The following is a 53,248-nucleotide window of genomic DNA, read 5'->3' on the forward strand; positions in this document are numbered from 1 at the left end:
TACTATAGACTTCCTTCAGACCAAGGCTGTACCTACGAAGGGTTTCAACGGGACCGTTTAGCTCTGACTTCTCAGTATAGATATGGTTATCATATCAAAAAATTATACAATTGGGCGCTGTCTATAGTAGAGACCGGAAGACAAGACACATTCGATCGCACGGCCGCCGTGCGATCGATGTGTACATAGTTGCGATGTGTACATAGTTGCGATGTGTACATAGTTGCGATGTGTACATAGTTGCGATGTGTACATAGTTGCGATGTGTACATAGTTGCGATGTTTACTATAGTTAAGTCAGTTTGAGAAGTGAGCAGGCCGTTGAGTGGCTTGTCCAAAGAGGCTCGCAGACCTGCTCAACGAGACGTTTGAGGCGGGTTTAGCTATCAGACTGCCCTTGCTCGATCAGGACGAGCGGTCGGCTCGACTACGTCGACCGAAACCTCATCGAAAAGTGGTTTTACACACTCAACAGGCGGGTCGACCGCTTCCGTACCTCGTGGGTCGGCAGTCGGTCAAGCGCACGCGAATAGTTTGAACAGTTCGCACACTACTATAACCGCCAACGACCGCGTCAATCGCTCGATGGACGAGCGCCAGTCGACGAGGTGCTGAACTAGACAGTATCTTTAACGTCTTATTGTCAGTTTATTTAAATATCCGAGATCCGGGGGTACTCCTCCGAAAGCGCAGCGGCGTCCTCGGGCAGCAAGGCGACGACGAGATACTCGCTGAAGCCCTCGACGTACTCGACGAGGGCGGCGATGCGGTCGGAGTCGATGGCTTCGAGCGAATCCAAAAGCATGAACGGAACCGTCTCGTAGACCTCGTGGGCCAGATAGCCGGCCAGCGCGAAGACGAGGCCCGTCACCTCCCGTTCGCTCTCGGAGAGGTGATCAATCGTGTCCTCGTAGGTCACGCCGCTGTCCGTCTGGCGGACGATGTGGAGTTCGAAGACGCTCTTCGTGACCTTGCGTCGCCCCTCGCGTACCTCCTGTTCGACGCGCTCGAGCCAGATCCGCTCGAGGTTGCTGTAACCGAGGATATCGAGTACTGACGCCATGTGGTCGTTGAACCCCTCGATGGCCTGTTTTTCGATGCGGTCGATCCTCGTCCGGAGGTCTCCGATCTCGGCGGTCAGTTCCTCGCGGCGTTGTCGGAGCTCCGACTCGGCGTCGAGGCGTCCTTCGATCCGTGCGATCTCCGATTCGAGGTCTTCGAGTTCCCCCTCGAGGCGGCCGAGTTCGTACTCGTACTGGTTGGCTTCTTTGTGGATATCGAGGATCTCCTCGTAGCTGTCGTCCTCCAGCGATTCGATCTCGGCTTCGAGGGCCTCGATCTCGGCCTGCAGCGTTTCGCGCCGGTCGGTGAGGCGTTCGATCGCCGACTCGCTGTCCGCGAGTTCGGCTTCGAGGGTCGAGCGCTGTCGCTGCAGCCGTTCGCGCCGTCGCTGTTGCTCTTCGAGGGCACGGACCTCGTCCGTCAGGTCGTCGAGTCGGTCCTCGATCTCGTTTATCTCGCCGAGTTTACGCTGACTGAGCTCCTGGAGTCGGGTGACGGTCGTCTCGATCTGCTCGTGGGGGACGTCGCTCCCGCAGGTCCAGCAGGTAACGGTCTCGTCGGGCAGGAGTTCGTCGGTCAGTTCCCCACCGTCGCCGCCGTCGGCCGGCGGTTCGAGCGCGTCGAGGAGATCCCCGTCGTCGTCGTCGAGCATGTCCTGGTTGAACCGGATGACGCTCTGGACTTCGTTGATCTCCGATTCGAGCCCGCGTTTTTGCTCCCGAAGCCCCTCGATCCGCGCTTTTCGCTCCTCGATTTCGCCCATCGGGGTCTCCGGTAGCTCCTCGAACTCCGCCTCGAGTTCTCGCTTCCGCGTCCGGGCCGCTTCGAGGCTCTCTCGCTCCGTTTCGAGCTCATACCGGATGTCTTCGAGTTCGGAGCGCTTCGAGCGAAGGTCCGTGAGCCGCTCTTCGAGTTCGGCTTTCTCCTCGCGGGTCTGTTCGACGTTTGCGTCCCTCGCCTCGAGTTCCGCTTCCGTGTCCGCCAACCCCGATTTCGCCTCTTCGATCGCCGCTTCGAGCCGGGTCCGTTCCTCCTCGAGGGACGGCAGTCGGTCCTTCAGCCCGTCCAGCTCTTCGAGCTCCGTTTCGGTCTCGTTTCGTTTCCGGACGTGTCGCTCTATCCGTCGCTGTATCTCGTCGGTATCGACGGGCCGCATGATCAGATCGCGCAGGTCGTCGTTCGTGGCGACCGCGCGGCGTGCCTCGTTGGATTCGAGGAGAAACGCGAAGAGCTCGGCGAGCGTCGGATCCTCGAGATACGGCTCCCCGTCGGCGATGACGGTGCTTCCCTGTCTCGTGAACTCCCGGGCGTACGCCTCTCCGTCGATCGTTATCTCGACGCTCGCGCTGTCTGCGTCCCCCTTCATCGAGACGTTATCGCTTCCGAGAGCGGCCATGATCGCCTGTAGCAGCGACGTTCGGTTCGTCGCGTTCTCACCGGCGAGGACGCTCACCCCTGGGGTAAACGTGACGGACGTATCGTCGATTCCGCCGATGTTCCGGACGGATAGTTTGGCTTTCTCTACGGCCTGCTCCGTGCTCATGGTCCCCCTATTACGCCTCGGAAAATAAGTATGATGAAACACGGCCCGCCGTTCGCTCCGGATCCTCGGGTCCGCAGATTCGGACACCCGGCGAACATAAGATACTAACAGACACCTGCCCTTCGGTATCTATGGGAGATGACGAGGACAGTTCCGGCTCGGGACGGGGACGCCGGAGTAAGGTCGTCCGCCTCATCGAAGAGTACGACATGGAGGAGTTGGGGGCCGAACTGGAACGGCTCTGGACCGCCGAGGAGGACCGACGCAGTCTCCGGCAGTTAGCGACGTATTTCAACCAACGGCTGCTCAGGCGCGCACTCGAACGCGCCGATCTTCGACCGCTCGACGGCGAGGTCGAGAACACCTACCGACTGCTGACCGAGGACTCCGGGGGAGCGGACAAAACCCGAATCCGCCGCCGACTCGAACGCGACGGCCTCGACGTCGAGGCGCTCGAATCGGATTTCGTCACCTACCAGGCGATCCGGACCTACCTGCAGAAACACCGCGGTGCCGAGTACACCCCCGACGAGACCGATCCGCTCGAGCGCGAGATCTCGAACATCCAACAGCTCCGGGGACGGGTCGACTCCGTCACCGAGGGAAAACTCGAACAGCTTCAGTCGGGCGATCATCTCGAGCTCGGGGCGTTTCGGACGCTCGTCGACGTCCGTATCGTCTGTGAGGACTGCAATACACAGTTCGACGTCGTCGAACTGCTCGAGCGCGGCCACTGTAACTGTACGGAGTGACGACGTGTACATACGAGTGACAATGTACGGAGTGACGACGTGTACATACGAGTGACAATGCGTACGAGGTGACCGTAACGAAGCGGACCGACACGCCCAGGGGCTGTCCCAGCGCCGCCGACCGCCTCGCCGATGGCTCGCGACCGGGAGCGTACGGCGAACCGCGAGCGCATCCGACGGCGCGAACGGCCGGTGGTGCATAACAGCGCTAAATCTGTTATGATATACGCCGTGTGTCGGCCGCCGTTTCATTCAAATTTATCGTACTATCGCGTTGCTGTTAGAATCCTATCAAAACGAACAGCCGATCATCGGTCCCGACCGGACGATACGGTCCCCGTCCGCGGGACGGAACGGCCGCACCCGCCGCATACGAGCGTACATATAACACCAAAACGGCGGTGGACGGCCTCATACGGCGCGTATATATAACCACTGCCGCAACGGGAGCCGCGTTCGATATCCCGCGGACCGACGGAACGATCCCCGTTGGCGGTCCGGATCGGCAAAAATAACAGATGTCTATACTGATATGATATAATGTATGTCTGCCCGGCTCAGTCCCACCGACCGATCGGATCATGGATGAACGATACCCTACGTTTATATATCCGTCAGCCGTGCGGCCGATATGGAGTGTTCGCTCTCGGAGGGCGCATCCCGGTATCTGGATACGCTCTACGAGGAGTACGAGCGTTTCGACGTCCAGCAGACGACGGTAGGGGTCAGCTGTGAGGAGTTCGACGCCATCGCCGAGCGGCCCGACGGGATCGCCGTCCGTGCCAGAATCAGGGGGGAAGACGGCTTCTTGATGCGTCCGGACGGTAACGACTGGACCCTTCCGGGCGGGATACTCGATGCCGATCCGGACCGGGAGACGGTGGCCGAACGTCTCGAACGGTGGACCGGCCTCCGATGCCGGATAGAGGGGCTCGATCGTGTCTCCCTCGTCGGCCTGCAGTGTGAGGCCGCAACCGAGGAACTGTGGACGATTTCGGCGGTGTTCTCGACGACGGCGACCGGAGGCTCGCCGCGTGGGCACGCCGCCTGGCGGAACCGGAAGACGCCGATCACGGTCCCATCGTTATAACTGAGCGACGGCCGACCCGACATAGCCAAGGGGCGGCCGCCCGCGTTCGAGGTATGGGCACGCCGCTCGATTCACGCGAGGCGCAGGTCGACGAAGTGCTGGACCGGCTTTACGAACAGTATCCCGACCCCGAGATATCGCTCGATTTTTCGAACCGACTGGAACTCCTCATCGCGGTCGTCCTCTCCGCACAGTGTACCGACGAACGGGTCAACGACGTGACGGCCGAGCTCTTCGAGACGTACGATGGCCCCGAGGCCTACGCCGAGGCCGACGAGTCCGAACTCGCGGAGGCGATCAACTCGATCACCTACTACAACAGCAAGGCGGGCTACATCAAATCGGCCTGTCAGGACGTCGTGGAGATCCACGACGGCGAGGTACCGGATACCATGTCGGCTCTGACCGACCTCGCGGGCGTCGGGCGTAAGACGGCGAACGTCGTCCTCCAGCACGGCCACGAGGTCGTCGAGGGAATCGTCGTCGACACCCACGTCCAGCGGATCTCCCGCCGACTCGGGCTGACCGAAGAACACACCCCCGAGAAGATCGAGGCGGATCTCGTGGGGATCGTCCCCGAGGACGACTGGAAGGAGTTCACTCATCTGCTGATCAGCCACGGTCGCGAGACCTGTTCCGCGAGAAATCCCGACTGTTCGGCGTGCGTCCTAGAGGACGTCTGTCCGTCCTCGAAACTCGACAGCGATGTCGATCTGGCCGACGGTAGCGAGTGGTGAGGTGGGCGGTTCGGGTCTCACGGCTCGGTACGGCGGACGAGTCCCGTCGAACGGCGTCAGACGCCCCGAAACGCTTTTTTGCATCGGATTCGACTGGCAAACGATGAGTGAACTCGGCGATCTCCTGGACGATATCGTGTCGGACGTCGACGGGACGCTTTTGTTCTCCCCGAGTGGGTCACTATACGAGCGCTTCGCCGAGGTCGACGATCCGGTCGTCGTCTCGAAGACGAACTCGGTCGGTGCCGACCGGTACGTCGGATTGCCCCTCGAGTTCGGCGACGTCCGCGAGCGGGTCCGGTTCGGCGTCGAGGGGGCGCTCGAAAACGGGTTCGTCGAGGAGGGCCAACAGCTCGCCTGCGCGATCGCGCTGTTCTCCGAGGACCTCGATACGGTCACCCGCGTCCGGGCGGGCGACTTCGAGCGCTCCGGCGTCTATGACCTCTTCGTCAACAGCCGCGCGCAACCGGAGGTCATCCAGAACGTCCTGGAGGTCGCTATCGAGTTAGGCAAGAAGGGCCAAAAAGGCAAACGCGTCGGCGCGCTGTTCGTCGTCGGCGACGCCGGAAAGGTGATGAACAAATCCCGGCCGCTCAGCTACAACCCGTTCGAGAAGAGCCACGTTCACGTCGGCGACCCGATCGTCGACGTCATGCTCAAGGAGTTCTCGCGGCTCGACGGCGCCTTCGTCATCAGCGATTCCGGAAAGATCGTCTCGGCGTACCGGTATCTCGAACCCGCCGCCGAGGGCGTCGACATCCCGAAGGGACTCGGGGCGCGCCACATGGCCGCGGGCGCGATCACCAAGGACACGAACGCCGTCGCGGTCGTGCTTTCGGAATCCGACGGCCTCGTTCGGGCGTTCTCCGGCGGCGAGATACTCCTGGAGTTGGATCCGGAGGAGTACTGATGTATCCGCTCGTCGTCCGCGGCTGGTACGGCGGACTCTCGGCGCCCGAACGGAACCTGCTTACCGCCCTCGTGGTCCTCTTTTTGGGGATCACCGTCGGTGCCATCGCCGCCCTACTCGTCCGTCGACTGTTGCTCGCACTCGACGTCGACGACGCCGTCGAGGGGACCTCCTTCGAACGGACCGCGAGACAACTCGACGGCTCGACCGTCCAGTTCCTCTCGCGACTCGTCGGCGCGTTCGTCTTTTTTCTCGCGGGGTTGTACGCGATACGGACCATCGGCCTGGTCCCGGAGGAGGCGTTGATCGAGGAGATCGGCGCGTTCCTCCCGCAACTGTTCGTCGCGATCGTCGTCGTGTTGGTCGGCCTCGTCGTCGGTGACAAAGCCGAGATCGTCGTCAGCGAACGACTCCGGAGCGTAAAGCTCCCCGAAGTGGCGGTCGTTGGGACGCTGTTGAAACTGTCGATACTCTACGTCGCTTCGCTCGTCGCGCTGTCGCAACTCGGCGTGGCGACGGCGGCGCTTTTGATTTTGCTCGCCGCCTACACCTTCGGTGTCTTCTTTCTCGCCGGGCTGGCGTTCAAAGACCTGCTCGCCTCCGCGGCCGCGGGCGTCTATCTCCTCATGACCGAGCCGTATGCGATCGGCGACGAAGTCGAGATCGACGGACACCGTGGGGTCGTCCAGGAGATCGACGTCTTCGTTACCTGCATCGAGGACGACGGCGAGGAGTACGTCGTTCCGAACCGGAAGGTGCTCCGTGAAGGCGCGATGCGAATCCGTGGCTAATACTGTCGGACGTAACTACTTGAATCGAAAATCTCTGAGCGTCGTGTTACAGTACGGTTTCGTCTATCTGAACGATTCAGGTATTCACGAAATTACGTCCGACAGTATAACTTTAGGTTCCCGGCGGACGACTGCCCACGTATGCTGACGCTGACCCTCGATTCGTTCATGATCGAACTCAAAGACGGAAGTCTCAAGAACGTCGGACCGACGGACAAATCGGCGACGGCGAAACTCTTCGACGTCGAGTCCGTCGAGGCCCGTGCGTTCGGCGACAGCCAGCTCAAGATCGTTGCCGAGGACGCCGCCGGGGACGAAGTCCAGATCGCGCTGTCCCCCGAGGACGCCGCGGCGCTCGCCGAGGAGCTCGAAACGCTGTCCGCGGGCCACGAGAAAGCGGAGTAGGCTACCGATCGACGTCCGGATCGATCGCTTCCCCGCCCTGTCCGAGGGGTTCGGCGGGGACTCCAGCCCACGTTTCACCTGCGGGGACGTCCTCGGCGACGAGCGAGTTCGCGGCGACCTGTGCGTCGGGGCCGATCTCGACGCCGGGCAACACGACGGCCCCCGCGCCGATCATCGCCCGTTCACCGACCCGGATTTCGCCGGTTCGGTACTCCTTCTGAAGGAATTCGTGACACAGAAGCGTCGCGTCGTAGCCGACGATAGCGTCGGCCTCGACAGTGACGAGCTCCGGCCAGAACACGTCCGGTGTGGACTCGAGCCCCCACGAGACGCCCGACCCGACGGTGACGCCGATCGACCGGAGCAGCCAGTTTTTTACTCGGAGGCTCGGGGCATGGCGGGCGAGGACGACGACGACGTAATTGAAGACGATCCGTAGCGGGTGCTTCGCGTCCGGCCACGACCGGAGCGAGTTGCGGGGGCCCTGGGTCGGATGTCGGCGAAGCCGATCGTGGCGCGAAACGGTGCCGTCGCCGGAGGAGTCACGGTTCGGTCCCTCGCGGTTTCGGTTCGGTCCCTCGCGGTTTCGGTTCGGCTCCCCCTCCGATTCGTCCCCGTTACCTGTCCCGGAGTACACACTCTATCACTCGCCGGGCACCGTGTTAAGTCATTCCTCGCCGTCGGTTCCCGTCCCGGTGCCAGTTCTGGAGTCGGAGTCGGAGTCGGACGCGGGGTCGGAGTTGGACGCGGGGTCGGAGTCGGACGCGGGGTCGGAGTCCGAATCCGAGTCGGGGCCACGGCCGGAGTCGAGGCCGAGACCGGCGTCCGGCCCCGTCCGGGCGCTCGGGATCGTCGATGGTTCATCCCGGTCCCCGAAGGCGACCGGTTCGGCCTCCCGGACCCGCACGCCACGAGCCGCGAGGTGTTTCGTCCGCTTTCTGGCGAAGTCCTCCTCTTCGGTGCCCTGCGTGGCGAGGACGTACATCCGGGCCTTCCCGACGGGGCGCATCGTCCGGCCCGCCCGCTGGGCACCCTGCCGGCGCGAGCCGCCGAGCCCCGAGGCCGCGATTGCGATCTCCGCGTCGGGGAGGTCGATCCCCTCGTCGCCGACCCGAGAGACGACGATCGTGTCCACCGCCCCGCGTCTGAACCGGTCGAACAGCCGGCTCCGACGGGCGTGCGGCGTCTCGCCGCTGATAAACGGAACGCTCAACGCCTCGGCGATGGCGTCGCCCTGATCGATGTACTCGACGAAGACGATCGCCTTCGAGCCGCGGTGCTCCCGGAGGATCGCCGAGATTTCGCGGATCTTCGCGGGGTTCGTCGCCGCGGCCTGACGGCGTCCGTGGCCGTCGCTGGCGGCGTACTCCTCGCGGTGGGACGCCGAGGCCCACGGGAGAAACCGGATCTCGACCTCCGGTTCGGCGACGTAGCCGGCCTCGAAGAGTGCCTCCCAGTCCGTGCCGACCGGCGGTCCGACGAGCGTATAGATCTCCTCTTGATCCTCCGTCTCCCGGACCGGCGTGGCGGTCAGCCCGAGACGGTGTTTGGTCTGGAGGCCCGCACTCCGGCGGTGGATCGGCGAGGGGATGTGGTGGACCTCGTCGAAGACGATGAGTCCCCACTTCCGGGAGTCGAACAGCATTCTGTGGCGGTCCATCCCCGAGATCCGGTAGGTGGCGATCGTTACCGGCCGGATCTCCTTTTTTCCGCCGTGATATTCACCGACCTGTTCGGGCGACAGCGTCGTGTGGTCTACGATCGCGTCGTGCCATTGGCCCGCGAGTTCCCGGGAGGGTACCAACACGAGCGTCTCGCCTTCGACGTCGGCCATCACCCCGAGGGCGGCGATCGTCTTGCCCGACCCCGGCGGCCCGACGAGGACGCCCGAGCCCGAATCCGCAAAGCGGGCGATCCAGTCGGCCTGGTAGGGGCGCAACTCGAGTTCGAGATCGAGCGGGAGATCCTCGCCGGTCTCGAGATCCCGGTCGTCCTGGACCGGATAGCCCGCCTCGTATAGCGTCCGTTTGACTTCGGCGGTCCGGTCCTCGGCCACCCACGCCGTCTCGTCGCCGATCCTCGCCCGCAGGACGCCGTCCCCGAGTTGCGGTTCGGCGACGTTAGCGAGTAGATCTGCGCTTTTGGCCTCCAAGACGACGTAGCCGTCCTCGTGGGTCGCAAGCCGGAACTTGTGGGCACGCTCCCATTGGCCCTCGATCCACTCCTCCAGCGCCTCGTATCGGCCGTCGAGCGCGGATCGAACCGTCGCGAGCAGCTCCGAGAGCGTTCCGTAGGGCGCGTTCCAGACGTCCTCCTCACGAACCGCGTAGACGTAGCCGCCCTCCCCGTTCGTGTCCTCCAGGTGGGCGAACTGCGTCAACAGTGCCCGCGTGTACTGTGCGGGCTGATCGACGATCACGTCGCGTCGGGTTTCGAAGACGGTGATGCGCTCGGCGGCGTCAGCCCCGCGTGGCGGAAACCAGATCGTATCCGCCTCCGTGACGTCGAGTCGTGCGATCGTCCCGTCGTCGTCGAGCGCCGAGAGCGCGTCGGCCGCCTCCTCGACCGAACAGCCGGCAGCCTCGGCGACCTCGGCGGCCGCCAGGACCGGCCGCCGTCGGTCGTCGAGTGCATCGTAGAACGCGCCCGCATCGAACGCCGTCCCGTCGTCGGTAGCCGGGCCCTGTTCGGTCGTCCCGCCGCCGTTTTTCGGCCGCTCCTCGGTTGTTCCGCCATCGGCGTCCGCCGTCGGCTCCGCCGTGTCTACTGGATCGTCCGTCACTACGAACGGTTCGGGGCGGACGAGCAAAAGCGACCCGCATCGGGCGACCGGATCGCGACGGGACCCGGACGGACCGCGTGTGAGCGCGGCGGACATCGTATTGAGACTGTCGGCTAGAATTTCGTGAAGCTATCGCGGCACCGGCGCGCGAATCGCATGCCATCGGGATCGCCGGCGGTATGGGGGCTCCCAGCCCGTGCGCAGTGTCGACCCCGTGGAGTCGGTTCTTCTCACGTCAGGAGAGCCGTCGGTATCAGCAATTTCGAAGTTACCAGAATTGAGGCGAGAATGCCCCTTCCTCAACGAGCGACCACCGGGAGCGAGTAGGGTGGGGTAGTTCACGACCGCAGCCACGTCCGAACCGCCGCGACCGCCTCCATCGGATCGACCCGGTCCGTCGGATCGACGGCCCAGATCCGGTCGCCCGCAACGGTCACGCCGAATACTTCCTCCTGCGTCGGTTCGACGCGGACTCCCTCGATTTCGTCGTAGCCCCGGAGGCGGTCGGCGAGGACGCGACGGGTCGTTACGGCGGTACCGGCCAGCCGACACGGGGCGCAATACTCGATATCGACACGTACCATATCCGGATTTGGCACGATCGATAATTAAACATGTCTACTTCCGATGCGGATCCATGGGCGGGGAGCCGTCCGGGCGGCGTGGCAGGCCGGCAGGCTTTTTCGATCCGCGTCTGAGGTGTCGGTATGGGCGATTTCGAACTCGACTTACAGACCGCCGAAGGCGAACTCGACGAACCGGACGACGGGGGCCGCGTCGTGCTCGGGGTCCTCGATGGGTCGACCGACCCCGAGGAGTGGATCACCCACATACAAAACGACGACGTGCTGGTGTTGAACGTCGAGGGGGACTTGAATGATCTCGCTGCCGGGTTCGCCCGCGAGATCCGCGACGACGGTGGCGAACTGATGCACTTTCGGGAGTTCCTCGTCGTCTCACCGCCGGGTCGGGAGATCGACACCGACCGGCTCCGAGACGACACCGAGTGAGCCGGACCGTTACGCCGGCCCGTTGGCCCGCGCCGCGAGATCCTCGAGCGCGCCGGTCGCCGTCTCGACCGCGCGCGCTTTTTTCGCGGGGTAGGCTTCGACTTTTCCCCGGAGCATGAGCCCCTCGCCGAGCGCGACGTCGCCGTTGTACGCAGCCTGCTTATCGAGCCCGATGTAGAACGCACAGTTGTCGTCGATCCGGGCCTCCAGTTCCTCGAGCAGGCGGTCGAACTCGCCGAGTTCGGTCAGCCTCGAGAGGACGTACCGGACGTCGTCGGCGCGTTCGAGCCGAACCGAGAGGATGACGATCCGATCGCCGTTGTGGCCTTCGGTAACGTCGCGTTCGAGTTCGGTCTCCTCGGGCAGAAACGTCCTGAGTGCCGCCTCGACCCGCTTTTCGTCCTCCGTCGCATAGCAGAACGTCCGGAGATCGACGTAGTGGAACGGGACGGCGCTCATCGTCTCACTCGTCGTCCGCGTCGTCGGTCTCACCCTCGACGTCGTCGGTCTCACCCTCGGCGTCCTCAGCCGAGGCCAGCGACTCCTCGGCGATTCCTGCTTCCTGTCCCTCCTCAAACTCGACGATGTAGGTGTTGTCGCCGAACATCGTCTCCGAGACCTGTGTGACCTCGCCCGTCTCGCCGTCGTACTCGCTGTGCTTATCGTGGAACACCACGCGATCTCCCTTCTCGAATGCCATACCGTCGTTTTTCACCGATACGGAAAAAGCCCGTCGTTTCCACCGCCGGACGGGCAGACGTCCCATCGACGAACGGCTCCGCCGGCCCCCTGTCGAACGGCTTTTGGGACGCGCCCCCGAATCCACGGTATGATATCTACAGCCACGCCCCACGCCGATCGCCCGCCGACGGCTTCCGAACGGATCCCGGAGCGAGGATGACCGCCGTCAACGGGCTGTGGTTTCTCGCCGACGAGGCGGCCCAGCGGGCCGAACAGGCCTACCACCGCGCGGTCGATACCTACGGTGAGGCACCCCTCGAACGGACGTACGAAAAGCGCGTATCGCGTGCTCGGTTCCGGACGCTCACGGAGCGGATCCGCGACAGCGGAACCCCCTACGGGGTACACACGCTCGTCCACCGCGCGGACGGCAACCTCCTTTTGGTCCGTCACGAGGGCGTCGATCTGTGGGTCCTTCCCGGCGGCGGTGTCGACGGCCCGGAGTCGTTTCGAGAGACGGCAACGCGAGAACTCGACGAGGAGGCCGGGATCGAAGCGGCCTACCGCGGGTTAGCGATGTTGAACCGCGTCGAAATCAGCTGTCGGGGGTGTACGACCTGGGGGGTGCTTCCGGTCTTCCGTGCGAGGGCCGAGACGACGACGCCCGCCGTTTCGGACCCCGACGACGAGATCAGCGTCGTCCGGTGGTTCGATCCCGATGCCCTCCCGGACGATACCCGCGACCGGGAGGACCTCATCCGGGCAGCCCGGACCGTCATCTGATACGGATACGAGAATCCGTCACCACTCGACGCCGTCGCGTTCGTCCGCCTTTCGCCGCCGTAACGCGGCCCGGCCGTTCGAGGCGTCGTAACCGAACAGCACCGATTCGCCGTATCCCTCCGCGACCTCCAGTGCGTGGATCAGGTTGTCGATGTCGACGTTGACCGTATAGAGTTCGACGCTAAAAGGCGTCTCGAGGCGGCTCTCGAAGCCCTTGGCGATCGTCTCCAGCCAGTAGGTCGTTCCGTAGTTGGTGTCATAGAGCGGAACGACGAACTCGTCGACGTACGGTTCGACGGCATCGATGTCGATCCCTGCCCGCTCATAAAGGTGTCCGTCGTAGGGATCGGGATACAGCGTCATGTAGGTCCGACCGGGGATCCGCTCGGCGGCCTCCTCGACGAAGTCCGTAATGACCTCCGCCCGCCACTCGTAGCGGTCCTCGACGGTCGTCTCCGCCGGAGGGGGTCCCTCCCCGCGTTCGTCCCGTGCTCGAACCCACGATTCGAAGCGCTCGTTACAGCGATCACAGTAGCAGTACTCGGGGCGTGGAAAGCCGATGTCGTCGAGTCGAACGTCCGGAGTCACATCGGCGCAGTCGGCGACGATCTCGAGCAGTCCCTCGCGGTAGCCGTCGTGGGTCGGGCAGACGTACGCCCAATCGAAGTAGGTTCGCTCGCGGGTCGCGCGCTGTCCGTCCGGCGAGACCGGGGCGAGATCGGGGTTCTCCTCGACGGCAGCGTTGTCGCCGAAACAGGAGATCATACTCACCGTTTCGGGGACCGGTTCGGCGGAGCGGCCGGAGACGTCCTTGACCTCGTAGAAGCCGCGGTCGAAGTCGGGCCAGCGAGCCTCCTCCTCGTTTCGCGTGACGACGCCGTACATACCTCCGGTCGGTGCTCGTGATGCCTAAGTCGTTCGGAAGGTGATGCGGTAGCTCCGGCGGCTACCGTTTCGATACGTACAACAGGACGACCGCCGCGACGAGAGCGACGGCGAGTATCTTTTTAGACATACGGCGTGTTCTACAACAGCTACAGATAAAGGTTTCCCCCCATCCACGGCGATGGCCCCCCAGGCCGTGAGGGTCCCTTGTTCCGTGAGGGTCCCTTGTTCCGTGAGGGTCCCTTGTTCCGTGAGGGTCCCTTGTTCCGTGAGGGTCCCTTGTTCCGTGAGGATCCCTTGTTCCGTGAGGACCCCTTGTTACTCGACGCTGATGTGGGCGGCGATCGAGTCCCGGATGATCGTACCGCAGTACGTACAGCGGACGCCCTCCTCGAGGACGTCGAAGCGCGACTCGATCGGTTCGTCCCCGGTCGAAATACAATTAGCGTTCGGACACGACAACACGCCGCCGACGGTCTGGGGGCGCGTCACGCGGTGTTTTTCGACGACATCGAACCCGCGGACGATGTTGATCGTCGCGGCGGGCGCGATGAGCGACAGCACGTCGACTTCGTTCTGGCTTAGCTCCCGGCCTTCGACCTTCACGATGTCCTTTCGCCCCAGCCGATCGGAGGGAACGTTCATACCGACGCTTACCTCTTCTCCGGAACCGCCGTCGATTCCGAGGATGGCGAGCACGTTGAGTGCCTGTCCGCCGGCGATGTGGTCGATAACGGTTCCGTCCTCGATCTTGGAGACGCGGAGTTCTGTGTCTGTCATAGCATCTCGTCTAAAAGCGCCATCCGAACCGGGATGCCGTTGTGAGCCTGTTCGAAGTACGTCGCATAGCGGGTCTCGTCGACACCTGGCGCGATCTCGTCGACGCGGGGTAACGGATGCATCACCGTCAGTTCATCGTTTGCAGCCTCGAGGAGGCCGGCGTCGATCCGATACTCGCCGGCGACCTGTCGGTACTCGTTCTCGTCGGGGAACCGCTCGCGTTGGATCCGGGTCACGTACAGCACGTCGAGCGTTTCGATGACGTCCTCGATCCCCGTGTGTTCGCGTACCTGTGCCCCCGCTTCGTGGAGATCGTATCGGACTCCCCGGGGGAGGCGAAGGCTCTCCGGGCTAATGAAGTGTTGGCTCACGTCGAAGTTGGTCAGCGCGTGTGCAAGCGAGTGGACCGTTCGACCGTATTTCAGATCGCCCATGATCCCGATCGTGAGGTCGTCGAGTCCGGCGTTCTCCCGGATCGTATACATATCCAGGAGGGTCTGGGAGGGGTGTTGGCCCGCCCCGTCTCCGGCGTTGACGACCGGGATATCGACGAACTCACTCGCAAGCTTCGCCGACCCCTCAGAGGGGTGTCTGAGGACGAGCGCGTCCGCATAGCCCTCGATGACGCGGACGGTATCGGCGAGGCTCTCACCTTTCTTGACCGACGAGGAATCGACGCTCCCCATATCGACGGTGTCCCCGCCGAGTCGCTTCATCGCCGCGTCGAACGACATCTTCGTACGGGTACTTGGTTCGAAAAAGAGCAGCCCCAACAGTGTATCCGCGTGCGCTCCGGTCACCGCCCCGGGATCGGCGGCGATTTCGGCCGCACGGTCCAACACTGCGTCGATGTCGCCACGCGATAGCTGTTTCGCACTGATGAGGTGGTCGTGGCGCATTATCGAAACGGGGATGCGAACGGTCTTGAATCTCCCGACCGGCCGGCTGTGTGTGTTCCGCTCACGTGCCCCATCGGGTCGGACACCGACACACCGGGTGAGTCGCCAGAAGGTTTAATCAGCATTACGGCGTACTACTCGACAATGAGCGAACGGCTCCGGACCGGGATTTCCGCCCTCGACAGACAGCTCGACGGCGGAATCCCGTCCGGGAGTATCGTGGCACTCACGGCCGCTCCGGCCAGTCAGGCCGAACTGTTTTTGTACGAACTCACGGCTGCGCGCGGGACGCTTTATCTCACGCTCGACCGGACGAGCGACGCGGTCGCACGTAGCATCGACGCGACGCAGACTGCGACCGGGGATCCGACCGTCCGGGACGTAACCGGGGACGCGCCCCTCGACAACGCCTCGAAGTTCGTCGCCGCACTCCCGGACGCTTCGAATCTCATCGTCGATCCGGTCGACGTACTCGAACGACAGGAGCCGCCGAGATACCGGAACTTCCTCAACGAACTCCAAAACCACATATACAACACCGGCAGCCTCGCCGTTCTGCACTGTCTCGACGGTCACGACGTTCCGGCGCTTCGGGATACGACCGAACACATGGCCGACGTCGTCTTCCAGTTGGAGACGGAACTCAACGGTGACCGTGTGGAAAACCGACTCGCAGTACCGAAATTCCGCGGCGGGAAGGCCCTCTCCGACGCCATCAAACTCGATCTCGCGGAGACGATCGAGATCGACACCAGCCGCGATATCGCCTGAATCCGTTGGTCCGACGGTTTATATACAAACACGGGTGCACATCCCCTGTGACCTGAGAAATCGCCGACAGCCCGACGAGGCGGGTGTACAGCACGAGGGCTGTCGTGTGGACGTGCTGTCTGTTCGCCACACTTGAAGTGATCCGATACCGATGGGTTCGCATGGAACTGTTCGGGACCGCCGGTATTCGCGGGGACGTACAGACGAACGTGACGCCGTCGCTGGCGGTGGCTGTCGGACGGGCGGCTGCCGTTGACGGCTCCGAGTTCGTCGTCGGCCGTGACGGTCGTGAGACCGGTTCGGGGATCGCGGCCGCCGTCGAGGCGGGGCTCGAAAGTGGCGGTTCGGACGTCCGCCGCGTCGGCCGGGTCCCGACGCCGGCGCTCGCGTATGCGAGTCGCGGACGCCGGGGGATCATGATCACTGCGAGTCACAACCCACCGTCGGACAACGGACTAAAGCTGTTCGTCGATGGGACCGAATACGACCGCGATGCCGAGCGCCGAATCGAATCCCGAGTCGAATCGGCTTCGACACCGACCGAGTGGTCCCGGTGGGGAACCCTGACGACACTCGATGTGCTACCGGCTTACCGTACCGCCGTCAGCGAATACGCCCACGACGCCGTGGGCTCTTGTGACGGCGTCACCGTCGCGGTCGATTGCGGAAACGGTACGGCGGGTCTCGCGGTGCCATACGTGCTTCGGGACCTCGGAGCTCACGTCGTCGCGCTCAACGCCAACGTCGACGGTCACTTCCCCGGCCGCGAGTCGAAGCCGACTCCGGAGACCCTCGCCGACCTCCGGACGTTCGTCGCCGACGGCGAGTTCGAACTCGGTATCGGTCACGACGGGGACGGCGACCGGATCGTTGTGGTCGACGCGGCGGGCGACGTCGTCCACGAGGACACGATACTCGCTATCGTTGCCGAGCACTACGTCGACGCCACCGATGCCGCCGACCCCGTAGTCGTGACGACACCGAACGCATCTGCCCGGATCGACGAGCGCGTCGAGGCGGCTGGCGGTCGGATCGAGCGGGTCCGACTCGGCGCGCTCCACGAGGGAATCGCGGCCGCCGAGGGTTCGGGCGGAACCGTGGTCTTCGCCGCCGAGCCGTGGAAGCACACCCATCCCGCCTTCGGCCCGTGGATCGATGCTGTCGTCAGCGCAGCCGTCGTCACCGGCCTGGTCGCCTCGGTAGGGCTTTCGAGCCTTCGGGAGCCGGTACGCGAGCGTCCGTATCGGAAAGCGAGCATCGAGTGTCCCGACGACGCGAAGGCGGCCGCGATGTCGCGTCTCGAATCCCGGTTGCCGGAGGCGTTTCCCGACGCCGACGCCACGACAGAACACGGGGTTCGTCTGACGTACCCTGACGGTTCCTGGGTACTCCTCCGGCCGAGCGGGACCGAGCCGTATCTCCGGCTCTACGCCGAAGGCGACGACGTGGACACGCTCGTCGGATCCGTCTCGGAAATCGTCGAGCGTTCCATCGATGAATCGAGATAGCTCGGAGTGGAGGAATCCGCCGCGGCCGACCTATGGTCCGTCCGACGCCCCGGTCCGAGCCAGCTATTTGCCGTCGGCCCCCGACCGTCCGGTATGGACGATACCGATCTTCTCGCGCTGGCGCGTGAGGCAGTCGAGCGATCGTACGCGCCGTACTCGGAGTACTACGTCGGCGCTGCCCTCGAGACCGACGACGGGACGGTGTTCTCCGGCTGTAACGTCGAGAACGCCAACTACTCGAATAGCGTCCACGCGGAGGAACTCGCTCTCTCGAAAGCCGTCGAAGCCGGCCACCGGACGTTCGAGGCGATCGCCGTGAGTTCCGACCGCCGAGACGGCGTGACACCCTGTGGGACGTGCCGACAGTCGCTCTCGGAGTTCTGTGACGACGACTTCCGGATCGTCTGTGAGGGCTCCGGTACGCCGACGAGCCACACGCTCGGGGAACTCCTGCCGGATACCATCACGGGGTCGCATCTGGAATGACCGACGACAGCGAGGCTCCCGGCGACGACGAGCAATACCACATCGAACTACGGGACGGCGATATCGACGGTCCCGTGTTGCTTCCCGGTGACCCCGAGCGCGTCGACGTCATCGGCGATCTGTGGGACGACACCGAACGGCTCGCGGACCACCGCGAGTACCGAACGCTCGCGGGCAAATACGCCGGCGAATCGGTCGCCGTCACCTCGACCGGGATCGGCTCACCCTCGGCGGCGATCGCTGTCGAGGAACTCGCACGCGTCGGCGCCGAGACGTTCCTCCGCGTCGGCTCCTGTGGGGCGATCCAACGGGAAATCGACGTCGGCGACCTCGTCATCACGACTGGCGCGGTCAGACAGGAGGGAACGAGCGGCGAGTACGTCCGCGAGGAGTACCCGGCGAGTGCCCACGGAGAGGTCGTGACCGCGCTCGTGACCGCCGCCGAGCGACTCGGCCACGAGTATCACCTCGGTGTCACCTGCTCGACCGACTCCTTTTACGCCGGTCAGTCTCGCCCGGGCGTCGGCGGCTTTCGAGCGTCCGGGGCCGACGACCGGCTCGAGGAGCTACGCGAAGCGGGCGTCGTCAACTTCGAGATGGAGGCGAGTGCGATCTTGACGCTCGCGGAACTGTATGGACTCCGGGCGGGGGCCGTCTGCACCGTCTACGCCAACCGGGTAACGGGGGAGTTCCGCACGGAGGGACAACGGAAGGCGGCCGAAACCGCGTCGCTGGCGGCGGCGATACTGTCGAGAATGGATCGGATAAAACGGGAGGCCGGAGCCGATCGCTGGCACGCCGGCCTATCGCTCGACGATGAGTGATCCTGACATGACCGGCCATAGCTCTTTCAAGACGTCCGTCTCGGTGGACGAGACCCGCCGGGGACGGCCAGCCGGCGATGGAAACGGGGGCCGATCGACGTCTGACGGGTGATACACGCGGTCGGAGGCCGGCCGACCGCCCTCGGTCGGCCCGCGTCCGGGAAGCGTCGACCCGTCCTCGCGCGGAGGCCTACATGTCGGGGAACGCCTTCGCTGCGTCTCCGAATCCGGTGACGGTATTGATCCAGCGGGCGGCGACGGTCTTTTTGAGCGCCTTTGCCGCCGGTCCGCCGAACGTATCGATCGGGAGCCCCTTGACGTCGTGGGCGACGGCCTTGCTACCGACGGAAATGAGCGTCCCCTTGTCGTCGTGTTCCCACTCCTTGAGTGGCTCCCCACGGATCGCACGGGCGATGTTTTCGCCCGCGACCTCCGCGGCCTGCCAGGCGGCCTGTGCGGTCGGCGGGGCGGGGTTGTCCTGTCCCGGCTGATCGACGAGCGCGGCGTCGCCGAGCGCGAAGACCCGCTCGTCGGACGTCTGGAAGTTCGACGCCGCCTCGATGCGGTTGCTTCGCTCGTCTTTGTCCACGTCGGCGGTTTCGGCCGCGTCCTGTCCCGTGATGCCGCCGGTCCAGAGCAACACGTCGTAGTCGAGTTCCGTTTCCTCGCCGACGTAGACGGTCTCATCGTCGACCTCTCCGATGAACTCGCCGGTGTGGATTTCGACGTCTTTCTCCTCGAGCAGCTTTCTGAGCTTCGCCTGCACGACGGGATCGTTGTTCGGGAAGACGTTGTCCAGCCCTTCGACGAGGTGGATATCGATCGGTGCGCGGTGTTTGTCGCGGAACTCCGCTATCTCGCCCGCCGACTGGATGCCGGAGAGCCCGGCCCCACCGACGATGACCTGTGCGGGGTCGTTTCGGGACGCCTCGCTGGCGGCCTCGGTGACCGCGTCGTGGATCTCGAGGGCGTCCGCGAGATTTTTCAGCGTGAGCGAGTGCTCTTTGAGCCCGTCGATGCCGAAGAACGCCGTCTTCGAGCCGATGCCGACGAGCAGGTAGTCGTACTCGACGGCCGAACCGTCCGCGAGCGTGAGCACGCGCTCGTCGGTATCGATCGCCTCGACGCGGCTCTGGACGAACCGCGTCGCGGGCGATTTGATCTCGGAGACGTCGAACGTGATCTTCTCTTTGATGTCCGGATTACGGATGCAGCGGTGGGACTCGTGGAGGACGAGGTGGTGATCTACGTCCGAGATCCACGTCAGATCCGCTTCGCCATCGAGTTCCGATTCGAGCCGCTTTATCGCGCCGGCACCGGCGTAGCCGGATCCGAGCACGACGACATCGTCTGTCATGGAACTACATGTGATGTCCACCGATACAAAGCTGTTGAAACCGATCCGGCCGGGACGACGTACGATCGGGCGTCCGACAAACGGACGGCGTGCGATCGGGCGTCCGACAAACGGACGGCGTGCGTGGTACCCGCTACAGGAGCATAGCCGACAGTATAGTAGAGATCGGAAGACAATACACATTCGATCGCACGGTGGCAGTGCGATCGATGTGTACATAATTGCGATGTTTACTGTATCAGTGGAGTGGCTCCTCGTCGCCTGCCGGTGCCTCCATGTTGTCGATGGTGAGGATGAGGCGGTTGTTCGTGTCGTCTTTCCCTTCGAGTTCCCCCTCGATGAGGAGTTTCGACAGCGGGGTCGGCCCGACGGTGATGTCGTCGCCCTCGTCGAACTCGGACATCGACCCCTGGAGTTTGATTTCGGCCCGACAGAGTTCGGGATGGTGGACGCTCGTCAGGTCGATCTCCTGGACGTTCGCCTCCACTACTAACTCCCCTTCGTGCCGGAACGGTACGTCGGCCGCCTGGTCCATCTCTTGGATCTTCAGCGCGTCGTACGCCGTCGCGGTCGGTTTGTACCCCCCCTTCGGCCCGGGTACGCCCTCGACGAGCTGTAGCGCTTTGAGGCTCTGCATCTGATTTCGGATCGTCCCCGGATTCCGGTCCACCTCGTCGGCGATGTCTTCGCCTTTGACCGCGGTCTCGGACTCACGGAAGAGGTTGATGAGCTCCTGAAGGATCGTTTTCTGGCTGGGGGTAAGTTCGATCGATGACATAACGTATAATTTGGTAGTTCACGACTTAAAGGCGACGGTGGGGCCGGTCGCCGACTGGCGTGAGCATACTGCTGGCTGTCCCCATCGCACGCGAGTCGCGACCCTGGGGTGCGAGTGCGGTCGCGACGGACAGCCGGCAGTATCAACCGTCCGTCTCGAAGGGGCCGAGCGACCGCGAGGAGTTCGCGACGACGAGCGTGCTCGAAGCCGCCATCGCGACGGCGGCCAAGAGCGGGTTCAACAGCCCGAGAGCGGCCATCGGGATCGCGAGGCCGTTATAAAGAAACGCCCACCCGAGGTTCTGTTTGATCCGGCCGTTGGTCCCTTCGGCGATCCGGAACGTGTCGGCGACGGAGCGGAGGTCGTCGTCGACGATGACCGCGTCGGCGGCGTCACTCGCGAGTTGCGTCCCGCTCCCGAGCGCGATCCCGAGATCCGCCGCCGCGAGCGCGGGGGCGTCGTTGCTCCCGTCGCCGACCATCGCGACCGGCCCCCGCGTTCGGAGCCGTCGGATCGTCTCGGCTTTCGCCTCCGGCGGGACGCCGGCAAACACCTCGGAGACGCCCTCGACCGTCCGGAACCGATCCGCGGCGGCCCCCTCGTCGCCGGTCAACACGACGACGGACCGCTCGCGCGAAAGCGTCCCGACGGCCTCGCGCCACTCGGTCCGTGGTGTATCGCCCACCACGATGATCCCTCGGGTCCGGCCGTCCCATCCAACGGCGACCGGGACGTCGCCGTCCGCTCTGGCGTCCGCGATCAGGGCGTTTTGATCGTCGTCGATCGTGAGCCCCCGCTCACGGAGGAGATCCGGGTGGCCGACGACGGTTTGGGCCCCCTCGATCGGGGCGCTGACGCCGCGTGGCGTCCGGTCGAACTCGCCCGGATCGACCGCCATCGACCCGCCATCGGTCGCCGTTTTTTCGGCGTCACTCGCGCCGTCGGCCGCCGTCCCGCCCGGTCGGTTCGGCTCCCCTTTTCCCGCGTGGTCGACGATCGCCGCCGCGATCGGGTGCTCCGAGAGCGACTCGACGGCAGCCGCCCTGGCGAGGACGTCCTCGGGTGCGCTGGCGTGGACCGAGACGACGGACATCGACCCTTCGGTCAGCGTCCCGGTCTTATCGAGGACGACGGTTCCGATGTCGGAGGCGTCCTCGAAGACTGCCTCCGCGGTCACGATGATCCCACGGTCGGTGGCCGTTCGGATCCCGGCGGCGATGGCAAGCGGCGTTGCCAGCCCGAGCGCACACGGACAGGAGACGATGAGGACCGTCAACCCGAGCAACATCGCGGCGGTAACGCCGCCACCGGAGACCAACGTCCATCCTGCGACCGCCGCCGCAACGAGGATAACGAGCGGGACGAAGACGGTTGCGAGTCGGTCGGCGAGCCGCTGTATCCCCGGCGTCGAACTTTGGATCTCCCAGAGCAGTTCAACGAGCCGATCGAGCGTACTCGTCGCGGTATCGTCGACCGCCACGACGAGCGGTGCGTCGGTAACGGTCGTGCCGCCCGCCACCGGATCGCCCGGACGCTTACTGACCGGCTTCGACTCGCCCGTGATCAGTGATTCGTCGACCGCCGCAGAGCCCTCACGAACCTCACCGTCGAGGGGGACCCGCTCACCGGGGCGGACGAGGAGCCGATCGCCGGGGGCGACCTCGTCGACCGGTACCGTCTCGCCGCTGGAGGCGAGTCTGGCGTCCTCGATTGCCTGTTCGGTCAGCTCCGAGAGCCGCCCGACCGCACGCTGTTTGATCTTACTTTCGTAGTAATTGCCGCCGGTCACGACGAGGATGATCGCGACCGTCACGTCGAAGTAGAGATCGGTCCGGCCGAGCCCCATCGCGAGCGTGCTGTAGGCGTAGGCGCTACAGGCGGCCAACGCGACCAGGAGGTCCATGTTCGGCACGCCGGCCCGGAGGCTGACGACCGCCCCCCGGAGGATCGGCCAGCCGGTATAAAAGAGGACGAACGTCGTCATGAGCCAGATGTTCGCGAGGACGTACAACCCATCGTAGCCGCCGAAATCGGCGAGCGGCCGGTAGCCGAAGTACGTCGGGTACAAAAACAGCGCGTACCACATCATGACCATCATACCGAACAGCCCCCCGCCGACGAGGAACTTCGCGGTCTCGCTCGTGTCCTCGCGCGGCCGGCCGTCCTCGCGCCGTCCCGCGGTGTAGCCGTATCCCGACAGGAGTTCCGGGAGCCGCTCCTCGTCGACGGTGTCCGGGTCGTACTGGACGCGAACGGTGTCCGTCGCGTAGCTCGCCTCGACCGTGTGGACGCCGTCCTCGGCTCCCGCTCGCCCCTCGAGGAACGCCTCACACGTCGTACAGTGCATCCCCTCGACGGAGAAGAACGCCGACTCGCCCGCGTCCGCGTCGTCCGGCGTCGTTGTGCCGTCGTCGTCGATCGCCTCACGGACGGCCTCCGCCTCCGCCTCTTCGAGGTCGCCGAGCGATCGCTGTACTTCGAGACAGCCACGACAACAGAACTCTCCCTCGACGTCGGGAGCCGTTATCGGGGTCGCGGGCGTCGACAGACCACAGAGCCGACAGCGTGATTCATCGGCCGTCGAGCCGTCCGAAGCCGTCGAGCCGCCGGTGTCCTCAGCACCCATCGGTCTGGCGTACGACGGGCGATGACACGGGACGGCTCGCCGTCCCCGACGCGTGAATCACGCGGTATACGTAAACCGCGTGGTCCTCGGTCCGCGGATCGCGCGTCCGCGAGTCACGCGGACAGTCCATCGATCGCGGACGGTCCATCGATCACGCCGAGGGGCCGCCGTGTGCGCCCGGTCCCGCGGTCGGCCCGGTCGCGACGAGCAGCGTGCCGATGATCAAAGCGACGTTGACCGCCGCGACGGCCCCCGCGGTGTTCGAACTCGTAATCCCGTACCATACGACCGGCGCGAGCGCGAGTGTACCGAGTACGACCGACACCCGCGGCGAAAGCGAACCATCTGACATACTGCTCGTTTCGTCCTATCGAATAAAAAATCATCGCCCGTGTCCCAACGGGTTGGATTCCTAAGGACAATAAATATATAGTGCCAATATACAGTGTCACACATGAGTTCGAAGTTACAACGGGAGATCGGGCACGACGAGTTCGATCCAAAGGGGACGCTGGCGTTGATAACTATATATTTCGTTATCATAAGCGTCCTCTGGATCTTCATGTACTTCGTCGAGTTCCTCGGGAATGACTTAACGGTCGTCGGGGCGATAGCATGAAAATCCACACGTACGAGAAGTTCTGGCTCGCCGCGTCGATGCTGCTCATCGTCGGCTTCATTCTGACGATCACGTACGGAACGGTCGGGATCGGAATCGCGATGGTCGACGACTCCGCGGACACCGTCGATCCGGACAACCTCGGCGACCACCCGAAATTCTCCGATCCGGGCGTCGAGCAGGTCGGCGAGAACGAGTACGACGTGTACGTCCGTGCGCTGCAGTTCGCGTTCATTCCTGGCGATGTCGAAGTTCCCGCCAACAGCACGGTGACGTTCCACGTCACGAGCAGCGACGTCATCCACAGTTACAGCGTCGTCGGGACGAACGCGAACACGATGGTCATCCCCGGTGAGGTCGCGACGATAACCGTCGAGACCGAAGAGCCGGGCGAACACGGCATCATCTGTACCGAGTACTGCGGCTCCGGCCATCACAACATGGCGGGCAAACTCATCATCGTCCCCGAGGACGAGTTCGAACTGGAGGAAGAACAATGAGCCTCGGTGCCAACTCCGGGACGTATCTCGATCAGTTCCCCGGCGAGGCGAAAGTGATCCGTACGGCGTTTTATAGCTCGTTCATCGCCCTCGGGATCGGCGCGCTGATGGGGCTGCTACAGGTGTTCCACCGGCTCGATATCCTCCGGCTCATCCCCTCGGAGGATTACTACTCGTATCTCACGCTACACGCCGTCCTGTTGGTGTTGACCTTCTCGATATTCTTCCTGGTCGGTGTGTTTACCTGGGCCGTGACGACGAGTCTCGATCGCGGCCTCGAGGACCTCCGGTACACCTGGGGTTGGTACGGGCTCATGGCGGTCGGCACGCTGATGGCCGGCGTGGCCATCATCGGCGGCTTCTTCGATTCGATTCCCATGAGCGCGGCCGTTCTGTATACGTTCTACGCGCCGCTGCAGGCACACCCGCTGTTCTATCTCGGTCTCGCGCTGTTCATCGTCGGCTCGTGGCTCGCCGGCCTCGATTGGTTCCGTTCGTGGTGGGCCTGGCGGAGCGAGAACCCCGACGAGCGGATCCCGCTGCCGACGTTCATGGCGCTGACGACGACGCTGTTTTGGATCATCTCGAGCATGGGCGTCGCGATCTCCGTCGTCGTCTTCCTGTTGCCGTGGTCGCTCGGGCTCATCGGCCAGGTGGACGCGCTTTTGACCCGGACGCTGTTTTGGTTCTTCGGCCACGCGGTCGTCTACTTCTGGTTGATGCCGGCCTACATGCTCTGGTACGTTATGTTGCCGAAGATCTCCGGCGGAAAGCTGTTCAGCGACCCCCTCGCCCGCGTCGTCTTCGTTCTCTTCTTGATCCTTTCGACCCCGACCGGGATCCACCACCAGTATCTCGACCCTGGGATCGCAGAAGGGTTCAAGTTCATCGTGATGGTCAACACGATGTTCCTCCTGTTACCGAGTCTGTTGACCGCCTTCACCGTCGTTGCGAGCATGGAACACGGCGCACGCCAGCGCGGCGGGACCGGGTACTTCGGGTGGCTGCGCGCGCTCCCGTGGCGGGACCCGGTGTTCGCCGGCATGGCGCTCGCTGGGCTGATGTTCGCCGCCGCCGGCTTCTCCGGGATGATAAACGCCGGGATGAACATCAACTACCTCGTCCACAACACCTGGTGGATCGTCGGCCACTTCCATCTCACCATCGGGACCGCCGTCGCGTTGACGTTCATGGCCACCACGTACTGGTTCCTCCCGCAGTTGACGAACAAGGAGATCTGGAGCAAATCGGTCGGGCTGGCGCAGGTGCTACTTTGGTTCGTCGGCATGACCCTCATGTCGAACGCGATGCACCGATCCGGGCTCGTCGGCGTCCCGCGGCGGACCGCCGAACCGCAGTACAGCGGCTTCGACTACGAGGTCGCCGCTGGATCGATGGCCGAACTCAACATGCAGGTCGCCATCGGTGGGACGTTGCTTTTCATCTCGACGCTGCTGTTTTTGACCGTCGTGGTGATGACGGTCTGGGGCAGCAAGGTCGATACCCTGCCCGCGAACGGTTACGCCGAAACGCTCTCCGGTCCCGAGGACGCCCCGCTCGTCCTCGATAACTTGAAGCTGTGGACCGCCATCGCGGTCGTGCTCGTCGTGTTGGCGTACGCGCTGCCGTTGGCATCGATCATCGGCCGCCGTGGGCTCTTCGGGCCGGGCGGGAGTCCCTCGCCGCAGTTTATCGATACCCTCGTGTTCACCGGACAGGCCATCGTCGACTCGGCCGTCGGAGTGATCCGCTGATGCGTTCGACCGCCGGGGTGAGCGGCTGATGCGAATCAGCCGGGCGGGACTGCTCGTCGCTATCGCGGTGTTGGTACCGATCGTCGTCGAGCTTCGGACCGTGCTCGTCCACCTCGGCGTCGAGATGTCGGTCACGGAGACGGGGCTGCTCGCTGCAGCCATGGTCGGCGTGTTGCTCGCGTGGGCGGTTGCACCCGACGTCCGCGGACGAAAGCGCTCCAACGGGGAGTCCGAATAGCGCCGATCGGACATCCCGCCGGCTGTCCCGACGAGACGAGTGCTGCCTCCGGCCGGCGACCGCACGTCCGGGCTGTACGCCCTCGATCAGTAGGTTTCCGCGATCCCCGAGAGCGCCTCGTTGTCAGTCGTCGTATGCGGGGCCGTCAGCGGCGAAACGCTGACGTGCCCCTCGAGAACGGCCCGGCGGTCGCTTCCGACGGGGTCCGGGACCGTCCCACTGGCCATCAGCTCCCAGATCCGGTCGTGGAGTGTGACCGTCCCGTTGCCGTCGTGTTCGGCGTCCATCTCGTAGACGTGAGACGGCCGGGTGATCTCCATCGGCGCGGATCCACTCTCCGGGGGCAGCGGCGCGTTGACGTTGAGATAATCCGCCGACTCGAAGACGCCGACGTTGGGGGCGTGCTCGACGAGATACTCGACGGCGCGGGTCGCCTCGCGGAAGTGCTCCGGATCGGGGGAGCCCTCCTCGAAGGCGAACTCGCCAGCCGGAAAGTATACCGAGGCCGCGATCGCCGGGACGTTGAAAAAGGCGGCTTCGACGGCCGCCGAGACGGTGCCCGACCGACCGAGCACGTACGCGCCGAGGTTCGCCCCCCGGTTGACGCCGGCGACGACGACGTCCGGATCGAAATCGAGCGACCCGAGCGCAGCGATAACGCAGTCTCCGGGGGTTCCCTCGACCGCGTATCCGAGTTCGTGTTCGTACAGCTCGACCGTCCCGGAGAGCTGTCTGCCGACGGCGCTTTGATCGTCCGCCGGCGCGACCGCCGTCACGTCCGCGACCGCCGAGAGACGGTCATAGAGCGTGCGGATGCCGACCGCGTCGATCCCGTCGTCGTTCGTGAGTAAAATATTCATACGGTTCCTGAGGGCGCGGGGTGAAAAAGCTCATCGACGGCCGGCGTGGATCCCATCGAGGCTATCCACGCCGTCGGATTCGTCCATGCCGGCGTCATCGGAGCCCCAACAGTCCGCGGACGTTCTTCGCGTACAGCGAAATCGCGCGCCGCCTGCTCCCGTCGACGGCCCGCCTGATCGTGCGGCCGACGTCCTCGAAGATCCCCTCCCCGTGGCCGACGAGGAGGCGCTCTGGGTCGTGGTGTCGGAGCTCCGTCGGCGGCAGAACGCGCAACATGGGATGGACGCCGAGCTCCTCGCCCGACGCCCGGAAGTACTCGACGGTCCCGAGCGCTTCGGGGACGATGAGCGTCTCGCCGTCGAAGAGCGTCGCCTCCTGCCACAGCGGGTTGTCGACGAGACGGCTGGCGTGAAAGCCACCGAGCTCGTCTCCGAACCGTCGCGTCGGCGCGTCGATCTCGCTTACGACGCCGTCCATCCACTCGGGGACGTGTACGGCGACATCGTGGCGAGCCGCGACGGCCGCCGCATCGCGTTTGTGTCGGTCGAGCAATACGACGACGCCCTCGGGGTCACCGTACTCCGCCAGCAAGTCGTCGAGTCCATCGGCGTCGACGGGGTCGACGACCCACAGTCCGCCGTCGCCTTCCACGGCGTGGGAGGCACGCCGCATCGTCTCGTCCGGGTGGGCGATCCACCCGACGCCCCCGTCGTACCGGTCGATAACCGTCAACTCGCCCGAACCGGACGCTTTCATCGGCATACGGTCTGTACGGCGTCACCGGTGATAAGCGCGGTCCCCACGGCAGCCGGTGCGACGGTTGTGCCCCGAGAGACGTCGTTACCAGGTGCCGTGGAACGTATCGAACGAGAGGCTGTCGAGCGGTTCCTCGCCGATCGCGATCTTGTACTCGCCCGGAGTCAACATCGGCTGTTTGAACTGCGGGCCGTCGTCGGTCGTGATCCGCGGACAGCCGGTGTTGACGTAGGCGTCGAACCCGAAGTTCGTGAGCCGGTCGGGCGTCACCTCGTCCATCGTCAACATGTACGCGTCGTCGTTGTTCTCGACGATCTCCTCGGCGATCTCCCAGCGCCCCTGCCCGATCTTCGTACAGAAGATGACGCCCCACTCCTCGGCATCCATCGCCCGGTGGACCGCGCCGTAGCGTTGTTTCAGGAACGTCTCGGTATCGGCGATCGTGACCACGTTGTTGACCGGGTCCGCGATGATGACGTTCTTTTCGGGGTGTTCCATCGCCAGCCCGAGGGGGTGGAACTTCCCGCCCCCGACGTAGAGGATCTGCTCGGCGTCGACGTCCGCCGAGGCGTAGTTACAGCCGAGCACCTGTCCCTCGTTGGTCAGCCGTTCGTCGCCGCGTCGGGTCTCGACGGTGTAGCCGCGCTCTTCGAGCCACGAGCGCATCTCCTCGAACTGGTTCATATGCTGGGCCGTCGTCACGAGGCCGACGGTGTCGTCCTCTTCGGGGGTGGTCAACTCCTCGAGGGACTGCTCCATGATCGGCGTCACGTCGACGTTCGAAAACAGCGGTACGTAGATGATCTTCTCCGATTCCTTCATCGGGGAGTGCCCGAAGTGGACGAAGACGTCCGTCCGCCGCATCATGTACGTATCGAGGTCGCAGGCACCGTAGCAGGGCTGTCCCGAAATGAGGACGTTCGTCCCGTCGGGCAGCAACTCCCGGAGGTCGTCCGCGACCCGGCCCGCACGCCGTTTCAGCCCCTCCGGAAACTGCAGTCCCACCTTCTCTGCGCCGCGTTCCTCGACGGCCTCGACGATCCGGTCGAGTTCGTAGTCCCATGTCCGCTCGTGTTTGAGCGCCATTCCGGTGTTCCGGAGGTCGCCCGCCGTTCGTTCGGCGTCCGATTCTCGACTCATTGCGTTCGGTTGTGGGCGACGGCGTAAAACAGCCGCGTTTCGGGGTACTGTCGGCTCCGTCTTCTTTCATCGAGCGCCTGTTTGCTTCCCCATTCGGCACAAATATACCGCGCCGATCCGAAAAACGCCCAATGAGTGTCGAACCGACCGCGGACGTGCGCGCGACGGAACTCGCGACGGAACTCGGCGAGGCGATCACCGAACTGCCGGCCTATCAGGCGTTCTTGGAGACGAAGGAGGCGATCCAGACCGATCCCGAACTCCAACGCGAGATGGAGGCGTTCGAACGCCTCCGCGAGGAGTTCCTGATGGCCCGGGAGGCCGGCACCGCGTCGAACGACGACCTTCTGGAACTGCAGGCCGCCCAAGAGGAGCTCCACGGCCGGCCGAAGATGTCGGCGTATCTGGAGGCCAAATCCGACATCGAACTACGTCTCCAGGAGATCGACCACATCATCTCCGAACCGCTCGAAGTCGAGTTCGGACAGGCGGCGGGCGGTTGCTGTCAGGACTGATACTGCCGGACGTACGTTCGTGAACGGCTGAATCGGTACACGTCCAAACCGCCGGTAGCGAGTGCGTGTCGAGTGGCCCGCGATTCATACTGACGGACAAAAGAATGTACACACGACGCACGAGGATCACGCCGTTCGACGGAGCGAACGGCGGATCACTCGTGAGTCGGTTTCATTTGATTTCGTCCACCAGTATCAGCAACGCTCGAGACGGACCGTTCTACGCGGGGACCGGCGAGCGCCGATCCGAGCGAATACTCATCGATAGATACCGATCCGTGGCAAACACATGGCGTAGATGGCTCCTATCGGCACGTATCACCGTCTCGGGCCGACGACGCTTCGCGGATCGGTCTCGGGCCGACGACGCTACTTTTGTATTCCGATAGGGGGCGTCTCGAAGGCCCCCTCGTCCATCTCGGGATCGTACTCGTCAATGGCCGTCAAAACGACTTCGAGAACGCCGGCTTTGCTCCAGCGTGCGGTGTTCAACTGCAGATCATAAAAGGTCCGGTCGTCGATGTCGATGTCGTAATAGGATCGGTATCGGCCGGCCTCGTTGACCTCGCGGACGCCCATCTCGGCGGTCGTCTCCTCTCTGTCGCTGATACGTCCCTTGCGTACCTCTTCGGGCGCGTCGAGCCAGATCCGGAGATCGGCACGGTTCCCAGCGAGCCATCCCGACAGCCGCGATTCGAGAACGAACGGCTTGTTGGCCGCACCCCACTTTTCCGCGATCGAGAGCAGCCGACGGTCGAGCGCCCGGTCGATCTCGTCGGACTCTTGGGCCTTCGCCGTCAGTTGGGTCAGCGTCATGTCGCGGTCCTCGGCGAGGTCCCGGAAGATGTCCCCACCGGAGACGTACGGACAGTTCATCGCCTCCGAGAGACGGGTACACAACGCCGTCGCGCCACAGCCCGGCGGGCCGGAGACGGTCACGAAGAGGTTCTGATCGGACGCTGACGCTCGATCGTCGCTTCCAGTCATGTCTATTCGGTTCGCCCGTCCGGGTAATAAGCGAGGTGCTTGTTCATCGATCCTACGAGAACGCGTTACCGACAGCCGAGTTCGCCCAGCCGACTCCGGACGAACCCGGCGATCGCCCGCGGCTTCGAGGGCTGTCGGATCCGAGCCATCTCCCCGTCGGTGAGCGTGAAGTCGAAGACGTCGACGTTCGCGGCCAGGTGTTCGCGTCCCGTCGCTTTCGGCACCGTGACGACGTTTGGCTGCTGGAGGAGCCACCGGAGCGCGATTTGTGCCGGGCTCTTGTCGTATCGGCTCCCGATGGACTCCAACACGGGATCTCGGAGCACGCCGCCGTGGGCCAGCGGCGAATAGGCGGTCAACACGACGTCGTGGATCCGACAGTAGTCGAGAAGCTCCGTCTGCGACCAGTAGGGGTTGTACTGGACCTGATCGGTCAGGATACCGTGCTCGGAGAGCGTCCGCGCACGCGCCAACTGGTCGACGCCGAAGTTTGAGACGCCGACGTGTCGCACGCGCCCCTCGTCGACGAGTTCGTTCATCGCGGCTAGTGTCTCCCGAAGCGGGGTCCGAACGTTGGGCCAATGAATCAACAGCAGATCGACGTAGGACGTCCCGAGTTTTGCGAGACTCTCCTCGGTCGAGCGGCGCACGTCGTCGTAGCCGCGGCTGTCGCCTCCGAGCTTCGTGGTCACGAACACCTCCTCGCGGTCGACGTCGCTGTTCCGGAGGGCGCTCCCGACCTGTCGTTCGTTGCCGTACTCCTGTGCGGTGTCGAGGTGGCGATAGCCGAGTTCCAGAGCCGTCCGAACCGCGTTCCGACACTGCTCGCCGGTCAGCCGCCACGTCCCGAGGCCGACCGGGGGGACGTCGACGCCGCCGGCCGTCGTCGTGTGCATACCTCCCCTACGGGCGCGGGTCGGATAACTCCTCACGGTATCGGCCGCGGTAGGAAACGGCCGCTAGGGAAACTCCCGCAGCGAATCCAAAAGCGTCTCGATCGGCTCCGTCGTCGTCGCGAGCGAGACGCCGTCGGCCCGGGCCAGCGCGGGCGCGTGCTCCCAGAGGTCCTCGCGGTCGAGGCCGTGGAGGACGACCGCCGAGGGTGTCGGCGTCACGACCCGCAGAGCGACGAGCGGCGACTCCCCGCGGGTCACGTCAGTGAAGACGAGCGCGCGGTTGGTCGATTGGCCGTACAGGCGGTAGAACTCCTCACTGGAGAGCCGTTTGATCGCCTCGACGCTGTTGATGACGGTGTGGCCGGCGATCGTCTCGGCGCTGCCGGCGATCACGGGGTCAGCACCGATCGCGGCATAAAACCGCGATAGCGGCACCGTCGCGGGATACTCCCGGAGATCGTAGACGACGTCCCGATCGAACCCCGAGGACACGACGCGGGCGTGTTGACGGACGCGGTCCCCGCCCCGGCGCTCGTCGATGTCGAGTAGCGCACGGACGACCCGGCTGACGACCTTGATGCCGGGGTTCTCACGGCGGCCGCTCTCGTAATCGGAGACGACGGACGCGGAGACGTCGAGTTCGTCGGCGAGCGCCGTCTGTGCCACGTCGAACTCCTCGCGCCACTTCCGGAGCGTCGCGCCCGGATCCTCCGACAGCGCCACCTCCCCGGCGATGCGCTCGGCCAGTTCCGCACGCGGGTCGCGCATACCGGATAGTCGTCCGCCATCGGTATAAGCGTGGTCTCATACGTCGTCCTCGTCGGCGCGTTCACCGTGCTCGCAACGCACCTCCAATCCGATCGACTTAATCCGTGACCGCGCGATTCCCGCGGTATATCCGATGACCGACAGCGACTCCGACGGTGTCTCTCATGACTGAGACAACGGTCCGCGCGTACGACCCTAGCTCCGAGCGCGACCGGCAGGCGCTCTGGGCGCGCAAAGTCGACTTCGAGACCGAGATCGGCGAGACGACCGGCGGTGCGGAGAAGTCGAGCCGATACGACTCGAAGCTAACGGACGAATACAAACGACGGTGGCTGGCCTGGGTCGAACGGTGCGTCGACGACGACGGCCGCTGTCTCTCGCTCGCTGACGCCGGAGCGGGCGTGGCCGGCTACGTCTTCGTACTCCCCGAACGGCTGTCTTTCATCTGGGATGCGGCCGTCGTCAACGAACTCTACGTCGTCCCGGAGGCCCGTGGCGACGGGGTCGCCGACGCGCTCTTCGAGCGGGCGATCGCGGTCGCCGAGGAGCAGGCGCTGCCGATCGATCGGCTCCTGCTCGACGTCGATCCGGAGAACGACCGCGCCCGGCGGTTCTACGACCGGTACGGCTTCGAGCCGTGGGGTGGGATCATCGCGCGGGAGGTGTGACATCCGTCCCGGCGTAATCGCGGAGAGCATTGATTCGGCAGCTACTGTTCACGGCGGGATGCTCTCCTCGAAGAAAGATAGAATATATCAAGAGCGCCGGCCCGAGTGGGTCACCGCGGCGGCGATCCCGCCGAGGGAGCCGAAGACGGCGGGGAGGACGACTCCGGCGAGAACGACCGCCGGAAGCAACTCGGGCTCGCCGCTGAAAGAAGCGCCGAGCGCCTCCGTCGACACCCTGAACACGACCGCGCCGGCGGCCGACAGCGCCAGATACGGGGGAACGACGAGCACGCCCGCGATGGCACCCCCAGCCGTATCGGTGACGCCCTGCGAGCGGCCGACGGCGATCCCGGCGGCGACGAGGAGAGCGACCGGAACGAGATGCAAAAGCGGCGTGAACCCGTCGCCACCGACGAACGAAACCGTCCGGGTTCCGCCGATGCCCAAGATCCCGGCTTCCAGGACGGTGTCGACGAAGTGGCTGTTGAAAAAGACCCACCCGACGAAGTCGATGCTGCTACCGTCGCCCTCGACGTTCCGCGATATCTCCCCGAGTTCCGAACGGTCGATGCGGGTGAGTACGACGAGCGCGGTCAGCACGTAGCCGACGATCCACGCGGCGGCACCGGCGATAGCACCCTCGACGAACGGGAGACTTTCGCGCCCGGTATTCGGGGACATCTCGTCCTCTACCGAGACACGGAGGATGAAAGTAGCTTGTGGCTCGGCGGGCACTCACCGGTGATTTGACGGCACAGCCCGTCTCACTCCAGGTCCGCCGCCGTATCGATGCCGTAGACGCGGGCTGGCGTTTCGACGTGGGCGCGCCGAAGCGCCGCCTCGTGCCCCGCCTCGGCGAGCCAGGCGGTCCGTTTGGGGACGGTCTTGGGACCGAGGACCGCGCCGGGGCGATCCGGGTCGTCGATGAAGTCCGTCTCCATGAGGAAGGGCCACTCGCCGCCGCAGGCCCGTTCGAGTTCCTCCTTGTGGGAGATGACGCTCGGGATCGGTCCCTCGACGGAGCCGCCCGAGTAGTGTTTGACGACGCGCTCTCGCGGGAGGCCCTCGGATTCCGCCCACTCGACGACCGCCTCGAACGACTCGCCGCCCTCCGTGTGGAGTTGGACGGCACAGCCGACCTCGGCGGCGCGGGCGAAGGCGTATCGCATGACCTCGTTGGATGCTTCCCACGTCGCCTCCTCGACGTCGTAGTGTGGACGTCCGGATTTGATGGCGAGCGCCGGGCCCGAAGCGACGTACTCGGCCGCGACGTCGAGGCCGGCTTTCATCAGATCGGCGGCCTCTCGGGGCTCGTACCCCCGATCGAGGAGCCGAGAGATCAAGGCCGGATGAACGCCGAGGACGGGACGGGCCCGTCCGGGGAGTATCCCGTCGGCGCGCGCCGTCACCTCGACGGTGAGATCGAACGTCTCCCGGAAACCCCCCTCGTCGTCGACCTCGCCGACGAGGTTCCAAGAGGGTTTGTTGAGGACGTGCAGGTGCGTCCCGCCGGCGCGTTCGAACGCCTCGGCCGCCTCGGCCCCGCGGCCGTTGACCGGGTCGATATGGAGGTGGTTATCGAGGACAGGGCCGTCGTACATACCCCCGGTTTCGACCGCCGATTTAATATGGGTTGTCGTCGCGCGCGGCTACTCGACTTTCAACTCCGCGCCCTGTCTTTGGGCGTCGGAGAGCACGTCCTCGAGGGACTTCCCGACCGGCTCGTTGTACAGGAGGACGTCGATCGGTAGCGTCGGTGCGCCGTCGATGAGATCCTCCATCAGGACGAGCCGTTCGCGGGCCCGCGACATGCCGACGTAGAAGACCCGCCGTTCGTTGTCGGTCATCATCGGGATCGGATCGGAGCGTTTCGTGAACGGCTCGTCCCCCGGCACCGACCCGGGGTCCTCGACGGAAGCCGCCATCTGCTCGACGACCTTCTCGGTGAGGTCGGTGGCGACGAAGACGTGATCGGCCTCGCGCCCCTTCGCCGAGTGGATCGTGCCGACGCGGACGCGATTCGGGTCGGTACCGCGGTAGCTGCCGCTGAAGTAAGCGTCGACCGACCGCTCCTGGAAGTTCGATACCCGGGTGAGCATATCGGCGGCCGAGCGCGGTCCGGGGGCGAACGGGGCGTGTTCGTCGACGAAGTCGGGGGCGACCTCCATATCGGCGAGGTCGTCGACGCCCTCTCGATCTTCGAGCGCGTCGAGCGCGTCGAAGTAGTCGTCTCGCTCGCCGGTTCCGAAGGCGCTGTCGGCGAGCATCTCGCCGAGACGCTTGGCCTGAAGGCCGCCGATCGCATCGTCGTTCTCCAGGGACTCGATCGCGCCGACGTAGTCCTGCAGGCGGTCGGTCCACATCCGCTGGTCGGTCAGGGCGGTAAACGGGATCCCCTCGCCGATGAACTCGTCCATGAACTGGAACATCTGATAACGCGCTCGGAACAGACACATGATGCTGCCGTCGTCGTCCTCTTCCATCGTCATTCGGACGTTACGAACCAAATCGAGCACGGAGGGCGAGCGGACCGCCTCGACCGATCCGCCCTCCTTGCGCGGTTTGAGGTCTTTCTCTTGGCGCTTTTCGATGTGGCTGATCTGGGTGTTGACGACGTTCAAGATTCGGGAGGGAAGCCGGTAGCTGTTCGGGAGCACGACGTCGTCGTCGACGTCCTCGTCGAGCAGGAGGTTCGGGTCCGCGCCCTGCCAGGCGTAGACGACCTGGTCGTCGTCGCCCGCGATGAGCACCGAGTTCATGTGCGGTTTCCACTCGTCGTAGACGCCGTACTGCAGGGTCGTGATGTCCTGGAACTCGTCGATGACGAGGTGGTCGACGGCCGGGAGCAGCGAGCGCTGCTGGACGCGTTCGAGCATGTCTGCGAAGCCGACGACCCCTTCCTCGCCTTTGTACGCTCGCCACCCGCGGATCGCCTCGGGGATGTCGAGGCGGTCGTCGTCGCTCGGCCACGTCGGGGTATATTTGTTCCCCGTCTGGGCGTTCTCGTCGATCCCCGGCGGGAGCCGGACCTCCTCCTCGTCCCATTTAAACGGGACGTCGTACCAGTCGGCGACGTCACGTTCGGTCCGCTGGAGCCACTGGGACGTGGCGATGATCTTGTTACCGAGCGTCGTCGAGCGCGCCGACCGACGGCGGGCGGATTTGTTCTCGTCCTCGAACTCGATGCCGAACTCCTCACAGAACTCCTCTTTGTGTTTCTCACCGACCACGTCGCCCCGAGAGAGATTCAAGAGTTCGTAGGCCTTCGCGTGCATCGTACAGACGTTTCCCCGGAGCGACTTCGGCGAGCGGTCGAGCCGTTCGCCGAGGCGCTCGCGCACCTCGGCCGCCGCGGCCCGTGTGTACGACACCACGAGTATGTCGTTTATGTCGACTCCGTCGTCCAGCATGTCGTCGACGCGGTCGAGTAACGCCGTCGTCTTCCCGCTTCCCGGTCCCCCAAAAAGCCGTGTCACGTGCGTGGATGTCGCCATTACTCGCGTAATGCCGCCCACAAGTATAAACAGCATGTTTGTTTTCGAGGACGGTGCGAACGACCCCCGGCCATCGGGCGCTCATACGGGTAGCACACCGACGCGACGCGTACGGGACGAAAAGAGGGCGGGGCGAAAAGAGGGCGGTATCAGTTCGGTCGCCAGCCGCAGACCGAGCAGTTCGACGCATCGAGGGCGTGAAGGCCGCCGCAGTCGGGACAGCGCTTTTTGTTATAATCGCGCTCCCAGCCGGGCGTCTCGGTTTCGTGGCCACGGTCCTCGAGGAATTCGTCGAACACGTCGTTTGCGGTCGCCATACGGGTCACCCTTAGACGACATCGATAATAAACGCTGTGGTGGTTCTTAGCACGAGGGACGATGCCGTGGCGCTCGGGGGATCGGCACGCGTTTCTGTGCGACCGCGCGCGCTTTTTATTGGATCGCGCCCTACGGGGTATATGGATGTCGACGAGGATCTCCCGCTCGCTCACGTCAGTCGTCCCGGAACCACCGATTCGGACGCCCCAGCAGTCGTCTTGATCCACGGCCGGGGCACGAACGAACGCGATCTGCTCCCCATCGGAGCACAGCTCCCCGAGGAACTCCACGTCCTGAGCGTCCGCGCCCCAGAGCCGATGGGCGGTCCCGACAGCTACACCTGGTATGAGTTGGACCTCTCGGCGGGCGGTCTCCACGGCAGCCAACCCGACGCCGAGGGGTTCCGGCGGAGCCTCGATTCGATCCACGGGTTCGTCGAGGCGGCGATCGACCGCTACGACCTCGACCCCGACCGGATCGGCCTGCTCGGTTTCAGCCAGGGCGCGATCACGAGCATGGCCGCGCTGTTGGAGCGGCCGGACGCCTACCGGTGGGTCGTCGCGCTGAACGGCTATCTGGCCGACTCACACGCGTATCGGGCCGAAGAGGCGGCCGGCAAACCGGCCTTCGTCGGCTGTGGATCGATGGATCAGGTCATCCCGCCCGAGCGTGCCGAGCGCGCCGCCGAGACGCTCGCCGAGGGCGGTGTCGACGTCCGGTTCGAGCGGTACGACGTCGGCCACGGGACGACTCCAGAGGAACTCTCGGACGTCCTCGGATGGCTGGCGGGGCGGTACTGACACGGGGGGCGGTACTGACGTGGGCGGATGGTCCGTCCGCACTGACTCGACTCACCCCCTATGGCTCCGCCGACGCTGCCGACCCCGTCGACGCCGCCAACGCTGCCGACCCCGTCGACGCCGCCAACGCTGCCGACCCGCCGATTATTCCCCCGTGGACGCCGGCGGGATCAACGGGATTTATCGACGCCGAGCGACGAAGGCCCGTATGGAATCCGACCCGGATCCGGCGCGTTTTCGTGATCTCATGCTCGATGGCGAACCGGGATTCGAGGAGGTTCTCCGGTGTGTCTTCGGGATACAGGACCACGAAGCACGCCTCTATCTGGAGCTTCTCGAAGCACCTGACAGCACGGTGGCGGAACTCGCCGAGACGGTCGATCGTGATCGAAGCAACGTCAATCGTGGACTGACGACGCTGATGGAAAAGAACCTCGCCGAGCGCCGTCGTCGGCTCCTCGACAGCGGCGGCCACGTATATCAGTACCGCGCGACACCGCCGTTGGAGGCCCGCGAACTGATGCACGAGACGCTCGACGAGTGGGCGGCATACGTCCACGAACGGATCGACGAGTTCCCGTAGCGCGGACACGCGACCCCTGTGTCCGCGTCACGGGGGGATCGGCGGCCGTGTCCGTTAACTAAAGTGTGGGCGGTGTCTTTGGGGACGTATGTCCGACTCGACAGTCATAGAGCCCGGCGAACGAACCGCGGAGGAACTCCTTTCGGGACTGGAAAACGGTGAGCGGTTCGTCGTCCGGACCGAGGTGTTGGGATCGATCGAGGAACTGACGCTGCGGTTCGACGGGGAGATCTACTACTGCGACTCGCCGACGATACTGCACAAACACACCGACGCCGACGAGATGCGTGAATGCATCGAGGACCTCGGCTTTACCCGAGGGGACGAGTGACCCGTTCCGGGGTTCGGGCTGATCTCCCCGACAGTCCGTGAGGGCCCCTCCGGTGGTACACAACGGCTTCGCCGATACGTTTCGATGACCGTACCACACAGGTTTTCACCCTCCCCTCAAAACCGATCGAATATGTCCTCGACACATACAGCAGGCTCGGAACCGCTGTTCTCGAAGCCCTCCAGCCCCGTCGGGATCGTCGCCGTCGTCATGGCCACCGTGACGGGCGTGTTACACCTCCTCGCGGTGATGAACGCGATTCAGTTCGATCAAACGCTCGCGATCCTCTTTGCGCTCAACGGTCTCGGCTTCCTCGGGGGGATCGTCGTGTACCTCTCGCGGTACTGGCGGCGACCGCTGTTTCTCGTCGCGGCGGCGTACGCGGTCGTGACGATTCTGGCGTTGTTCCCCGAACGCGGGTGGGGCCTCGAAGCGTTCTACATGGAGGGCAGCATCAACCCGATCATCGTCATCACGAAGGCCGCAGAGGCGATACTCGCCGCCTGCGCGCTGTATCTGTACGCCGGATCGGGCGAATAGAGACGCCGAGTCGGATACGCGAAGCGAACACCCTCGCCGGCCACCCCCCCGTCGACGGCCGGGCGAAAGCGGCCCCTTTTTGCGACTCCGCGTCCCACTCCCGGTAATGGCAGATCTCGCGCTCCCCGACCGTCCCGACGCCCCCGAGGTCGCCGACGACGGCGTCTGGCTCCACTGTATCGAGTGCGGTCACGAACACGCCCCCTTCGAGGACATCATCTACACCTGCACCGAGTGCGGTGGACTCCTCGAGGTCCGATACGACCGGTACCCGACGTTCGACGAGTTCGAGGGAACCGGCGTCTGGCGGTACAACGCCGCGTTACCGTTCGAGGAGGGCGTCACCCTCCCGGAGGGGAACACGCCGCTTCACCGGGCCCCGCGACTCCGCAAGGAGATCGGCGTTCGCAACCTCCGGATCAAACACGAGGGGATGAACCCGACCGGATCGTTCAAAGACCGCGGTATGACCGTCGGCGTCCGGGTCGCAGAGAAACTCGACGTCGGTCGGCTGGCGTGTGCCTCGACCGGGAACACGTCGGCGGCGCTGGCCGCCTACGGTGCCCGCGCGGACCTCCAGACGCTCGTGTTGTTGCCCGCGGGCAAGGTCGCCGCGGGCAAGATCGCCCAGGCGAGCCTTCACGACGCGCGGATCCTCGAAGTCGACGGCAACTTCGATTCGTGTCTCGACATCGTCCAGGACCTCGCCGACCGCGGGGAGGCGTACCTGCTCAACTCGCTGAACCCGTTCCGATTGGAGGGCCAAAAGACGATCGGCCTCGAGATCCTGGAATCGTTCTACGACGAGCACGGCCGGTTCCCGGATCGGATCGTCCTCCCCGTCGGGAACGCCGGCAACACCGCCGCTCTGTATAAATGCTTCCGCGAGATGGTCGCAAGCGGCGATCTCGCCCCGGGCGACGTACCGAAGCTCACGGGCGTCCAAGCGGAGGGGGCCGCCCCGATGGTCGAGGCGATCGAGGAGGGCCTCGACGACACCCGCCGCTGGGAGGACGTCGAGACGGTCGCGACGGCGATCCGGATCGGGAACCCGGTCAACGCCCCGAAAGCGCTCCCCGGCATCCGCGAAACGGGTGGAACGGCGGTCGCCGTCTCCGACTCGGAGATCACCGACGCACAGCGGGCGATCGCCGAGGAAGGCATCGGCGTCGAACCGGCCTCCGCGGCGTCGGTCGCCGGCCTCCGAAAGCTTCGCGAATCGGGCGTCGTCGGAAGCGGCGAGGACGTCGTCTGTCTCACGACCGGCCACCTGTTGAAAGACCCCGACGCGGCGGCAGCGGCCGGAAGCGATCCCGACCCGGTCGCGAACAGCACCGACGCGGTCCTCCGATCGCTCGCCGGCGGGAGCGGGACGCTGGGCGGCGTGTTGGGTCGGCTCAAGCGCCTGCTCGGGTAGGCAGCCGTTCGTTCCGGGACGTTCCGTCCGCTCCGGTCAGCCGTTCGTTCCGGAACGTTCCGCCCGCGTCGAGAAGGGGATTTCCGGGCCAAATCCTCCGTTGGATCCCGTGTCGGCGTCCGACCCGGCATCCGCACCGCCCTCCACGCTATCGTTCACGTCGGACGGCGGCGTGTATTCGAGCGACAAAAACAGTCGGGCGATCGAGTTCGCCTCGTCCGCCTCGGCCGGATACGCCCCGTAGGCGACGACCGTGTCACCGGTGTCCGGCCGTGGCGCTCGCATCAAATGAACGAAGGCCGTGGGAACCTCATCCCCGTCGGTCTCGGTCGCCAACACGGTGACGTTCACCGGCTCCCCGAACGGCTCGATGGTGTAGTTGCCGTACTGCTCGAACCCCTGGGAGTCGGTTTCGGGGAGATACCGAAAGACCCGGTCGTGGTCGCCGGTCAACAGCGGATTGAGGCGTCGCCCGGCGACGCTCACCTCCGGCGTCGTCACCACGCCGAGCCGTACCGTACCGACCCCGGCCGGCAGGTCGCTTTGGCCGCCGTACTGAGCGACGTGGTTGCTGATAACGATCCGCGTTTCGTTTCCGTCGCCCCCGCCGCTCGCGCTCACCGTCTCGTTGAACGTCCGCGTCTCCTCGTAATGGAGTTCGTATCCCTCGTCGGCGAGCGACTCGTTTTCGATCACGGTCGCGCCGGACTCGAAGGCGAGACCGTCACCGCCGAGCGGGACGGCCGAACAGCCGGCGATCGCCACGAACACCACGGTCACCCCGATCAACCGAGTCTGCATGTGGCCCGAATCGCACGCCGAGCACATAGCGTCCCGATCGGGTTCACGGCTCGAAACGGCGGCTCGATCGCCCGACAGCGGGGATCAGAACGTACTTTCCTCCCGGCCGTCCACGGTTCGGTATGGAGCCACCGTCGGATGCGCGATCGACCCGCCGCGGGGTCTGTCTCCTCGCTTTGACCCTCCCGATCGCCGGATGCGTCTCCGATCCCGGTGCCGACTGCCGGGGGGCGACGGTCCGGCTATCGTTGCGCTCCGTGGACTCGGTCGAGACGCCCCTCGTGTTCGACACCGAACGACTCTCGGCGGAGGCCGTCGCCGTCATCGAGACCGCGATCGGATCCGAGCACGTCGAACACTGTGTGTCGTGGGATCCGGATCCGGACGAAACCGGACCCTCGCCCGGACTGGCGGAGGTCGGCGAGTCGATCGAAGCCCACACCGGGAGCGATCTTCCCTCGGACGTCGAGGCCGACGTTCGGTTTCGGGGGGAGCCATACCGGCTCTCGTTGATCACCGACCACGAGGGATGAAAAAGACGGGCCGCTGTCACGGATCGCCGGTGAGCACCGGGGCGGATCGGCCCTCGCCGGGACCCGACGACGGCCCGTACGAGCGCCCTCGACCGGCCTCCGTTCGGGCCGGACGGGAAGAGTTTTCTCCGGGAGGCCGGTCAGTTACGGCTACGACGTGTCCCCGATTCCGAACCCGATCCGTCTCGGTATCCTCGCGATCGGTCTCGCGCTCGCGCGTGTCGGGCTCATCACCGAGGCGCACGCCCGCGAGACGACGGCGCTGGCCTGGCCACGGATCCTCACCGGGATCGCCCGGATGTCGAAAAACGCCGTCGACGTCGCGATGGTGGGAACCGCCGTCGGCTCGGCGGCAATCGCGGGTGTCGGTATCGCGGGTCCGTTCTGGGGGCTGGCCTTCGCGGTCGGCGGCGGGGTCGCCGGCGGGACGATCGCTCTCGTCAGCCAGCGGTACGGTGCCGACGCGTACGAGGACCTCGGCCTCGCGGTCCGATCGAGCGCGCTCCTCGTCGTCGTCGTGGCGGTGCCGATCACGGCGGTGTTTCGGCTGTTCGGACCCGAGCTTATCGGCCTCCTGAGCAGCGATCCCCGCGCCGTCGAACTCGGCGGCGAGTACCTCCGAATCGTCGCCTTCGGGATCCCCTTTGCGGGGTTGAACCTGGTCGGAAGCCGGACGCTCGTCGGGTCGGACGACGCCTACACCGCGATGGTGCTTCGGGGCGGCGGGGCCGCGTTGAACGTCGCAGTGAACGCCGTGTTGATCTTCGGGGTCGGGCTGGGTGTCGTCGGCGCGGCCCTCGGGACGGTGCTGTCGAACGTCGCCGTGACGGCCGCCTTCGCGATCGGACTCACCGTGGGCCGGTTCCCCGGTGCGGGGACGTTCCCGGTCACCGTCGATCCGACCGGAACGTACCTCGACCCCTCAACGGTCTCGGATCTCGTCGCGATCGGCCTGCCGGTCATGGGTCGAAACCTGGTCTGGACCGTCGCGGAGTTCCCGATGTTCGCCATTCTCGACGTCTTCGGGCGCGACGTCGTCTCCGCGTTCGTCATCACCCGCCGCATCTGGGGGTTGATGAACACCCCCGGCTGGGGCTTCGGCCTCGCCTCCTCGAGTCTGGTTGGCCAGGAGCTCGGCGTCGGATCGGAGGACGCCGCGGCGGGGTATGGCCGCGAGATCATCGGCTTTTCGGTCGCGGTGTACGCCGTCTCCGGAGCGCTCGTGTTCGCCTTCGCGGACCCGATCGTGGTGCTCTTCGTCGACGACCCGACCGCGGCCGCCGTCCCGATCGCGACCGATCTCGTCCGGGTCGCAAGCGCCGCGATCGTGTTTCGGGGCGTCTCCGGCGGCGCGGCCGGTCCCCTCGACGCCGCCGGCGATACCCGCTGGCCGTTCATGAGCCAGACCGTCGGCGTCTTCGGCGTCTCGATCCCGCTCGTCTACCTCGGTGCGACGACGCCATTGGGGCTCTATGGGCTGTATCTCGCCTTCTTCGCGGAGACGTCCGTCCCGGCCGTACTCAACTACTACCGGTTCCGATCCGGCGTCTGGAAGCGCATCAGCCGGGAGTATCGCCCCGACGTGGAGCCGATCGACGACTGATGGGGAACCGGCGTACGCGTCGAGGGACGTTTCACCGATCCGTCGGCGATCCGTCGCGGCGATGTGAGAGCCGTTCGGCGACGACCGACGGGACCCGAGTCCGACAGTACCGACAGTACCACGTTCGCCCCGTCGTCGTCGGCTCCCGCTGGAGGTCCTCGACCGCACCCAGCCTCGCCCCGCAGCCGTCACACGTGTACGCGGAGGACATATCGGGTATTTTGTTCGGGGGAATACAGTCCTGTCGCCGCCGGCGTACGCGTCGGAGCCGACCCGCCGAGGAAAGCCGGCGACGCTACGGCCGGAAGACGGCCGAAGAGCCGGACGTGACAGTCGCGTGTTCGGCCTCACGGGGATCCGGCAGGTCGCCACCGTATCGGGCGGCGAGGGCGGCGGCGAGCGCGTCCCGGACACAGACGCGCGCCGCGTTGCCGACGGCGGTCGCACTTCCGGCGAACGCCGCCCCCTCGTCGACGTCCGGACAGCCGACGACGACCGCGTCGCTCGTCGTCCCGGTACAGCCGGCGCGGTCGAGGAGGGTCGCCGCCTTCGCCTCGACAGCCGTCGCGAGGAGCCCGGCCAACCCACCGTCGGTCAGCGGCTCGCTCGATCCGACGAAGACGTTGACCGTTCCGGGGTGGAACGCGTCTCCCTCGGCGGCGAACGTCCCCGCGTCACCGTCACCCCGCCCCGCGCCATCGGAGCGCTCACGCGGGGGCAACAACGCCGGATTCGACAGCCCCGCCGTCACGGCCGCCTCGATCGCCCCGCGTTCGGCCCCCCGGGCGTCCGTCTGCCGGACGCCGGTCAAAAGCGTCGGGCCCGTCGGGGTCGTACCCAGTCGCTCGGCCGTATACGCCGCGAGATCCGTCCGCTCGAACCCCTCGGGGACGGTGAGGTTGTGGGCGGCCGGGGCCGTCGCGTAGCCGCCGTCGAAGCCGTTCGAGAGCCATCTCGTCCCCGGCCGACGGAGCGTCAGGCGTCCGTCGCTCCGCTCGTAGGCGAACATCACCGCACCCCATCGAGCACCGAGAGCAGCCGTTCTGTCGCCTCGCGGCTCCGAACCGCGATCCGGACGTGACGATCGAGTCCCCGGAACGTGGTCGCATCCCGGAGGACGACCCCCCGGTCACGACAGGCCGAAAGCACTCCCGCGGGCGCTTTGCCGACGTCACAGAGGACGAACGGGGCGATCGAGGGATGGACGTCGAACCCACGGGCCTCGAGCCCCGCCCGGAGGCGGTCGCGTTCCGTCTCGACCCGCCGTCGGGTCGCCTCGACGAACGACGAATCCCGCATGACGTGGGCGCCGACGGCCGCCGCGGGCCCGCCGACCGACCACGCCGGCCGGGCCGCTCGGAGCCGTTCGCCGACCTCGCCGTCGGCGACCGCAAAGCCCGCCCGGAGACCGGGGAGTCCGAACAGCTTCGTGAGCGAGCGGGCGACGACGACGGCGGGGTGGCCGGCGAGTGACCGCCGATCGGTGAACCCCAAGAACGCCTCGTCGGCCAACAGCACCGTTCCTGAGGCCTCACAGCGGTCGGCGAACGACCGGAGTGCCGGCTCCGGGGGGCACTCGCCGGTCGGGTTGTTCGGCGTACAGACGATCGCCATCGCGTACCCCGAGGGATCGCGTTCGAGGATCGCATCGTGGGGGACGACGACCGCCTCACCGCCCGCCAGCCGGACTTCGCGGGCGTACTCCCCGAACGACGGGGCCGGAAGGAGAACGCGATCGCCCGGCGAGACGGTCACGCCGATCGCCAGCCGGATCGCCGCCAGCCCACCCGAAAGCGGGACGACCGATCCCGGTCGACAGCCGACGTAGTCGGCCGCCGCCGCCCGGAACTCGTGGTAGCCGTCGTTCGGATACGACCGGGCGGCCTCGAAGGCATCCCGGTAGACCGCCCGCGTGCCGTCCGGCGTGCGGGGATTGATGTTCGCGCTCAGATCGAGGACGTCGGGATCGTCGCTGGAGCCGTGCGGGACGCGCCCGACGCCGTCGACGCTGTCAGGATCCATCGGTGGCTCCCCCCTCCAGCATCGCTTCCTCGGCCGATCCGTCGCCGGTCCGGCCGGCCGTCTCGGCACCGTCGTCGACGCCACCGGCCACGCATCCGCGAGCCCCGCCGTCGAGCGCCTCGGCGACGGCCGCGTCGGCCGGCCGGTTGACGTTGACTGCGAGGCGGGCGTCGGCCCGCACCGAGATCGTCTCCGCGTCGCGCTCGCCGACGACGTTCAGTCCCGTCGGGACGAGCGTCCGGCCGTCGTGGGTTCGGGTCGTGTCGACGCTGACACCGAGGCGGCGCTTGAGAGCCTCCGGCACACAGACCGTCAGCGCGCCGCCGTCGTGGGCCTCGATCGCCCGATCGACCGGATCGGCGCACAAAAGCGGGAGGTCGGCGGCGACGGTCAGGGCCGGCCGGTCCACGCGTCCGAGCGCCTCGGTCAGGTCGGCGACGTATCCCTCACCGGCCGCCTCGACGACCGGGACCCGCCCGCGGAGGCGGCGGGCGGTCTCGGGTGTGTGCGGTGACGTGACGGCGTATACCGTGTCGACGCGGCTCGCACGGAGCGCATCGAGGACTCGCGAGACCATCGGATCGCCGTCGACCTCGAAAAGCGGCTTCTCGCCGCGGTCGAGCCGCGTTCCGGCCCCGCCGCACATCACGAGAGCGTCCACGCGATCACCCCCAGATGGATCCCGATAACGCGGGCGAGTTCGTTCGTCGCGCCGAAGACATCGCCGTTGACGCCGCCCAGTGTCCCGTCGGCCCACCGGATGAGACCGACGGCGACGAGCGGGCCGGCGGCGACGGCGACGAGTCCGGCGGCGACGGGAGCGAAAAACAACGCCGCCGGGAGCGCGGCGAGGGCCGGCCCGAGGAGTAACGCCGGCTCCGAACGCCCCGTGAACGCCGATCCGAGCCCTTCGTGGGCCGCACTCGCGAGGCAGGCGACGGTCGCCATCCCGAGTTTCGCGCCAACCTCTGCGGCGACGACGATCCCGACGGCGACGAGCGGCGGTCCGGCAGCGAGCGCCAGCGCACCGAGGACGAGTCCACCGATGACGACCCCGACGGCGACGATCGCGCCGACGCCGGTCGCGGTGTCTTTCAGCGCCTCCCTGCTGACCCCATCGCCGTGTGCCGCCATCGCGTCACCGAGGTCTGCGACGCCATCGAAGTGTGGGATCCCGACCAAGACGACGAGCGTGAGGAGATAGCCGAACGCGACCGTCGGTGCGGGCGCGGCTCCCGCAACGAGGAACGGAAGCGCCGCGACCGCGCCGACGAGATACGCAACCAGCGGGAACGCGGCCGGAAACGACCGGAACCGGTCCCAGTCGTCCTCGCCGGATCCGACCGGGAGTCGGGTGAGAAACGCGACGCCGCCGCGAACCCCACCGACGATCGCGCTCAGAGCCACCGAACCACCCCCACGAGGGCGGCGCTCGCATACACGAGGACCGCGGCCCGCCGGATCGCGTCGATCGCGTCCCGGCCGTCCGGGACGGTCGGATGGCTGGCGACGCCGTTGAGCGTGTAGACGCCGGGCTTTTCGAGTCGGACGTTCAACGCCGCCGCGAGGGTGCCCATCGGCCAGCCGGCGTTCGGGGACGCCGGATTGTGGACGTATCGGCGGGCGCGGAGCGGTGCGTCGGGGTCACCGGCTCCCAGGGCCAAAAACGGTGCCGAGAGCCGAGCGGGAACGAACATGACGAGGTCGTCGAGTCTGGCGCTCCCCCACCCGAACGGGCCGGGATAGCCGAGCATGGAATCCATCGTGTTCGCCCCCTTGATAAATGCCGCGCCGGCGGCCGCCGCGGGGATCGAGACGAACGAGAGCGCGACGAACGCCGAAAGCGGCGCGAGAAAGCCGTCCGAGAAGTTCTCCGCGAGGCTCTCGACGGCCGCGCTCCGGACGAGGTCGGACGACAGTTCGGCGGCGTCTCGGCCGACGAGCGCCAAAAGCGCCTCCCGGGCGGCGTCGAGGTCGGTGTCGCTCGATTCGACGACTCGCCGGGCGCTCCCCGTGAGCATCCGGACGCTGGAGGCGATCCAGAGGACGAGTCCCGCGACGATCGCCGCCGAAAGCGTGGTCGACCCCGCCTCGGCGAGGCCGACGAGCCCGTAGGCGACGAGCGCACAGCCGGTCGGGACCGCGAGCGCGTAGACGGCCCCGGCGAGCCTCGGGACCGGAGATCGCCTCCGTTCTAGCCGTCCGATCACCCGGCCGAGGAGCGCGACCGGGTGTCCGTCGGCGGGTGGCTCGCCGACGGTGGCCTCGAGGCCGGCGGCGACCCCGACCGAGACGACGAGAGCACCCCCGGAATCGATCACTGCTCGGACTCCAGTAGACCGGGGAGCTCCGGGAGCGGGACGTCTGCGACGTCGACGAACCGACCGCCGACCGCCTCGATTCCGCCGTCCGTTCCGGGGTCGTCACCGACGTGGAGGAGGGCATCCGTCCCGACGCCGAGTCGATCGGCGACCGTCTCGAAGGCCCGAGAGTCCGGCTTCCGCCACCCACAACCGACGCTCGCGACGACGGCGTCGAAGGCGTCGCGAAGCTCCGCACGGACGAGCGTCCGGCCGACGAGCTCCGGAACGCTGCAGTTCGAACAGAGCCCGACCGGCCCCCGCTCGGCCGCGGCCTCGATCGCCGACAGCGCGCCCGCCCGCCGGCTGACGGCCGGGTCGAAGGCGGCGACGACGGCCCGCCGGGCCGCGTTGTTCGGGGCATCGACGCCGCGGGAGGACAGCGCCGCCGCGACGTGGGCCGGAAGCGGTACTTCCGCACCCGCCGGGGCGTCGATGTGGACCTCGCGGTAAGCATCACCGAAATCCGGCGGGACCGATACGCCGCGCTCGGAGAGCGCCTCGGCGACCGCGGTCGCGGGATCGTCGGGCGTCTCCGTGACGACGAGCGTACCGAAGAGATCGAACGAGACTGCCATTAGGAAGCCGTACCGATCGCAGCGACTTGAACCTCGCGGGACCGACTCCGTATCAGCCGGCGTGCTCGGGCCGTCCGGCCGTACAGAACCGAGAGAGATCGAGGTCGTCGGCCGCCTCGGCCGCGTGCTCGTAGGGGCGGCCGACGACGATGTTGCCGGCGCGCTGTCTGCCGACGCCCGGAATCATCCGGAGTTCGTCCATCGAGGCCGCGTTGACATCGAGGGGGTACGGGACGCCCGAGACCGACCGGAAGCCGTGATCCGTGACCGCGACGTCGATCGTCCGGCCGAGTTCGCGCTCCCCCGGCAGGCCGACGAGCAGGGCGTAGGTGCCGAGTTGGCGGCCGAACGTCTTGCCGTCTTGGTGGTACTCGAGATAGACGTTCGGCAGGACGGTCCCCGGCGGCGCGACCCGCTGTAACATCGGGTTGTCGATCTCCTCGCGGACCTCGCGTTTGTACGTCTTGAACAGCTGTTTGTGATCGTTAGCGATCTCCGCGCCCGTCTCGGCCATCTCGGTCCCTTCGAAGGCCATCACCTGCCGAATGTTGATCCGGCGGACCATCAACCCCGCCTCGTAGACGTCCCGGAGGAACTGCTTGTTGTGCTCGAACGTCTCCCGCCGTTCGCCGGCGAGGCCGTGAACGAGGTTGATACCAGGCAACAGCTTCGGCAGGCGGTCGGCGTTCGGGTCGAGAGAGGGCCCCGACGCCCGCCCGCCGTCGCCCGCCTCGCCGGGCCGCCATCCGCCCTCCTCGTTGACGATCCGGACCGCCTCGAGACACTCCTCGGCGGTGACGAGCAGGTTGTTCTTCGCTTGGACGAGCGGGTCCGCCGATTCGAGGCCGAAAGCGGCGGTATCACCGGGGGTGTTGTGTTCGGCGATGATCCGGATGCCCTCCCGCGACCGCTCGGGATAGTCCGTGATCGTCACGGGGTTCATATTGTCGAGATGGAGCGTTCCGAGGTCCGGGACCGCTTTACGGATGCCACCGTAGAGCGCCTCCAGTGCTTCGGGGTTCGGGGCCTCCCCGTCGCCGCCGTAGGCGAGGATGTCGGCCTGGCGTCCGAGCCGGAAGTGACGCGCACCGTGCTCGGCGAGGCGTTCGACCTCCCCGACGACGGAGCCGGGGGTCCTGAAACTCGGGTCGCCGTACATCGGCTCCGTACAGAACGAACACCGGTAGGGACACCCGCGAGAGGTCTCCATCTCACAGATGAGATACTCGGGATGGTCCGGGTGCTGTTCGATGACGAACGCGCCCTTCGAGGCCCACCGGTCCAGTTCGGCGTTGTCGCGGTATCGGTCCTCGAAGCCCTCTAGGCCGCCGTGAACGAGGTCGTAGACGGCGGCCTCGACGTCTGCCATCGCGAGAAAATCGTAGTCGAGGTTCTGCCGTTCGGTCTCCGAGGCCCCCTCGTTGGCCTCCCCGACGCCGAAACGGACCGGCCCGCCCATCACGCTCGTCCCCTCGGCGGCCCAGGCGAGTTCTTTCACCTCGTCGGGTTCGGCGGGCGTGCCCCCGACGTATTTGCCGGGGACGGTCATGCCGCCGACGTAGACGAACAGATCGGCGTCGACGACGTCGCGCCACGTGGCGCGGTCCTCGCGGAGCTCGTCGATCGTGTGATACGTGATCGCGCCCGCGGGGACACCGGCGTCGACGGCGGCACCGGCGGCGAACCGGGGGTACGTCGAGATGTACGGTGGGACGCCGAAGTGCGCCGGCTCGTCGACGTAGCCGTCGACGATCGTCACGTCGAGATCCGACGGATCCTTCATACCACGGTCCAGGGCATCGACGGATAAAACGGATGCGGATGGGCCGCGCCGAAGCGGCCGTGAATCGGCCAATCCGCGGTCACGGCCGGTCAGGTGCGGCCGGTCCGAACGCGGTCAGTGCGATCCCGACGTAACCGGGTCGAGGCCGCCGGTCTGTCCGAGCGTGAACGTGTATATCAACGCGACGACGGCGAGTGCGACGGCACCGATGCCCGCGGAAACGACGTCGCCACGGGACAGTACGAAGCCGAAGAACGCGCCGATGAACAGTCCGAATCCGAGGCCGCCCGCCACTTCGAGTATCTTGACCATATGCGGGATTTCGGCGGTCGTTTAATATAGATTTCGTCTCGTCCCACGGCCACGCCCGCTTCGCCCGACGGTGAACGGCACACCTGCGGCCGTCACCCGCCGGAGTCCACCCCACACCTGCGGCCGTCACCCGCCGGAGTCCACCCCACACCTGCGGCCGTCACCCGCCGGAGTCCACCCCGGCGCCGAGATACCGTACCCACGCCGCTCAGACGTATATATGGCCCTCCCGGTCGTCGAACGGACGGTCAGTCACGAACTCCCGCTCGACCGCTCGCGCCGTCGCGACGGCCGCGACGACGCTGTCGAGGGCGTCGCCTCCGGGTTCCTCGAGGGCGGTTTCTCGAACTGACGCGGGGAGTTCGAGTGACACACGATCGGGGCCGGCCGTGTCACCGGGGTCGGTCGATGACAGCCGGTTCAGGATTCGCCGCCGCCCGTCACGCGCTCCATCAGCCCCGTCTTTGTACCCCGTATCGACCGTTCCGAGCCGTCGGAGCGTCCCGGCCGGATAGACCTCGATCACGTTTCGGGACCCGGCGCTCCGGTACGGGCCATCGTCGTCGGGGGGCGGCGAGGGCCGATCCCCCTCGGCGACCTCCGGTCCGTTGATATGCCGTCGGATAGAGGCGTTGGTACTGTCGGTCCGGGACGGATCTCTGTCGGGCGGTATCGGACGCCCCGTCCGAACCGGCGGGACCGCGATCGATCCCGAATCGACGAGCGGGGCGAGCACGTCCCGGATCGCGTGAAGCGTCTGGTAATACGTGATGAAACTGTACGGTGAACTCGCACCGACGGTCCGGTCGGTCCGTCGCTTCAGTTCGACCCCTTCCCCCGGTCGCGACCGGGCGAGGGACGTACACCGCTCACGCATTCCGGTCGCGGCGGCGTCGGCGAACGAGTCCGCAAACCAGCGCGTCGCGCCGGTCCACGTCTCGACCCCATCGGGGAGCAGTTCGGCCGGAAGCCCGAACGAGGCGTCGATCCCGGTCGTTCCCTCGGATCGTCCGAGCGTCTCCTGGAGGCTCCGGAGGATCGCCCCGCGCTTCGTCTCGCCGAACCGATCGGCCGCCGACCGACAGCGGTCGATCCGCAACTCGCCCCCCTCGAGTCGCCCCTCGGCGATCCAGATATCGTCGCCCGGCTTCCGGCCACCGCTGAAGTCGATCCCGCGGATCTCCATGCGGAGAACGTAGGGCAGACGGGGACAAAACCGCCCGGAAACCGGACAGTCCGCTGCCGGGGAATTGATTAGCGTCTCGCCCGTAGACGGCACCATGCCGAAAACTCTGGAGGTCGTCTGCACACGCGACGACTGTGATCTCGACATGGTCGAACTGCACTACCGGTACTCGATGCCCGATGGAACGGGGGCGGAAGCGTTCAGTTGCCCCTACTGTGGGGAAAGCGATGGGCTGGAGGAGTTGGACGCATGATCCGGGACGTGGGGGCATCCATCGGACAGGCCGTACTGGACGGGATCGGCCGCGCCACGAGCCGGCTACACGAGCGCAAATCGCTGCCCGCCGACCTCCTCGAGAGCGATGACGCCTACCTCGCCGTCTTCGACGGACCGGGGGCGATCGCCGACGACGTCTCGGTTCACTTCGAGGCGAACACCCTCTCGGTCAGGATCGACCGGTTTCGGGAGTTCTACGAGGGATACGAGATGCGGTTTCCCGGGCGTGGGCTCGCCCTCGGCGGCGAGGTCTCGCTTCCGGAGGGCGCGTCGGTCGACGCCGACCGGGCGACGGCGACGCTCACCCGAAACGGAACGCTTGAGGTACTGCTCCCGAAAACGGATCCGGACGGCGACGACGGTACCGACGAGGCCACGATCGAGGCGGACGGCCACGATGCGGGCGACGGGTCCCCCGACGCCCCCGACATCCACGAGTAGCCGCTTCGCCCCCGATTCGAGGACCCTCAGGCGGTCGCCGGATCGCCCTTCGCTTTGAGTACGGTGACGTCCGCGGCGTCGACCGCCTCGGCGTCGAGACGCATCGGAATGAAGTTTCGGCGCTCGAAATCCTCGCGCTCGTCCGCCGATCCGACCGTACACCACAGCTGTACGTCTTCGGGACCGTGCCACTCGCCCTGTCTGGAGATCCCGAAGCAGACGTACTCCTCGCCGCCGACCTCGATGACGGCGTCCTTTCGGATTCCCGGGTCGCCGCGGATGATGAGTTTCTTCATACGCGGCGTTCGTCCGAATCCGGGTTAAGCGCTTCGCACCCACGGGGCGTCGACGAGGAAAAAACCAAACCCGTTTTAACCCACCGCCCACTACCGATCGGTACCTATGGAAATGCCACGCCGGTTCAACACGTACTGCCCGCACTGTCATACCCACCACGAGCACGAGGTCGAGAAGGTCCGGACGGGCCGATCCTCGGGTACGAAGTGGGACGCTCGCCGAACCCGCCGCGGAAAGGCGGTGATCGGAAACGCCGGCCGGTTCTCGAAGGTGCCCGGTGGCGACAAACCGACCAAGAAGACGGACCTCAAATACCGCTGTGGTGACTGCGGTAAGGCCCACCTCCGAGAGGGATGGCGTGCCGGGCGACTCACCTTCCAGGAGTAACGATGGCGGGAAACTTCATTCGCG

64 protein-coding genes and 1 pseudogene (1 of these 65 running past the window's edge) are annotated in these 53,248 nt (G+C 65.8%); 30 read left to right on the forward strand and 35 right to left on the reverse strand.

Annotated elements, in window-relative coordinates; all coding sequences use genetic code 11:
• Window positions 1-375: 375 nt before the first annotated feature.
• Window positions 376-620 (forward strand): annotated as a pseudogene (locus tag HZR14_RS05760) (IS6 family transposase); the annotation flags it as partial.
• Window positions 621-652: 32 nt separating this feature from the next.
• Here the strand turns inward: HZR14_RS05760 and HZR14_RS05765 are convergent.
• Window positions 653-2,605: an archaea-specific SMC-related protein gene (locus HZR14_RS05765; protein ID WP_181691906.1), complete on the reverse strand. Its 1,953-nt coding sequence runs from the start codon at window positions 2,603-2,605 to the stop codon at window positions 653-655.
• A 131-nt stretch (window positions 2,606-2,736) separates the two neighbouring features.
• Between HZR14_RS05765 and rdfA the strand changes: the two genes are divergently transcribed.
• The 6 genes from rdfA to HZR14_RS05795 all read left to right on the forward strand — a co-directional run bounded on the left by rdfA (window position 2,737) and on the right by HZR14_RS05795 (window position 7,290).
• Window positions 2,737-3,357 carry a rod-determining factor RdfA gene (rdfA, locus tag HZR14_RS05770; RefSeq protein WP_181691907.1) on the forward strand — a complete coding sequence of 207 codons (621 nt, stop codon included), beginning with the start codon at window positions 2,737-2,739 and terminating at the stop codon, window positions 3,355-3,357.
• A gap of 631 nt (window positions 3,358-3,988) precedes the next feature.
• Window positions 3,989-4,447: a hypothetical protein gene (locus HZR14_RS05775; RefSeq protein ID WP_181691908.1), complete on the forward strand. Its 459-nt coding sequence runs from the start codon at window positions 3,989-3,991 to the stop codon at window positions 4,445-4,447.
• A gap of 53 nt (window positions 4,448-4,500) precedes the next feature.
• A complete protein-coding gene (gene nth / locus HZR14_RS05780; protein WP_181691909.1) occupies window positions 4,501-5,184 on the forward strand; it encodes an endonuclease III in 684 nt (227 codons plus the stop codon).
• 103 nt (window positions 5,185-5,287) lie between these two features.
• Complete coding sequence (gene dacZ, locus HZR14_RS05785; protein ID WP_181691910.1) at window positions 5,288-6,094, forward strand: diadenylate cyclase DacZ; 807 nt, start codon at window positions 5,288-5,290, stop codon at window positions 6,092-6,094.
• A complete protein-coding gene (locus tag HZR14_RS05790; protein ID WP_181691911.1) occupies window positions 6,094-6,885 on the forward strand; it encodes a mechanosensitive ion channel domain-containing protein in 792 nt (263 codons plus the stop codon). The genes dacZ and HZR14_RS05790 overlap by 1 nt, the downstream gene beginning before the upstream one ends.
• Before the next feature lie 141 nt (window positions 6,886-7,026).
• Entirely contained in the window at window positions 7,027-7,290 is a 264-nt protein-coding gene (locus HZR14_RS05795; protein WP_181691912.1) for a hypothetical protein, read from the forward strand.
• Between the two features lies 1 nt (window position 7,291).
• On the opposite strand, the gene HZR14_RS05800 is transcribed toward HZR14_RS05795, so the two are convergent.
• The 3 genes from HZR14_RS05800 to HZR14_RS05810 all read right to left on the reverse strand — a co-directional run bounded on the left by HZR14_RS05800 (window position 7,292) and on the right by HZR14_RS05810 (window position 10,656).
• Window positions 7,292-7,927 (reverse strand): acyltransferase, encoded by a 636-nt coding sequence (locus HZR14_RS05800; protein ID WP_181691913.1) that lies wholly within the window; start codon window positions 7,925-7,927, stop codon window positions 7,292-7,294.
• Window positions 7,928-7,957: 30 nt separating this feature from the next.
• Window positions 7,958-10,072: a DEAD/DEAH box helicase gene (locus HZR14_RS05805; protein ID WP_370464957.1), complete on the reverse strand. Its 2,115-nt coding sequence runs from the start codon at window positions 10,070-10,072 to the stop codon at window positions 7,958-7,960.
• Between the two features lie 338 nt (window positions 10,073-10,410).
• Window positions 10,411-10,656 carry an Rdx family protein gene (locus HZR14_RS05810; RefSeq protein ID WP_181691915.1) on the reverse strand — a complete coding sequence of 82 codons (246 nt, stop codon included), beginning with the start codon at window positions 10,654-10,656 and terminating at the stop codon, window positions 10,411-10,413.
• 123 nt (window positions 10,657-10,779) lie between these two features.
• Here HZR14_RS05810 and HZR14_RS05815 point away from each other — a divergent pair, with 123 nt between their 5' ends.
• Entirely contained in the window at window positions 10,780-11,082 is a 303-nt protein-coding gene (locus HZR14_RS05815) for a DUF5779 family protein (RefSeq protein WP_181691916.1), read from the forward strand.
• A gap of 9 nt (window positions 11,083-11,091) precedes the next feature.
• Here HZR14_RS05815 and HZR14_RS05820 read toward each other — a convergent pair whose 3' ends face one another.
• Both HZR14_RS05820 and HZR14_RS05825 read right to left on the reverse strand, forming a co-directional pair.
• Window positions 11,092-11,541, reverse strand: a complete 450-nt coding sequence (locus HZR14_RS05820; RefSeq protein WP_181691917.1) for an RNA-binding protein — start codon at window positions 11,539-11,541, stop codon at window positions 11,092-11,094.
• A 4-nt stretch (window positions 11,542-11,545) separates the two neighbouring features.
• Window positions 11,546-11,782 carry a DUF1918 domain-containing protein gene (locus tag HZR14_RS05825; RefSeq protein WP_181691918.1) on the reverse strand — a complete coding sequence of 79 codons (237 nt, stop codon included), beginning with the start codon at window positions 11,780-11,782 and terminating at the stop codon, window positions 11,546-11,548.
• 197 nt (window positions 11,783-11,979) lie between these two features.
• Here HZR14_RS05825 and HZR14_RS05830 point away from each other — a divergent pair, with 197 nt between their 5' ends.
• Entirely contained in the window at window positions 11,980-12,546 is a 567-nt protein-coding gene (locus HZR14_RS05830; RefSeq protein WP_181691919.1) for an NUDIX domain-containing protein, read from the forward strand.
• Window positions 12,547-12,564: 18 nt separating this feature from the next.
• On the opposite strand, the gene HZR14_RS05835 is transcribed toward HZR14_RS05830, so the two are convergent.
• The 3 genes from HZR14_RS05835 to pyrB form a co-directional block, all read right to left on the reverse strand.
• The gene (locus tag HZR14_RS05835) at window positions 12,565-13,431 is read right to left on the reverse strand and encodes a hypothetical protein (protein WP_181691920.1); all 867 of its coding nucleotides are present in this window, start codon (window positions 13,429-13,431) and stop codon (window positions 12,565-12,567) included.
• 318 nt (window positions 13,432-13,749) lie between these two features.
• A complete protein-coding gene (gene pyrI / locus HZR14_RS05840; protein ID WP_181691921.1) occupies window positions 13,750-14,211 on the reverse strand; it encodes an aspartate carbamoyltransferase regulatory subunit in 462 nt (153 codons plus the stop codon).
• The gene (gene pyrB / locus HZR14_RS05845) at window positions 14,208-15,110 is read right to left on the reverse strand and encodes an aspartate carbamoyltransferase (protein WP_181691922.1); all 903 of its coding nucleotides are present in this window, start codon (window positions 15,108-15,110) and stop codon (window positions 14,208-14,210) included. Before pyrB ends, pyrI begins: the two co-directional genes overlap by 4 nt.
• 144 nt (window positions 15,111-15,254) lie before the next feature.
• On the opposite strand from pyrB, the gene HZR14_RS05850 reads away from it, so the two are divergent.
• The 4 genes from HZR14_RS05850 to HZR14_RS05865 all read left to right on the forward strand — a co-directional run bounded on the left by HZR14_RS05850 (window position 15,255) and on the right by HZR14_RS05865 (window position 18,699).
• Window positions 15,255-15,881 (forward strand): RAD55 family ATPase, encoded by a 627-nt coding sequence (locus HZR14_RS05850; RefSeq protein WP_181691923.1) that lies wholly within the window; start codon window positions 15,255-15,257, stop codon window positions 15,879-15,881.
• 161 nt (window positions 15,882-16,042) lie between these two features.
• On the forward strand, window positions 16,043-17,389 hold the full coding sequence (locus HZR14_RS05855; RefSeq protein WP_181691924.1) for a phosphohexomutase domain-containing protein: 1,347 nt from the start codon (window positions 16,043-16,045) through the stop codon (window positions 17,387-17,389).
• Window positions 17,390-17,482: 93 nt separating this feature from the next.
• Window positions 17,483-17,875 carry a cytidine deaminase gene (gene cdd, locus HZR14_RS05860; protein WP_181691925.1) on the forward strand — a complete coding sequence of 131 codons (393 nt, stop codon included), beginning with the start codon at window positions 17,483-17,485 and terminating at the stop codon, window positions 17,873-17,875.
• Window positions 17,872-18,699: a nucleoside phosphorylase gene (locus tag HZR14_RS05865; RefSeq protein WP_181691926.1), complete on the forward strand. Its 828-nt coding sequence runs from the start codon at window positions 17,872-17,874 to the stop codon at window positions 18,697-18,699. Before cdd ends, HZR14_RS05865 begins: the two co-directional genes overlap by 4 nt.
• Before the next feature lie 190 nt (window positions 18,700-18,889).
• Here HZR14_RS05865 and HZR14_RS05870 read toward each other — a convergent pair whose 3' ends face one another.
• The 4 genes from HZR14_RS05870 to HZR14_RS05885 form a co-directional block, all read right to left on the reverse strand.
• A complete protein-coding gene (locus tag HZR14_RS05870; RefSeq protein ID WP_181691927.1) occupies window positions 18,890-20,056 on the reverse strand; it encodes an NAD(P)/FAD-dependent oxidoreductase in 1,167 nt (388 codons plus the stop codon).
• A 238-nt stretch (window positions 20,057-20,294) separates the two neighbouring features.
• Window positions 20,295-20,834 carry an HTH domain-containing protein gene (locus HZR14_RS05875; protein WP_181691928.1) on the reverse strand — a complete coding sequence of 180 codons (540 nt, stop codon included), beginning with the start codon at window positions 20,832-20,834 and terminating at the stop codon, window positions 20,295-20,297.
• 142 nt (window positions 20,835-20,976) lie between these two features.
• Window positions 20,977-23,460: a heavy metal translocating P-type ATPase gene (locus HZR14_RS05880; RefSeq protein WP_181691929.1), complete on the reverse strand. Its 2,484-nt coding sequence runs from the start codon at window positions 23,458-23,460 to the stop codon at window positions 20,977-20,979.
• A 151-nt stretch (window positions 23,461-23,611) separates the two neighbouring features.
• Window positions 23,612-23,812 (reverse strand): DUF8131 family protein, encoded by a 201-nt coding sequence (locus HZR14_RS05885; RefSeq protein ID WP_181691930.1) that lies wholly within the window; start codon window positions 23,810-23,812, stop codon window positions 23,612-23,614.
• Window positions 23,813-23,914: 102 nt separating this feature from the next.
• Between HZR14_RS05885 and HZR14_RS05890 the strand changes: the two genes are divergently transcribed.
• Genes HZR14_RS05890 through HZR14_RS05905 form a run of 4 tightly spaced genes read left to right on the forward strand, consistent with a single transcriptional unit; the run spans window position 23,915 to window position 26,571 of the window.
• On the forward strand, window positions 23,915-24,079 hold the full coding sequence (locus HZR14_RS05890; protein WP_181691931.1) for a cytochrome oxidase: 165 nt from the start codon (window positions 23,915-23,917) through the stop codon (window positions 24,077-24,079).
• The gene (locus tag HZR14_RS05895) at window positions 24,076-24,579 is read left to right on the forward strand and encodes a cupredoxin domain-containing protein (protein WP_181691932.1); all 504 of its coding nucleotides are present in this window, start codon (window positions 24,076-24,078) and stop codon (window positions 24,577-24,579) included. The genes HZR14_RS05890 and HZR14_RS05895 overlap by 4 nt, the downstream gene beginning before the upstream one ends.
• Window positions 24,576-26,333, forward strand: a complete 1,758-nt coding sequence (locus HZR14_RS05900; RefSeq protein WP_181691933.1) for a b(o/a)3-type cytochrome-c oxidase subunit 1 — start codon at window positions 24,576-24,578, stop codon at window positions 26,331-26,333. The genes HZR14_RS05895 and HZR14_RS05900 overlap by 4 nt, the downstream gene beginning before the upstream one ends.
• Window positions 26,334-26,361: 28 nt before the next feature.
• Window positions 26,362-26,571, forward strand: a complete 210-nt coding sequence (locus HZR14_RS05905) for a CbaC protein (RefSeq protein WP_181691934.1) — start codon at window positions 26,362-26,364, stop codon at window positions 26,569-26,571.
• Between the two features lie 86 nt (window positions 26,572-26,657).
• Here the strand turns inward: HZR14_RS05905 and surE are convergent, their stop codons facing one another.
• From surE to dph2, 3 genes are all read right to left on the reverse strand, one after another.
• Entirely contained in the window at window positions 26,658-27,431 is a 774-nt protein-coding gene (gene surE / locus HZR14_RS05910) for a 5'/3'-nucleotidase SurE (protein WP_181691935.1), read from the reverse strand.
• Window positions 27,432-27,525: 94 nt separating this feature from the next.
• On the reverse strand, window positions 27,526-28,194 hold the full coding sequence (locus tag HZR14_RS05915) for a hypothetical protein (RefSeq protein WP_181691936.1): 669 nt from the start codon (window positions 28,192-28,194) through the stop codon (window positions 27,526-27,528).
• 78 nt (window positions 28,195-28,272) lie between these two features.
• Window positions 28,273-29,328: a diphthamide biosynthesis enzyme Dph2 gene (dph2, locus tag HZR14_RS05920; protein WP_181691937.1), complete on the reverse strand. Its 1,056-nt coding sequence runs from the start codon at window positions 29,326-29,328 to the stop codon at window positions 28,273-28,275.
• Between the two features lie 131 nt (window positions 29,329-29,459).
• Here dph2 and HZR14_RS05925 point away from each other — a divergent pair, with 131 nt between their 5' ends.
• Window positions 29,460-29,843 (forward strand): YlbF/YmcA family competence regulator, encoded by a 384-nt coding sequence (locus tag HZR14_RS05925; RefSeq protein ID WP_181691938.1) that lies wholly within the window; start codon window positions 29,460-29,462, stop codon window positions 29,841-29,843.
• 369 nt (window positions 29,844-30,212) lie between these two features.
• On the opposite strand, the gene cmk is transcribed toward HZR14_RS05925, so the two are convergent.
• The 3 genes from cmk to HZR14_RS05940 all read right to left on the reverse strand — a co-directional run bounded on the left by cmk (window position 30,213) and on the right by HZR14_RS05940 (window position 32,494).
• Entirely contained in the window at window positions 30,213-30,830 is a 618-nt protein-coding gene (cmk, locus tag HZR14_RS05930) for a (d)CMP kinase (RefSeq protein WP_181691939.1), read from the reverse strand.
• Window positions 30,831-30,895: 65 nt separating this feature from the next.
• Entirely contained in the window at window positions 30,896-31,726 is an 831-nt protein-coding gene (locus tag HZR14_RS05935; protein ID WP_181691940.1) for an aldo/keto reductase, read from the reverse strand.
• A gap of 63 nt (window positions 31,727-31,789) precedes the next feature.
• Complete coding sequence (locus HZR14_RS05940; protein ID WP_181691941.1) at window positions 31,790-32,494, reverse strand: helix-turn-helix domain-containing protein; 705 nt, start codon at window positions 32,492-32,494, stop codon at window positions 31,790-31,792.
• Between the two features lie 164 nt (window positions 32,495-32,658).
• Between HZR14_RS05940 and HZR14_RS05945 the strand changes: the two genes are divergently transcribed.
• A complete protein-coding gene (locus HZR14_RS05945) occupies window positions 32,659-33,162 on the forward strand; it encodes a GNAT family N-acetyltransferase (RefSeq protein ID WP_181691942.1) in 504 nt (167 codons plus the stop codon).
• A gap of 87 nt (window positions 33,163-33,249) precedes the next feature.
• On the opposite strand, the gene HZR14_RS05950 is transcribed toward HZR14_RS05945, so the two are convergent.
• From HZR14_RS05950 to HZR14_RS05965, 4 genes are all read right to left on the reverse strand, one after another.
• A complete protein-coding gene (locus HZR14_RS05950) occupies window positions 33,250-33,843 on the reverse strand; it encodes a DUF7978 family protein (protein WP_181691943.1) in 594 nt (197 codons plus the stop codon).
• Window positions 33,844-33,926: 83 nt separating this feature from the next.
• Window positions 33,927-34,763, reverse strand: coding sequence for a TatD family hydrolase (locus HZR14_RS05955; protein WP_181691944.1), 837 nt, complete (start codon window positions 34,761-34,763; stop codon window positions 33,927-33,929).
• A 48-nt stretch (window positions 34,764-34,811) separates the two neighbouring features.
• Window positions 34,812-36,656: a UvrD-helicase domain-containing protein gene (locus tag HZR14_RS05960; RefSeq protein ID WP_181691945.1), complete on the reverse strand. Its 1,845-nt coding sequence runs from the start codon at window positions 36,654-36,656 to the stop codon at window positions 34,812-34,814.
• Between the two features lie 149 nt (window positions 36,657-36,805).
• A complete protein-coding gene (locus HZR14_RS05965) occupies window positions 36,806-36,973 on the reverse strand; it encodes an HVO_0416 family zinc finger protein (RefSeq protein ID WP_181691946.1) in 168 nt (55 codons plus the stop codon).
• 141 nt (window positions 36,974-37,114) lie between these two features.
• On the opposite strand from HZR14_RS05965, the gene HZR14_RS05970 reads away from it, so the two are divergent.
• The 5 genes from HZR14_RS05970 (at window position 37,115) to thrC (ending at window position 40,645) form a co-directional block, all read left to right on the forward strand.
• Complete coding sequence (locus HZR14_RS05970) at window positions 37,115-37,774, forward strand: alpha/beta hydrolase (protein ID WP_181691947.1); 660 nt, start codon at window positions 37,115-37,117, stop codon at window positions 37,772-37,774.
• A 208-nt stretch (window positions 37,775-37,982) separates the two neighbouring features.
• A complete protein-coding gene (locus tag HZR14_RS05975; RefSeq protein ID WP_181691948.1) occupies window positions 37,983-38,357 on the forward strand; it encodes a helix-turn-helix domain-containing protein in 375 nt (124 codons plus the stop codon).
• 88 nt (window positions 38,358-38,445) lie between these two features.
• Entirely contained in the window at window positions 38,446-38,688 is a 243-nt protein-coding gene (locus HZR14_RS05980) for a DUF8001 family protein (RefSeq protein ID WP_181691949.1), read from the forward strand.
• 132 nt (window positions 38,689-38,820) lie between these two features.
• The gene (locus tag HZR14_RS05985) at window positions 38,821-39,228 is read left to right on the forward strand and encodes a DUF7475 family protein (protein ID WP_181691950.1); all 408 of its coding nucleotides are present in this window, start codon (window positions 38,821-38,823) and stop codon (window positions 39,226-39,228) included.
• A 106-nt stretch (window positions 39,229-39,334) separates the two neighbouring features.
• Entirely contained in the window at window positions 39,335-40,645 is a 1,311-nt protein-coding gene (gene thrC / locus HZR14_RS05990) for a threonine synthase (RefSeq protein WP_181691951.1), read from the forward strand.
• 36 nt (window positions 40,646-40,681) lie between these two features.
• On the opposite strand, the gene HZR14_RS05995 is transcribed toward thrC, so the two are convergent.
• Window positions 40,682-41,446 (reverse strand): DUF6517 family protein, encoded by a 765-nt coding sequence (locus HZR14_RS05995; protein WP_181691952.1) that lies wholly within the window; start codon window positions 41,444-41,446, stop codon window positions 40,682-40,684.
• A gap of 122 nt (window positions 41,447-41,568) precedes the next feature.
• Between HZR14_RS05995 and HZR14_RS06000 the strand changes: the two genes are divergently transcribed.
• Together HZR14_RS06000 and HZR14_RS06005 are read left to right on the forward strand one after the other, a co-directional pair.
• Complete coding sequence (locus HZR14_RS06000; RefSeq protein WP_181691953.1) at window positions 41,569-41,979, forward strand: hypothetical protein; 411 nt, start codon at window positions 41,569-41,571, stop codon at window positions 41,977-41,979.
• A gap of 157 nt (window positions 41,980-42,136) precedes the next feature.
• Complete coding sequence (locus tag HZR14_RS06005) at window positions 42,137-43,582, forward strand: MATE family efflux transporter (RefSeq protein ID WP_181691954.1); 1,446 nt, start codon at window positions 42,137-42,139, stop codon at window positions 43,580-43,582.
• A 31-nt stretch (window positions 43,583-43,613) separates the two neighbouring features.
• Here HZR14_RS06005 and HZR14_RS06010 read toward each other — a convergent pair whose 3' ends face one another.
• The 10 genes from HZR14_RS06010 to HZR14_RS06055 all read right to left on the reverse strand — a co-directional run bounded on the left by HZR14_RS06010 (window position 43,614) and on the right by HZR14_RS06055 (window position 51,823).
• Window positions 43,614-43,793 carry a hypothetical protein gene (locus HZR14_RS06010; protein ID WP_181691955.1) on the reverse strand — a complete coding sequence of 60 codons (180 nt, stop codon included), beginning with the start codon at window positions 43,791-43,793 and terminating at the stop codon, window positions 43,614-43,616.
• Window positions 43,794-43,877: 84 nt separating this feature from the next.
• Window positions 43,878-44,591 carry an adenosylcobinamide amidohydrolase gene (locus tag HZR14_RS06015; RefSeq protein WP_181691956.1) on the reverse strand — a complete coding sequence of 238 codons (714 nt, stop codon included), beginning with the start codon at window positions 44,589-44,591 and terminating at the stop codon, window positions 43,878-43,880.
• Window positions 44,591-45,604, reverse strand: coding sequence for a threonine-phosphate decarboxylase CobD (cobD, locus tag HZR14_RS06020; RefSeq protein WP_181691957.1), 1,014 nt, complete (start codon window positions 45,602-45,604; stop codon window positions 44,591-44,593). The genes HZR14_RS06015 and cobD overlap by 1 nt, the downstream gene beginning before the upstream one ends.
• Window positions 45,594-46,250: an NTP transferase domain-containing protein gene (locus HZR14_RS06025; RefSeq protein ID WP_181691989.1), complete on the reverse strand. Its 657-nt coding sequence runs from the start codon at window positions 46,248-46,250 to the stop codon at window positions 45,594-45,596. Before HZR14_RS06025 ends, cobD begins: the two co-directional genes overlap by 11 nt.
• Window positions 46,250-47,005, reverse strand: coding sequence for an adenosylcobinamide-GDP ribazoletransferase (gene cobS, locus HZR14_RS06030; RefSeq protein WP_181691988.1), 756 nt, complete (start codon window positions 47,003-47,005; stop codon window positions 46,250-46,252). Before cobS ends, HZR14_RS06025 begins: the two co-directional genes overlap by 1 nt.
• Window positions 47,002-47,925: an adenosylcobinamide-phosphate synthase CbiB gene (cbiB, locus tag HZR14_RS06035; RefSeq protein ID WP_370464958.1), complete on the reverse strand. Its 924-nt coding sequence runs from the start codon at window positions 47,923-47,925 to the stop codon at window positions 47,002-47,004. Before cbiB ends, cobS begins: the two co-directional genes overlap by 4 nt.
• Window positions 47,922-48,542 (reverse strand): HAD family hydrolase, encoded by a 621-nt coding sequence (locus HZR14_RS06040; RefSeq protein WP_181691958.1) that lies wholly within the window; start codon window positions 48,540-48,542, stop codon window positions 47,922-47,924. The genes cbiB and HZR14_RS06040 overlap by 4 nt, the downstream gene beginning before the upstream one ends.
• Before the next feature lie 52 nt (window positions 48,543-48,594).
• On the reverse strand, window positions 48,595-50,325 hold the full coding sequence (locus HZR14_RS06045; RefSeq protein WP_181691959.1) for a radical SAM protein: 1,731 nt from the start codon (window positions 50,323-50,325) through the stop codon (window positions 48,595-48,597).
• Window positions 50,326-50,439: 114 nt separating this feature from the next.
• Entirely contained in the window at window positions 50,440-50,637 is a 198-nt protein-coding gene (locus HZR14_RS06050) for a hypothetical protein (RefSeq protein ID WP_181691960.1), read from the reverse strand.
• Between the two features lie 208 nt (window positions 50,638-50,845).
• Complete coding sequence (locus tag HZR14_RS06055; protein ID WP_181691961.1) at window positions 50,846-51,823, reverse strand: DUF429 domain-containing protein; 978 nt, start codon at window positions 51,821-51,823, stop codon at window positions 50,846-50,848.
• A gap of 94 nt (window positions 51,824-51,917) precedes the next feature.
• Between HZR14_RS06055 and HZR14_RS06060 the strand changes: the two genes are divergently transcribed.
• A complete protein-coding gene (locus HZR14_RS06060; RefSeq protein WP_181691962.1) occupies window positions 51,918-52,076 on the forward strand; it encodes a DUF7559 family protein in 159 nt (52 codons plus the stop codon).
• Window positions 52,073-52,540, forward strand: coding sequence for an Hsp20/alpha crystallin family protein (locus tag HZR14_RS06065; protein ID WP_181691963.1), 468 nt, complete (start codon window positions 52,073-52,075; stop codon window positions 52,538-52,540). Before HZR14_RS06060 ends, HZR14_RS06065 begins: the two co-directional genes overlap by 4 nt.
• Before the next feature lie 26 nt (window positions 52,541-52,566).
• Here the strand turns inward: HZR14_RS06065 and HZR14_RS06070 are convergent, their stop codons facing one another.
• Window positions 52,567-52,836, reverse strand: a complete 270-nt coding sequence (locus tag HZR14_RS06070; protein WP_181691964.1) for an HAH_0734 family protein — start codon at window positions 52,834-52,836, stop codon at window positions 52,567-52,569.
• Window positions 52,837-52,942: 106 nt separating this feature from the next.
• Between HZR14_RS06070 and HZR14_RS06075 the strand changes: the two genes are divergently transcribed.
• On the forward strand, window positions 52,943-53,224 hold the full coding sequence (locus HZR14_RS06075) for a 50S ribosomal protein L44e (RefSeq protein WP_181691965.1): 282 nt from the start codon (window positions 52,943-52,945) through the stop codon (window positions 53,222-53,224).
• Between the two features lie 2 nt (window positions 53,225-53,226).
• A protein-coding gene (locus HZR14_RS06080) for a 30S ribosomal protein S27e (protein WP_181691966.1) crosses the window boundary here: on the forward strand, window positions 53,227-53,248 show its 5' portion. It continues 152 nt past the right edge of the window; the window shows 22 of its 174 coding nt (coding positions 1-22); it begins with the start codon at window positions 53,227-53,229; its stop codon lies off the right edge, out of view.

Source organism: Natronomonas salinimetallica, from assembly GCF_013839515.1.
Taxonomy (GTDB): Archaea; Halobacteriota; Halobacteria; order Halobacteriales; family Haloarculaceae; genus Natronomonas.

Coding starts and splice junctions, on each gene's coding strand:
- HZR14_RS05765 (WP_181691906.1), bottom strand. CDS start 2,605: ATGAGCACGGAGCAGGCCGTAGAGAAAGCCAAACTATCCGTCCGGAAC.
- rdfA (WP_181691907.1), top strand. CDS start 2,737: ATGGGAGATGACGAGGACAGTTCCGGCTCGGGACGGGGACGCCGGAGT.
- HZR14_RS05775 (WP_181691908.1), top strand. CDS start 3,989: ATGGAGTGTTCGCTCTCGGAGGGCGCATCCCGGTATCTGGATACGCTC.
- nth (WP_181691909.1), top strand. CDS start 4,501: ATGGGCACGCCGCTCGATTCACGCGAGGCGCAGGTCGACGAAGTGCTG.
- dacZ (WP_181691910.1), top strand. CDS start 5,288: ATGAGTGAACTCGGCGATCTCCTGGACGATATCGTGTCGGACGTCGAC.
- HZR14_RS05790 (WP_181691911.1), top strand. CDS start 6,094: ATGTATCCGCTCGTCGTCCGCGGCTGGTACGGCGGACTCTCGGCGCCC.
- HZR14_RS05795 (WP_181691912.1), top strand. CDS start 7,027: ATGCTGACGCTGACCCTCGATTCGTTCATGATCGAACTCAAAGACGGA.
- HZR14_RS05810 (WP_181691915.1), bottom strand. CDS start 10,656: ATGGTACGTGTCGATATCGAGTATTGCGCCCCGTGTCGGCTGGCCGGT.
- HZR14_RS05815 (WP_181691916.1), top strand. CDS start 10,780: ATGGGCGATTTCGAACTCGACTTACAGACCGCCGAAGGCGAACTCGAC.
- HZR14_RS05820 (WP_181691917.1), bottom strand. CDS start 11,541: ATGAGCGCCGTCCCGTTCCACTACGTCGATCTCCGGACGTTCTGCTAT.
- HZR14_RS05825 (WP_181691918.1), bottom strand. CDS start 11,782: ATGGCATTCGAGAAGGGAGATCGCGTGGTGTTCCACGATAAGCACAGC.
- HZR14_RS05830 (WP_181691919.1), top strand. CDS start 11,980: ATGACCGCCGTCAACGGGCTGTGGTTTCTCGCCGACGAGGCGGCCCAG.
- HZR14_RS05835 (WP_181691920.1), bottom strand. CDS start 13,431: ATGTACGGCGTCGTCACGCGAAACGAGGAGGAGGCTCGCTGGCCCGAC.
- pyrI (WP_181691921.1), bottom strand. CDS start 14,211: ATGACAGACACAGAACTCCGCGTCTCCAAGATCGAGGACGGAACCGTT.
- pyrB (WP_181691922.1), bottom strand. CDS start 15,110: ATGCGCCACGACCACCTCATCAGTGCGAAACAGCTATCGCGTGGCGAC.
- HZR14_RS05850 (WP_181691923.1), top strand. CDS start 15,255: ATGAGCGAACGGCTCCGGACCGGGATTTCCGCCCTCGACAGACAGCTC.
- HZR14_RS05855 (WP_181691924.1), top strand. CDS start 16,043: ATGGAACTGTTCGGGACCGCCGGTATTCGCGGGGACGTACAGACGAAC.
- cdd (WP_181691925.1), top strand. CDS start 17,483: ATGGACGATACCGATCTTCTCGCGCTGGCGCGTGAGGCAGTCGAGCGA.
- HZR14_RS05865 (WP_181691926.1), top strand. CDS start 17,872: ATGACCGACGACAGCGAGGCTCCCGGCGACGACGAGCAATACCACATC.
- HZR14_RS05870 (WP_181691927.1), bottom strand. CDS start 20,056: ATGACAGACGATGTCGTCGTGCTCGGATCCGGCTACGCCGGTGCCGGC.
- HZR14_RS05875 (WP_181691928.1), bottom strand. CDS start 20,834: ATGTCATCGATCGAACTTACCCCCAGCCAGAAAACGATCCTTCAGGAG.
- HZR14_RS05880 (WP_181691929.1), bottom strand. CDS start 23,460: ATGGGTGCTGAGGACACCGGCGGCTCGACGGCTTCGGACGGCTCGACG.
- HZR14_RS05885 (WP_181691930.1), bottom strand. CDS start 23,812: ATGTCAGATGGTTCGCTTTCGCCGCGGGTGTCGGTCGTACTCGGTACA.
- HZR14_RS05890 (WP_181691931.1), top strand. CDS start 23,915: ATGAGTTCGAAGTTACAACGGGAGATCGGGCACGACGAGTTCGATCCA.
- HZR14_RS05895 (WP_181691932.1), top strand. CDS start 24,076: ATGAAAATCCACACGTACGAGAAGTTCTGGCTCGCCGCGTCGATGCTG.
- HZR14_RS05900 (WP_181691933.1), top strand. CDS start 24,576: ATGAGCCTCGGTGCCAACTCCGGGACGTATCTCGATCAGTTCCCCGGC.
- HZR14_RS05905 (WP_181691934.1), top strand. CDS start 26,362: ATGCGAATCAGCCGGGCGGGACTGCTCGTCGCTATCGCGGTGTTGGTA.
- surE (WP_181691935.1), bottom strand. CDS start 27,431: ATGAATATTTTACTCACGAACGACGACGGGATCGACGCGGTCGGCATC.
- HZR14_RS05915 (WP_181691936.1), bottom strand. CDS start 28,194: ATGCCGATGAAAGCGTCCGGTTCGGGCGAGTTGACGGTTATCGACCGG.
- dph2 (WP_181691937.1), bottom strand. CDS start 29,328: ATGAGTCGAGAATCGGACGCCGAACGAACGGCGGGCGACCTCCGGAAC.
- HZR14_RS05925 (WP_181691938.1), top strand. CDS start 29,460: ATGAGTGTCGAACCGACCGCGGACGTGCGCGCGACGGAACTCGCGACG.
- cmk (WP_181691939.1), bottom strand. CDS start 30,830: ATGACTGGAAGCGACGATCGAGCGTCAGCGTCCGATCAGAACCTCTTC.
- HZR14_RS05935 (WP_181691940.1), bottom strand. CDS start 31,726: ATGCACACGACGACGGCCGGCGGCGTCGACGTCCCCCCGGTCGGCCTC.
- HZR14_RS05940 (WP_181691941.1), bottom strand. CDS start 32,494: ATGCGCGACCCGCGTGCGGAACTGGCCGAGCGCATCGCCGGGGAGGTG.
- HZR14_RS05945 (WP_181691942.1), top strand. CDS start 32,659: ATGACTGAGACAACGGTCCGCGCGTACGACCCTAGCTCCGAGCGCGAC.
- HZR14_RS05950 (WP_181691943.1), bottom strand. CDS start 33,843: ATGTCCCCGAATACCGGGCGCGAAAGTCTCCCGTTCGTCGAGGGTGCT.
- HZR14_RS05955 (WP_181691944.1), bottom strand. CDS start 34,763: ATGTACGACGGCCCTGTCCTCGATAACCACCTCCATATCGACCCGGTC.
- HZR14_RS05960 (WP_181691945.1), bottom strand. CDS start 36,656: ATGGCGACATCCACGCACGTGACACGGCTTTTTGGGGGACCGGGAAGC.
- HZR14_RS05965 (WP_181691946.1), bottom strand. CDS start 36,973: ATGGCGACCGCAAACGACGTGTTCGACGAATTCCTCGAGGACCGTGGC.
- HZR14_RS05970 (WP_181691947.1), top strand. CDS start 37,115: ATGGATGTCGACGAGGATCTCCCGCTCGCTCACGTCAGTCGTCCCGGA.
- HZR14_RS05975 (WP_181691948.1), top strand. CDS start 37,983: ATGGAATCCGACCCGGATCCGGCGCGTTTTCGTGATCTCATGCTCGAT.
- HZR14_RS05980 (WP_181691949.1), top strand. CDS start 38,446: ATGTCCGACTCGACAGTCATAGAGCCCGGCGAACGAACCGCGGAGGAA.
- HZR14_RS05985 (WP_181691950.1), top strand. CDS start 38,821: ATGTCCTCGACACATACAGCAGGCTCGGAACCGCTGTTCTCGAAGCCC.
- thrC (WP_181691951.1), top strand. CDS start 39,335: ATGGCAGATCTCGCGCTCCCCGACCGTCCCGACGCCCCCGAGGTCGCC.
- HZR14_RS05995 (WP_181691952.1), bottom strand. CDS start 41,446: ATGCAGACTCGGTTGATCGGGGTGACCGTGGTGTTCGTGGCGATCGCC.
- HZR14_RS06000 (WP_181691953.1), top strand. CDS start 41,569: ATGGAGCCACCGTCGGATGCGCGATCGACCCGCCGCGGGGTCTGTCTC.
- HZR14_RS06010 (WP_181691955.1), bottom strand. CDS start 43,793: ATGTCCTCCGCGTACACGTGTGACGGCTGCGGGGCGAGGCTGGGTGCG.
- HZR14_RS06015 (WP_181691956.1), bottom strand. CDS start 44,591: ATGTTCGCCTACGAGCGGAGCGACGGACGCCTGACGCTCCGTCGGCCG.
- cobD (WP_181691957.1), bottom strand. CDS start 45,604: ATGGATCCTGACAGCGTCGACGGCGTCGGGCGCGTCCCGCACGGCTCC.
- HZR14_RS06025 (WP_181691989.1), bottom strand. CDS start 46,250: ATGTGCGGCGGGGCCGGAACGCGGCTCGACCGCGGCGAGAAGCCGCTT.
- HZR14_RS06040 (WP_181691958.1), bottom strand. CDS start 48,542: ATGGCAGTCTCGTTCGATCTCTTCGGTACGCTCGTCGTCACGGAGACG.
- HZR14_RS06045 (WP_181691959.1), bottom strand. CDS start 50,325: ATGAAGGATCCGTCGGATCTCGACGTGACGATCGTCGACGGCTACGTC.
- HZR14_RS06050 (WP_181691960.1), bottom strand. CDS start 50,637: ATGGTCAAGATACTCGAAGTGGCGGGCGGCCTCGGATTCGGACTGTTC.
- HZR14_RS06055 (WP_181691961.1), bottom strand. CDS start 51,823: ATGGAGATCCGCGGGATCGACTTCAGCGGTGGCCGGAAGCCGGGCGAC.
- HZR14_RS06060 (WP_181691962.1), top strand. CDS start 51,918: ATGCCGAAAACTCTGGAGGTCGTCTGCACACGCGACGACTGTGATCTC.
- HZR14_RS06065 (WP_181691963.1), top strand. CDS start 52,073: ATGATCCGGGACGTGGGGGCATCCATCGGACAGGCCGTACTGGACGGG.
- HZR14_RS06070 (WP_181691964.1), bottom strand. CDS start 52,836: ATGAAGAAACTCATCATCCGCGGCGACCCGGGAATCCGAAAGGACGCC.
- HZR14_RS06075 (WP_181691965.1), top strand. CDS start 52,943: ATGGAAATGCCACGCCGGTTCAACACGTACTGCCCGCACTGTCATACC.